The sequence below is a fragment of the Bacillus cereus group sp. MYBK5-2 genome (assembly GCF_051915685.1).
In the GTDB taxonomy this organism is placed as follows: domain Bacteria; phylum Bacillota; class Bacilli; order Bacillales; family Bacillaceae_G; genus Bacillus_A; species Bacillus_A cereus.
Window position 1 is genome coordinate 1 of record NZ_JBQAFE010000009.1, and the last position, 57,671, is coordinate 57,671.

Genomic DNA, 57,671 nt, shown 5'->3' on the forward strand with positions numbered 1-57,671 from the left:
CAGCGTTCATCCTGAGCCAGGATCAAACTCTCCAATAAAGTTAGTTTGTCTAGCATCTAAAATAAAAATTGACGTTTCACGTTGTTTGTTTCGTTCAGTTTTCAAAGAACTACTTGGTCGCTCATTTGCGACTTCCTTATGTTAACATCTTCATTTTTCAATGTCAACTAAGTTTTTTAATTTCTTTTTTGTCGTTTTCTGCGTTTCCGCATCAGCGACGGTTATTAATATATCATGCAGTATATACAGGGTCAATACTTTTTATAAAAAAATTTCACATCCCGTTAAAAACTTAAAATCCGCTGTAAAAATCATTATAGCGTCCATTCATTCTTGGCTCCCCTCCTATTCATTTCATATCTTATCTCTTTATCAATTTACACGAGAGTGAAAATTCTAAATTTTATGTTATATTATTAGTATAGGAGCGTGGTGAGAATGAGCATTAAGTATTCAAACAAAATCAATAAAATCCGGACCTTTGCATTAAGTTTAGTATTTATCGGCCTCTTCATTGCATACTTAGGTGTCTTTTTCCGCGAAAACATTATTATTATGACAACGTTTATGATGGTTGGCTTTTTAGCTGTTATCGCTAGCACTGTCGTTTACTTTTGGATTGGCATGTTATCTACTAAGACTATCCAAATTATTTGCCCAAGCTGTGATAAGCCAACCAAAATGCTCGGCCGTGTCGATGCATGTATGCACTGCAATCAACCTTTAACACTAGATCGAGATCTAGAAGGAAAAGAATTTGATGAAAAGTATAATAAGAAGAGTTATAAATCATAAGTATCAAGGGAAATACGAATTTGCAACACTACAAACGTTTCAACTCATTAAAAAGTTGATTTCTTAAAAAATCAACTTTTTAATTGTTTTATTAAATTTATTACACCTATTTTTTCGAAATAACAGTAAACATCCCTGTCATATTAGGCGAATAATCTTTAAAATCATATTTTTCGTAGAATGATGTTTTACCTTGCGACGCAAACAAACCAATGAATGCTTTATCTGGAGCATTCCCATTTAAGTATTCTACTAAAGTATTCATTATTTTCTTTCCAATACCATTCTTTTGATACTCTGGATGAACCACTATATCTTGAATATAGAAATAGATAGCCCCATCACCAACAATTCTCCCCATGCCAATGATTTGATTATTATCCTTGACTGTTATACAGTAAATCGAATTTTGAAGTGATATTTCCGCCACCTCAAAGTTCATATAGTTAGTCCATCCCACAGAATCACATAAATATTTATATTCTTCCAATGTTGGAATGTTATTTTTAATCTCATATTTCTTCAAAATGTCCCCTCCCAGAATTCATTTCCACCAATACAAAGTAAATTCGACAAACTTTTATCTAACCCTCCTTACTAACTTAGCACTGTAAATCCCGATTAACCTCACGCTAATCCTTATATAATAAAGAAAGAGGCTGACGTATAGCCGTCAGCCTCTTTCTTTATTATATATTACGCCTTATGACACTCTGGACAAACGCCATAAATTTCTAAGCGATGACTATTGATAACGAAGCCTGTCGTTTTCGCAGCTTCCTCTTCCAGCTTTTCCAAGCCTCCATAAGGAAAATCAACAATCTTACCACATTTTTCGCAAATCACATGATAATGTTGACTTGTAACATAATCAAATCTACTTGAAGCGTCTCCATAAGTTAATTCCTTTACAAGTCCAACCTCTTTAAACACACGTAAGTTATTATAGACAGTTGCAACACTCATATTTGGAAACTTACCTTCTAATGCTTTATAAATATCATCCGCTGTTGGGTGCGTCATTGATTCCACAAGGTACTCTAAAATAGCATGACGCTGTGGAGTAATGCGTACACCCGTATTTTTCAGCATTTCTAGCGCTTCTTTTAATTCTTCTTTGACCACCGTCATGCACCCCGATTCTATACGGATTATTATTTTATAATTCTTATAAAGAGTGTACTCCTTTTCTTATAAATCGTCAATATTTCTACTATAAGTATGTAGTTTATTTTTATATTCAGGACTTGTTTTTATGTATCTTTCCCTTTTTTCTTCATATATTCCATAGAAAAAAGTGCGACATAATCGCACTTGGAATACTATCATCTGAGGAGGTATGCCCTACACTTCCACTTTATGTAAGGCAGTAAAATATGTATAGACACTCGCCTTGTTTCTGCATATTTTATCTCCAATGTAGATTTATTTTATATAAGAAAGAACATCCTCAATATGTCCTTTCACTTTCACTTTACGCCACTCTTTTACAAGTTCACCGTCTTTATTAATAAGGAATGTAGAACGCTCGATTCCCATATACTCTTTCCCAAAGTTCTTTTTTAACTTCCAAACATCGTATAACTCTGCTACTTTATGATCTTCATCTACTAAAAGTATAAATGGCAATTCATGTTTCTCAATGAATTTCAAATGTCTATTCGCTGAATCAGGACTTACTCCAAGAATAACCGTATCCTTCTCTTGAAATACTCCATACGCATCACGAAAATCACATGCTTCAGTTGTACATCCTGGCGTCATATCTTTCGGATAAAAATAGAGAACTACATTTTTACCGCGGAAATCAGCTAGGCAAACTTCTTCTCCGTTACTTCCCTCTAATGTGAATTCTGGTGCCATTTCTCCTACTGTAATCATAGTTATCACTCCTACTCTTTTCCTTTACTATAACAAATGCTTCCTTATTTTTCATTGTCTATTACAGACCTCATCACAAAAGCAAAAGGGAGTGTATATCCAATTAGCGCTTCTGCGATTGCAATCCATCGCCCCATTCCAATCGGAGATATGTCACCATATCCAACAGACAATAAAGTAACTGCGCTAAAATATAAACAAACTTCGACGAGTTGAAAAGAATGAGCGTTCAAACTTTCTCCGTCCTCTTTCAAAACTGCGAAACCCATTTCCTCTAATACAACGTAACTTAATCCAAATGCGATTAGTACTGTTGTATAGATTAAAAATAATGTGGCCAAATTATAGAGCGAAAAAAAACGCGTTGAATCCGAATAGGAACTCCATAATAATTGGACACTTTTCAAAATAGCGATTGCTGCAATTAATAGAATAAATCCCCATAACATGTCCTCCACCTCATTTTATATGTATGAGGTGGAGAACTGATTTATCCCTTAGAAACGAACAAGCTTCTATAATTAATTACCCGCGCCACGATACCTTTTTACTCCTTGGTTCCAGAGGGTGATTGCAATCGTAAAACAGATAACACCAACAATCGGCGTCGCAAATGCATAACTATTCCATTCTGTTTTTCTTAAAAAGTATGCCGCTGGATATACTCCAACAAACGCAAACGGTAAAACAAACGTTAAAATGAAACGAATTACACGATTATAAATATTAACAGGATAGCGCCCGTAATTACCTATGTTATACATAAGAGGCATAATTGAACTTTTCGCATCCGACCAAAAACCAAGGCTCGCCAGCGTAACAAATATACCTCCATATACAAGTGCTCCTCCTCCTACCATCAATATAAATAAGAAGAAATCATACCAGTAAAAAGATAATTGTAACTCCACAGCTGCATATCCCATTACAACAATCCCTGTAATAGCTCCAATTAAAGATTCAAGTTCCATTCTTTCTAATATAATTTGAAATAGGCTATGGATCGGCCGCGTTAATACACGATCCATCTCCCCTTTAATAATGTATCGATCATTAAAATCCCATATATTAAAGAAAGCTGAAAAGATGGCAAATGGTACTAAAAAGAAACCATAAATAAAGATTACTTCTTCTCGACTCCATCCCTTCAATGCTTGTGTATGCCCAAATACAACGAGAATAAATATTAAATTAACTGCTTGAAGCGATAAATCAGAAAGTAAACCAACGATAAAATCGCCTCGATACTCCAATTTTGTTTTTATATATTGACTTGCATATTGTAAAAATAAGTTTATATATAGCATCTCATCATCCCCCTTGTACAATTAGACGTTTTCTCGCCGTTCTCCACATGAGTACAATTGGAATAATAAGTACAATCGCCCAAATCACTTGAAATACTAAAGCCTCATACAACTTACTCCCCTGTATACCTTCAGAAAAAATCATACTTGGAATATAACTAATAGCCTGAAACGGTAAAAACATCATTGCTTTTTGGGCCCATAGCGGATAAAAACTAATTGGTAATAATAGACCTGAAAATAAATCAATAACAACGCGTTTTGCATACATAATCCCACTATTATTAAATAGGAAAAACGTAAGCATTCCCGTCATTAAATTAATTTGTGTATTAATAATAAAACTAAATATTAAAGATAAGAAGAAATATAACCACGTTTGAAAACTTGTTGTAATTTGCAACGAAAATAATAACGTAACGATAACCATGCCTGGAATGGAAAAGAAGGCAAAACGGAATATTCCCTCGCCAAGACCTTGCATAACTTTCATTCCCAAATAGTTATACGGACGAATTAATTCTACAGCCACACGTCCTTCTTGAATCTCCATCGCAATTTCCCTATCTATATTATTAAAATAGAAGGCACGTGCCATCCACGCGATTGCGATATACGTGGTCATTTGCGAAATAGATAAACTTTCAATATTCTCTTTTCCGCTATAAATTGCTTGCCATAAAAAATAGTAAGCACCGATATTAATCGTATAAATTAAAATCCCGCTATAGTAATTTGTACGATACGCAAGCATCATTAAAAAGCGAATTCGAATCATTTCAATATACTTACCCATGCGTAATACCTTCTTCATAAATGTTACGAATAATTTCCTCTGTAGACACTTCGTTAATTTTTAAATCTTTAATTTGAAAGGCTTGTACTACTTTAGAAATAAGCATTGAAATAATAACTTCTTCATTCGGAATTTTTGCAACCCATGCATTTTCCTCTTTTGCTTTCGACCAAACGACATGATTATCTGGCATAACCATTGATAAAGCCTGATAGGAAACTGGTGCAACAAACTGAAAGTGAATTTCCTTCTCCGCTCCCCACTGCGTACGAAGATTATTTAAAGAACCGTCATACATAATATTTCCTTCATCCAGCATGATAACGCGCTCACATAAAGCTTCAATATCAGTAATATCGTGTGTTGTTAATAAAATTGTTGTTTTATAACGTTCATTCATTTCTTTTAAAAATTCACGTATTTTCAATTTCACAAGTACATCTAACCCAATTGTTGGCTCATCTAAAAATAATAACGGTGGATTATGAATTAAGGCTGCCGCTAATTCACAACGCATCCTTTGACCAAGAGATAATTTTCGAACTGGTTTATCTAATAAGGGCCCTATATCTAACGTTTCAATTACGTGTTCCATATGCTCCTTATACTGAGCGTCTGATACACCATACACTTTCTTTAATAAACGAAACGATTCTTGTACTGCAATATCCCACCAAAGTTGCGAACGCTGTCCAAAAACAACACCAATTGTTCTTACAAATTCTTCTCTTTGTTTATGTGGGTTCATTCCATTTACTGTGATTTGCCCTGATGTCGGAGTTAAAATCCCCGTAAGCATTTTAATTGTTGTTGATTTACCAGCACCGTTCTCACCGATATAACCAACCATTTCACCTTGCTTTACAGTAAAAGATACATCATTTACTGCTGGTACTATTTTATAATTACGGTTTAATAAATCGCGAAATGCACCCTTTAAGCCCGGACGACTTGAATAGGCTGTAAACTCTTTACGTAACCCTTGTACCTCAATTACCGATTTCATAATCGGACCCCCCTCCTAAATGTCACAACGAATAGTTTACCCAACTGCCTTCGCTATCACAAACAATACGTCTTTTCGAAAAACATGTTAGAATAATACATAGATTTTTGTAAGGAGATGAATTGTAGTGAATTTCACAAAGTCAGAAGCATTACATAAAGAAGCTTTAGAGCATATCGTTGGCGGTGTTAACAGTCCTTCTCGTTCTTTTAAAGCAGTTGGCGGCGGCGCTCCTGTTGCTATGGAACGTGGGAAAGGCGCTTATTTCTGGGATGTAGACGGAAATAAATATATCGATTATTTAGCAGCATACGGTCCTATTATTACTGGACATGCTCATCCGCATATAACAAAAGCAATTACAACAGCTGCTGAAAATGGGGTACTTTATGGAACACCAACAGCGCTAGAGGTAAAATTCGCAAAAATGTTAAAAGAAGCAATGCCTGCATTAGATAAAGTCCGTTTCGTAAACTCTGGTACAGAAGCAGTGATGACAACGATTCGTGTTGCTCGTGCTTATACAGGTCGCACAAAAATCATGAAATTTGCTGGTTGTTACCACGGTCATTCTGATTTAGTACTTGTGGCAGCTGGATCTGGCCCTTCTACTTTAGGAACTCCTGACTCAGCTGGCGTACCACAAAGTATCGCACAAGAAGTTATTACCGTTCCATTTAACAATGTAGAAACTTTAAAAGAAGCTTTAGATAAATGGGGTCATGAAGTAGCAGCTATCCTTGTAGAACCGATCGTTGGAAACTTCGGTATTGTAGAGCCTAAACCTGGATTCCTTGAAAAAGTGAATGAACTTGTTCACGAAGCTGGCGCACTAGTAATTTATGATGAAGTTATTACTGCTTTCCGCTTTATGTACGGCGGTGCTCAAGACTTACTTGGTGTTACACCCGACTTAACAGCGCTTGGTAAAGTTATTGGCGGCGGCTTACCAATCGGTGCTTACGGTGGTAAGAAAGAAATTATGGAACAAGTTGCTCCGCTTGGACCTGCATACCAAGCTGGTACAATGGCAGGAAACCCTGCTTCTATGGCATCAGGTATCGCTTGTCTAGAAGTACTTCAACAAGAAGGGCTTTATGAGAAATTAGATGAACTTGGTGCAATGCTTGAAAAAGGAATTTTAGAGCAAGCAGCGAAACATAATATCGACATTACATTAAATCGTCTAAAAGGGGCTTTAACTGTATACTTCACAACTAATACAATTGAAGATTACGATGCCGCACAAGATACAGACGGTGAAATGTTCGGTAAATTCTTCAAGCTTATGCTTCAAGAAGGAGTTAACTTAGCACCTTCTAAATACGAGGCATGGTTCTTAACTACAGAACATACAAAAGAAGATATTGAATATACAATCGAAGCTGTCGGCAGAGCATTTGTTGCCCTAGCAGACAATAAATAATCCCTTCATTAAAAGGAAAAAAGAAAGCTCACCTTTCTTTTTTCCTTTTTTCTATTTCATAAATCACGCATTAATAGTATAATTATTCATAATTATCTGTTTTATATTCTTTTACAGCATTACTATCTCTGTGTACAAGGTGATTTGCACCTTAAATAGTAAGATTATTCTAACTTTTAAAAGAGGGGGGATTGACGGATGCTCAATAAAAAAAATACATGGACACCGTCTTTATTTCGAGATTATAGAAATGCAGAACATGATGCGTGTGGAATCGTTTCCGTTATGGAGAAACGAAAAATTGCTACAAAAGAAAACATTGACCTTTGCATACAATCACTCGTCAAAATGAATCATAGAGCTGGTTTCATTAATGGCGAGGGCGATGGCATCGGCATTCACATTGATATACCAAAAACGCTTTGGAATGAAAAACTAAAAAGTAGCGGATATAATCCAACGATTGTGGATCATCCCCACTTTATCGTTGGACATTTTTTTCTAAATAAAAAAGAAAACATTACTGCCTTAAAAGATTATATTCGTACGCAATTAAACAACAAAAACTTTGCAATCATTTTCGAAAGTGATGATGCAACAAACTCAGATGCGCTCGGTCCACTTGGTAAACAAGAAGAACCTTTATTTTGGCAAGTTGCCCTTATCGCAGAAAACGAAATTACAAATATTGAGCAAACATTATTTTCTGTCACAATAAAAATAGAGGAAAACGAAGCAATTCATGTTGCTTCATTAAGTCATGATCATGTTGTATATAAAGTTCTAGGTGCTGGTGATACGCTTGTTGCCTACTATAATGATTTACAACATCCGCTTATCGCTTCAACTATGACATTAGGACATAACCGCTACTCTACTAATACATTATCTAATTTTTTTCGTGTACAACCATTTAGCATTCTCGGACATAATGGTGAAATTAACACAATTGCGAAATTACGCGATCAAGCTGAAATGATTGATGTACCACTTACTGCAGGAGGCAGTGACTCTCAAGATTTAAACCGCACCTTAGAAACCCTACTTGTTCAATACGGCTACAGCTTATTTGAAGCAATGGAAATTCTATTCCCACCAATTATTAATGAAATTAAACTTTATGAAACACCTTTACAAGATTTATATACGTATATACGTGAAGCATGGGGACATTTTGCACAAGGACCAGCTGGCATCATTTCCCGTTTTAAAGATGAAGCTGTTTTCAGCGTTGATTCCCTTGGATTACGCCCAGTATGGAAAGTAGAGACAGAGAGCTCTTATATTTTCTCTTCTGAACCTGGAGTTGTATCACCAACTAAATATGTAGCAGAACCAAAACCACTCGCTCCTGGAGAAAAAGTCGGATTAAAATGGAATGAACAAGATGAACTTGTTCTTTATGAATATGACGAATATCAAATCCAAGTATATAACCGTTTTAAAAAGCGAATTGATACTACCAATTACCATTTAAATTTATCTATCCCTGAAACGAAAAAAATCCAAGGGCTATGTGATTCTGTTCAAGTTGAAACGAAACAATACGTCGCTTTCGGATGGGACCGAGAACATATTCAACTTCTTGAACAGATGGCAACAAAAGGCGTTGAGCCAATACGCTCACTTGGGCATGACTCACCACTTGCCGCACTCGATACTGATAGACGAAATATCGCTGACTTTATTAAAGAAAGTGTAGCTGTTGTTACAAACCCTGCAATTGACCGTGACCGTGAAATTGAACACTTCTCTACACGTACTGTACTTGGAGAGCGTCCAAGTTTATTAAGCGGCGCAAAACGGCCATTTGTAGTTGAAATGCTTTCACCAATTATTTTAGAAGGCAGCGTGGCACAACCTATTGCAGAGGAATTACACACAATTACGTACGAACAACTCATAGAGCTATTTAAGACTCATAACTCTATCGCCACAATCTCTGCTACATTCAGCTCGTCAGAAACTCTGCAATGCGCATTAAGCCGCATTAGTTCTGAAGCGATAGCTGCTGTTAACAATGGCGCTTCCCTACTAGTATTAGATGACGCAAAAGCCCATCTAAATGAACGATTGTGGATTGATCCACATTTAGTTACTGCTAAAGTACATCAAGCATTAAGTGAAAATAAATTACGCCGCAATTGTTCTCTCGTTATACGTTCTGGTGCTCTTCGCTCCTTACATGACATTGTCACGCTATATGGATTAGGAGCAGATGGTATTAATCCATATTTATTATTCGCGACTGTAAATGATGGAACAAAAACACCAATTACGAATCTATATAATGCACTTAATAAAGGATTAGAAAAAGTCATTTCAACAATTGGAATTCATGAGTTACGTGGTTACGGACGTCTCTATTCATCTATTGGGTTACATGAAGAAATCGCAAATATATTACAGATTACAAATTTCTTCGGTTCAAATGATTTAGCCTTTTCACTTGAATCACTTGTTGAAGATGCAAAAATACGAGCAGAGGATTATAACAATCCTAAAATTAGAATGCGAAAATCATTTCATATATTCCCGCGAATTTGGAAAGCAATCGGCGATGTTGCAAAAGGAAATTCTTATGATGATTACCGTGACAAGTTAAGTGAACTAGAAGAGAATAATCCAATTGCAATCAGACACCTTGTTCAAACGAAACAAACAAAACATGTCGTTCCAACTGAAGAAGTATCTATCGGCATCAAAAATCATAATTTACCATTTATTATTAGTTCTATGTCATTTGGTTCTCAAAACGAAATTGCCTTTCGCGCATATGCAGAAGCAGCCGATCAGCTAAATATGATTAGCTTGAACGGTGAAGGCGGCGAAATTAAAGATATGATTGGAAAATATCCACATACACGTGGACAACAAGTGGCATCTGGGCGATTTGGAGTAAATGCCGAACTACTAAACTCATCAAACTTAATTGAAATCAAAATCGGTCAAGGCGCAAAGCCTGGGGAAGGTGGGCATTTACCTGGTTCAAAAGTGACAGCCAAAATCGCTGAAGCACGTAATGCGACAATCGGCTCAGATTTAATTTCACCTTCTAATAACCATGATATTTATTCAATTGAAGATTTAGCTCAAATGATTACAGAAATTAAAACAGCTAATCAACTTGCCAAAGTAGCCGTGAAAGTCCCTGTTGTTCCTAATATCGGAACAATTGCTGTCGGTATCGCCAAAGCTGGCGCTGATTTTATTAACATTAGCGGATTCGATGGCGGAACAGGCGCTGCACGTATTCACGCATTGCAGCATGTAGGTCTCCCTGTAGAAATTGGTGTTAAAGCCGCTCACAACGCTTTATTAGAAGCAAGCATGAGACATAAAGTAGAGATTTGGGCAGATGGTGGTATTCGAAGTGTAAATGATGCCTTGAAAATCATGCTCCTCGGAGCAAACCGTATTGGATTTGGCACACTATCAATGATTGCAATCGGCTGTACTACTTGCCGTGGGTGCCATCTAGATACTTGCCATGTTGGAATTGCGACACAAATCGAGTCTGAAGCACAAGCAAAAGAACATGGGTTACGCCGCTTCGTCCCACGCGAATTAGAAAGCGCAGTTGCTGGCCTGCTAAATTTATTCACCTCTTTCGGTGTAGAACTAAAACGATTAACAGGACAGCTTGGTTATACAAATTTACAAGCAATTGTTGGGCGTTCTGATTTATTAGAGCAAGTTCGAGGCGAAAATTTATTAAACTTACGTAATTTACTACAAATAATAGAACATCCATCTGTTACAACAACAGAAGGCGTACCGGAAAAACAATTTAAGACAGTTCATTCCGCTGACTCAAAAGAATTGGTAGGCGTTGGTGTAGAGCAACGCGTTATGGGTGGTCTAGAATCATGTTATCGCGTTCGCAGTAAACTATATGAAGCTACTCAACTTGAACCACTTACATTAAAGTATACGAATGGTTCTATTCCCGGAAATGGGTTAGGTGCTTACAATAGTGAAAATTTATTTATACACGTAAATGGCGGCGCACAAGATGGCATTGGTAAAACTTCCTTTGGTGGTGGGATTTATATAACGAAATCAAAAGGAAAAGACGGAGTATATTATAACGGTTCTGTCGGAAAAGGATTTGGATATGGTGCACAAAAAGGGGCACTATACGTGCAAGGGAACGCTGATGCTCGCGCTGGCATTCGCCTTTCTGGGGCAGACATGATAATTGGAGGTAGAATAACAAAACCACTCCGTGAAAAAGAGCAAGGAAATATAGGTGCATACTCCAATATTAAAGGTTTTGCTTTTGAATATATGACAAATGGGCGAGCGCTTGTTTTAGGTGACCCTGGTCCATGGATTTGCGCTGGCATGACTGGCGGTGTTGTTTATTTGCGCCGTGATTCAAACTTAGGCTTAACAGAACAGGCCTTAAAAAGAAGAATCGCAAAAGGCGCAAATGTTACATTACAACCAATTAGTAAAAATGGTTTGAAAGATGTAACTGAATTATTGCTAGACTATATTCGTGTACTAAACGAGCACGAGCAATATGAGGAAGTTGCTTTGTTAACACCATTATTAGATGATATACAGAACAAGTTTTTTGAGATTATCCCGAAAAAAGAACAGGCAGATCCATCTATCTCAACAGAGTAAAATGAGTAATTTTCATTATTAAGAAAAAATTGACGAAGTACGCTTCTCATAGTAATCTATAGTAACAATTTGAGACCTGCTGAAATTCAGCAGGTTTTTTTACTAAAAACTGATGTTTAAAAGGAATTAGGAAAAATTATAAAGTGAAACTTTAATTAGCCTACACCAATCGGACGTTTACCGGCATCCAGCTTCTGAATTTTGAGGCGTGAATCTTACTACTCACAATTAGCGGGATAAAATGAACACTAATTTCTTTTAACGTCACTAAAATATCACTTGCTAACATATTGTAATGAATGTATAGTATCATGTTGTACATTCATTATGACAAGAGAAAGGATCTTATTAAGGGTATGAAACTTGGTGCTCGCATTTTAAAAACGGGTATTGCCATCACGTTAGCTTTATTTGCTTGTATTTTACTTCAATTACCGAGTCCGGTATTTGCGGGAATTTCAGCTATCTTTGCTGTCCAACCGTCTGTATACCGTTCTTATTTAACAGCACTTGAACAAATTCAAGCAAATGTAATTGGTGCGATATTTGCTATCGCATTTGCTACTGCTTTTGGACATAATCCTTTTATTATTGGATTAACATGTATATTAGTAATTGCTCTTACATTACAATTACGATTAGAAAACACAATATCAATTGCTTTAGTAACAGTTATCGCCATTATGGAGTATCAAGGCGAAGATTTCTTTAGTTTTGCCTTACTTCGATTTGCGACGATTATGATTGGTATTATTGCGGCTTCACTTGTAAATTTAGTATTTATGCCGCCAAAATATGAAACAAAACTTTATCATCGTATCGTTGATAATACAGAAGAAATTGTAAAATGGATTCGAATGAATAGCAGGCAGGCTTCTGATTTTACAACGCTAAAAACTGATATTGATCGTATGAAAGAAAAAATGATCAAACTAAACCATTACTATTTGCTGTATAAAGAAGAAAGAAGCTACACGAAAAAAGTAAAGTTCGCAAAAATTCGTAAGCTCGTTTTATTCAGACAAATGTTAGCGACAACAAGCCGTGCTTTAAGTACGTTAAAATCATTACACCGTACTGAAAATGAACTGCGCTATATGCCGGAAGAATTTCAGGAATCTATCCAAAACGAACTTGACTCATTAACGCATTATCATGAACAAGTTTTATTAAAATTTATTGGTAAAGCAAAAAAACAACAATCAGTTGAAATGCTTGATGAAGTTGAAACAGGTAAACAAGAATTAATTGATATCTTTATGGAATATCAAAATAAAGACGATGAAGAAGCATATAAAACATGGTTACATCTCTTCCCTCTTATTTCTTCCATCATTAACTATAGTGAAGAAGTAGAGCATTTAGATTTGCTTGTAGATAGCTTCTACACATACCATAAACCAGAAAAAGAACTCCAAATCGATGATAAAAAAGAAGACGAATAAAAAACAGCTCCTTTTATGCTAAAGGAGCTGTTTCTGTTATATGTTGAAGTTGATATAAATTGTAATAAAATCCTCTTTTTCGCATTAACTCTTCATGAGAACCAGTCTCTTTAATCTCACCGTCTTCAATGTAAATAATCGTATCAACATGCGTAATCGTCGCTAATCGATGTGCAATTATAATCGTTGTCCGGTCAGCAGCTAACGTCTGAAGCGCCTCTTGAATATACCTTTCATTTTCTAAATCTAATGCTGAAGTTGCTTCATCTAATATAAGTACCGAAGGATTCTTTAGAAACACTCGTGCAATTGCCACGCGTTGTCTTTGCCCGCCCGATAGCTTCACACCACGTTCTCCAACGACAGTATTATAACCATCTGGTAAGTCTATAATAAAATCATGAATTTGCGCAGCTTTAGCAGCTGCAATCACCTCTTTCTCTGTAGCCTTCGGATTTCCATATAAAATATTAGCTCCAATTGTATCGCTAAACAATAAATTATCTTGCAGTACAATTCCAATATGACTACGCAAATTTCTCATATTATACTTTCTTACATCTATGCCATCTACATAAACCGTGCCTTCAGAAACATCATAGAAACGCGGGATCAAACTAGCAAGAGATGACTTTCCTCCCCCACTCGCTCCTACAAGCGCTACTTTCTCTCCAGGTTGCATAGTTAATGACAAGTTGTGTAATATCTCTTTTTCATCTGCATTATAACGAAAAGAAACATTGTCAAATACAATTTCTCCATTTAATTTTTTCGTTTGTACCGCATTTGGTACATTAACAATATCGTATTTTTCATCTAACAGTTCAAACACACGGTCCATCGATGCAAAAGATTGTGTTAATGTTGTAGATGAATTAACAAGGCGGCGAAGCGGACTATATAAACTATCCATATATCCAACAAAAGCTACCATCGTTCCTAGCGTTAACTGCCCTTGAATTACTTCATATGCTGCAAAACCAATCACAAGTAACGGACCTAAATCGGTTAACGTGTTTACTGCCGAAAATGTTCTTGCCGTCCAACTTGTATGGGTTAATGCTTTCGTTAAAAATTCATTATTTCTTTTTTCAAACTGCTTCCCCTCATACTCTTCTAACGCAAAGCTACGTGTCACTTGCATTCCTTGAATACGTTCATGCAAATACCCTTGCATCGTCGCTAACGCTTGTGAACGCTCTTTCGTCAATTTCCGAAGACGTCCGAAAAAATATTTCACTGCAATTACATAAATAGGTAAAATCAATAACGCAACAAATGTTAATTTTATATTCATAGAAAACATAACAATGATAGCAATAGCAATTGTTGCAGTATCTAACCAGACGTTCATCAAACCAGTAATTACAAAATCTTTCGTTTGTTCTACATCATGGATGACACGCGAAATAATCTCCCCTGTTTTTGTATTGGAGTAATAACGTAAACTTAACTTTTGTAAGTGACCGAAAATATGCTTCCGCAAATCATACAGTATTGTATTTGCGATACGTTGGGCGAAATATTGACGATAATATTCAATCGGTGGTCTTAATACCGCAAAAATAAAGAAAGCAATTCCAATCGCTGTTATTAATTGAGATGTTTTATCTTGAAGTGAGCCAGCGCCTTGAATTACATCATCGATAATATACTTTAATAACCACGGCATAATAAGTGGGATACCGAACTTAACTAGTCCAATAATAATTGTAATAGCAATAAGCCATCGATATGGTTTAACAAATTGTAAATATCTTTTTATGCCTTGCACATAATCCCCCCTCTAATAGGACAAACCTGCCGGGAAGCCCCCTGCAGGTTTGTTTTAATTTCTGTACATTAAATATCGTTCATACCACATATCTACGAAATCTGGTGCAAATGGACCTTTTCTTTGATGAATCCACTGTGTTAAATGTGCTACATTTCGTTTCAAAATTGTATCAATAACAGGTGGATACTGCATAATTTCACTATGTTTTTCATACTCATCTTCATCTAGAAGCGTATATGTCATATCTGGATATACTTTAATATCTAAATCATAATCAATATACTTTAATGCTTCAGGATCATACGCAAAAGGTGAGCTTAAATTACAATAATAATATACGCCATCTTCCCTAAGCATCCCAATCACATTAAACCAATAGTTGGCATGAAAATAACAAATTGCTGGTTCACGAGTAATCCATGTTCGGCCATCCGATTCTGTAACTACTGTACGATCATTCGCTCCGATTACAAGACTCTGTGTCCCTTTTAAAATTGTTGTTTCTTCCCACATTCTATGAATGGAGCCATTATGTTTATAACTATGTATTTGTACTTTTTCTCCTTCTTTGGGAAATCCCATATATGCTCCCTTCTTTCAACTGCAAATGCCCTTTGAACGGCATTCACTTTTTTTCTATTATAACTTTTTTGTCGAAATTTTAAAACTAAAGGGATAAGACTCTATTTTTCAAACTGAATATGCAGGAGGTTTATCGTTGAATACTATGCCCCAACTCTTCTTAAGAGATAGGGATTGTACTGCATTATTTATAAGCGAGGACATGTAATAGAAAAAGCCCTTCTCTATTTCCATACAAAGAAGGACTTTTCACCTAAAGATAACAATATATCTTATCCTAAATTTGAAATCATTTTTTCAGTTGCAAAAGATTGAATTACACTATTCGTTTGTTCTTCAAATTTCTCATGTAACATCTTCAACGCTACTTCTGTTCTATATATTTCCTGGCGGATAAAATGCAGTTCTTTTTTATCGCACGTATCTTTTTCATTCATTTCAATTTGTTGATACTTCTCTAGATGTGCTTGTAACTTTAACAATTCATCCATCGTTTCTAATTGCTCCCCTACCAACTTGTCAAAATCGTTCATTACTTACCCCCTTTTGGACTTATTCATCAGTTATTATTCCTAATTACATAATTCTAATTGTTAACTTCCTTCTCCTTTGACTACATTTGTTGACTTATTAGAAGTTATGTCGTTCGCTTTCTTTTCATTACAACGATCCACGCAAAAAGAAAACACTTCTCCCGAATTAGAGAAGTGTTTTTCTTTCATTACTGATTTGAGCTAGAAGATTGTGATTGTTTTGCAGCTGACTTAGCATTTTGTTTTTTCACAGAATGCACGTCTGTTTCAGTTGCAAATTCTGTACCATAACTAGCGTTTGCACTTTGTGCACCAGAAGCTTGTGCTTTCTTTGCTTCTGATTGTGCGTTTGCTTGTTTTACAGCTTGTACATCTGTTTCAGTCGCAAACTCTGTACCATAACTAGCATTTGTACTTTGAATGCTAGCACCAGAAGTTGCCTTGTTATAACCTTGTTGTTTTTTACTCATCTTTCTCACCTCCACAATCAATAATGTAACCAATTCACTTAGAAGCTATCCGTAATTTTCTTTTGAATAATTTCCGCATATATCTTTTGTTACTTATTCAAACTATAAGAAATGGAGGTGGAAATATGTATATAGGACGCGATATGACTGAACTAACGATGATTTCAAAAAATGAATGGAAAGAAGATGAATTAGCTTATTTTCATCACTCACTACAACAGGTTCTGCCTTATTTAAATGTAGAAGGGCAAAGTATTTACAAAGAAATTGTAGTAGAAATCGAATCAAGAGGCGGCTTACAAGAAGGTGAAGCTAGTTGGACTCATGGGACAAAAATTTCTTACGATTAAAAAAGTGTTCCCTAGATTGGGAACACTTTTTTATTTATTGCATTGTAATTTTCTCCACACAATTTTCATAAATAGTACGGTGTGATTTTGAGAAAGGTAATTGCTCAAATACCTCTTTCGATACAAATTTTAATGTATCTGTATCAACAATATTACCGGTTACTTTTCCGTAAAATACAAATATATCCCAAGTACGATGTGTAAACGTATGTTGTACATTCATTGCGTATTCATCAATAGAAACCTCGAGCTCAAATTTTTCTTTCATATAATCTATAAGCTGTTCCTTCTGATTTCGAATACCTTCTCCAAGTTCAGCATTAGGAAACTCCCACATGTTAGCTAACAAACCTGTACTTGGACGTTTATTAATAACGTAACGACCGTCTTCAGTTTGAAGTACGCCTGCAACAATAGGTACCATTTTAGGAGCTTTCGCTTTACTTTTTACTGGTAATTCTTTTTGAACACCTTCAGCATATCCTCTGCAATGCTCACGCACAGGACAAAGTAAGCACGATGGATTTTTAGGAATACAAATCAATGCACCTAATTCCATCAATCCTTGATTAAAATAAGATGGGTTTTCTACTGAAATAATTTCACGCACAATCTCTTCAAAAACTTTTCGAGTCTTTGGTTTTGCAATATCATCCCATACTGATAAAATACGAGATAATACACGCATAACATTTCCATCAACTGCCGGCTCTGGTATACCATATGCGATACTTAAAATAGCACCTTTTGTATATGGTCCTACTCCTTTTAACTTTTCAATTTTCTTTACATCACTTGGTACAACCCCGCCGTATACTTCTTTTACCTCTTTTACTGCCGCATGTAAATTACGTGCTCTAGAATAATATCCTAAACCTTCCCATGCTTTTAATACTTCTTCATCATCAGCGTTCGCTAACGCTTCAAGTGTAGGAAACTTCCCCATAAAATTTGCGTAATATGGTTTTACAGCTTCTACTCTTGTTTGCTGCAACATAATTTCAGAAACCCAAACGCGGTATGGATCTTTATTCTTTCTCCACGGTAAGTCGCGCTGTTCTTCTTCAAACCAACCAATTAAATCATTTTGAAACTGCTCTATATTAAAATTGTTTAGTATTTCAAGTGTCAAACTTGATCCCCCTCATTTTTTTGCATATAAGTACTATTATAAAGATTTTAGGAAAAAATTTAAGTAAGATGACATAGGAAATAGAAGGCAAAGGACTTGAGGTATCGAATAAAAAGAGTTACATTAATAAAAAACGGAGGTGGATTTCTATGGACACAGCCACTCACCTTGTTATGGGTATCACTTTAGGTAGCTTAGCAACATTAGATCCAGCCATAGCACAAAGTGATATTGGCCCCCAAGCTGTTATGCTTGCTACAATTGCTGGTTCCAACATTCCTGACATTGACACAGTTTTAAAATTGCGTAATAACGCTAAATATATAAGAAATCATCGTGGGATTACTCATTCTATTCCTGCGGTAATTCTTTGGTCATTCCTTATAAGTGGCATCTCTTTCGCCTTCTTTTCAGAAGCTCCATATCTTCATCTACTACTTTGGTCATTTATTGCCGTCTTTCTTCACGTCTTTGTAGATATTTTCAACGCCTATGGTACACAAGCATTACGACCTTTCACAAAAAAATGGGTCGCACTTGGCATAATTAATACATTCGATACCGTAATTTTCTTTATCCATATACTTGCAATTGCTTGCATGCTCGTCGGTTCTCATAAGGGATATACAGCTTTAGCGGCATATATATTAATGATTGTTTACTATATCGGACGGATTATGATGCACAGAAATATAAGAAGCGTTGTACACAAACGTTTCAAAAATGTCGAAAAGATTATCATTTCTCCTTCTTACCGATTTTATCATTACCATTTAGCAGTCGTTACGGCTGATTATTACTACGTTGCGAGATGGCACCGTGGTAACATCATGATATATGATAAGTTCGATCGGGTACCGTTCCCAGACAATAATATTATGCGAGCAGCTAAACAAGATGAAAACATTTCAGCCTTCCTATCTTTCTCTCCTGTATATCGCTGGGATATTTTTGATCATGACCATTATTATGAAGTACGATTCATTGATTTACGATATCGAAGTAAAGATTATTATCCATTTGTTGCAATCGTTCAGCTCGACCACAATTTAAATATTATTAGTTCCTATACAGGATGGATCTTTAGTGAAGAAAAGCTTCGAAAAAAACTGGAATTACTTCCACATTAAAAAAAGCGACTTAAGTCGCTTTTTTTAATGTTTCAAATGATCTTCTTGATTAATTAAATGACTATACTTCGGATTATTTGTCCGCATTTCATGAAGGCGTACACCATGATTATTAATCCATGATCGTACCACTTGTTCCGTCATTTCATCGCCTTGATAACGACCTGATTTTGCATAAGTTGTTTGAAAATCTTCCCATAGTAACTCAACCCACGCACGAGCTTGTGCGTAAGAAAGCTTGTCATTCTTGTCTAATAATTCTTTCGTTAATGTTTCATAAATATCATTCATATTATAATCTCCTTTTACCTATTTATCCCTTCATTTCTAAAGGATAGTTTCTTCAATTTTGCACATTCTATAATTGATACTTCTTAAAGAGGTATCAACCGATAATGAGGAGGGCGTTCGCAATGGGTAAACAAGCCGAATTTTGGTCTGAGTCAAAAAACAACAGCAAAATCGACGGTCAACCGAAAGCGAAATCACGCTTCGCTTCGAAACGACCTAACGGCACAATTAACACGCACCCACAAGAACGTATGCGTGCTGCAAATCAGCAGGAAGAATAGTACAAATTAAATTAACTTCCTACACGAGGTGATAAAGATGAGCTACCGTGATCGCTTAGATAGTCGTTCTGAATTATTTAACCATACGTGGACTCGTCCAAAACATGCGAAAGCACAAGTTAACGGACAGACGCAACAAACCCAGTCTCTCATTATATTGGCAAATGAATGTAAAAAACGCCAATTTTAGAATCTCCTATCTCCTTTAACGCCTACCAAAGATGAAAACCAGAGAGATATGTGCTCTCTGGTTTTTATTTTTCTTGCAATAAGGAAATTGGTATGCCAATCTCTTCATTATCATTTTGCTTATATCCCCAAGCAAATACCCCATTGAAATACGTAATTTTAAATAATACACCAGGTTCTTCTACTAATTCATATGTTTCACCAATATGGAACTTGTTTATATCCGTCATATAAGCACGAGCCATTGCCATTTTTCTCATTAATACATCAAATTCATTGACAATCCCAAGCTGCTCAGCTTTTACTGCTTGCTCCTTCAAAGCGCCAATTTCTTCCCTTAGCTCATGCGGTGTCATTTCACTGTAGCGTTTTGGCATATTCATCTTATTCTCCTCATTCCTCTTCGCGTTTCATTTGCAAAAATATCTCGATTTCATCAATAGAGAATCCTTTTCGATATAACGCTTGTTTCATCTTGTTTTCAAATGTCCATCCATCATGCTTCTTATATTTCTCATAATATTTATTCCCATGATAGTGTAACGCTTCTTGTTGCTTTTCGTCATCTTTTTCGTCTTTCAATTCTTCCAAACAAATTTGAATTACTTCTCTAGAATATCCTTTTCGAACAAGCATCTCATCTAACTTTAGTTTCATTTGTAAAAAAGAATGTTTTTGATAAGATTTTTTCTTCTTCTCTATGAGAAACAAGGCATTCTCAATTTGCTTTTCCTTCGGATATTCTTGTAAACTATGTGTAATAATTAAATCCTGAACACCTTTATTTAATAACTCTCTTTTAATAACAGTTGGACCTTTTCGATTCACATTACTTTGCGTTCGCGTATATAAAACAGCATACTCTTTATCATTAATATATCGGTCATGTAATAATTTCGAAACGACTTCAGAGATGATGGCCTGTCCCACTTCTTTTTTTCGTAAAAAATCTTCTATTTCTTGTTTTGTTCTCATTTGATAGGATAAATAGGAGATTGCTTGTAAATATGCTTTTTGTACTTCTTCATTGTACAAAATATTCCCTAACTCGATTTCATCAATTTCTAAGCCCTTTTGTAATCCATGTTTTATTAAGATTACTTGATCCACACTAAATCCGTACTCTTCGCCTTGACCTTTATCAATATAAATATTAAATCGTTCTTTCGATCGTTTTTGTACTTCTATTTTTGTAATGACAGCCATACTCTCACCTCTCTATTATTTTAACATAGTCGAGGAACATTTTTTCTTTTCAAGAATATATATAATGAGGAGGAAATACTTGTGAAAATCGCAATTTCTGGTGGTACAGGCTTTATCGGTAAATCCCTTTCTACTTTTTTTATTCAAAAAGGATATACTGTTTACATTCTCACACGAAAAAAAACTACTGAAACTTCCGACCCTAACCTTCAGTATGTTCAATGGACACCAGATTTACAAACCTTCCCCCTCTCTTCTATTGATGTAGTTATTAATCTAGCCGGAGAGTCTATTAATAGTAGATGGACAAAGCAACAAAAGAAAGCCATTTTAAACAGTAGAATTCAAACAACAAAAGGACTCATTAAACAATTGCAGGGACTCCATACAAAGCCACACACATTTATTAACGCAAGTGCTATTGGATACTACGGAACATCTGAAATAGAGTCTTTTACAGAACAGCATGAGACTCCTGGAAATGACTTTTTAGCAAATACAGTATATTCATGGGAACAAGAAGCATCTAAAGCACGTTCTCTCGGCATACGAACAATCTACGCAAGATTTGGAGTTGTATTAGGTGCAAATGGAGGAGCTCTTCCCAAAATGCTACTTCCCTATCAATTCTATATCGGCGGCACCATTGGTTCTGGGAAGCAATGGTTATCATGGATTCATATAGACGATGTCGTTCGTATGATGGATTTCATCATACACAAAAAAGAAATTGATGGTCCTCTTAATATGACAGCACCAACACCCATAAGAATGAAGGAATTTGGAGAAAACATTGCAACTATAATGAAAAAACCTCATTGGTTGCCTGTACCTTCATTTATCATTCAAACTTTACTGGGTGAAATGAGCATACTTGTACTAGAAGGGCAACGTGTATTACCCATTAAGGCAATTGAATATGGATACCAATACACATTTCCGGCAATAGACCATGCATTACAAAATATACTTTCGCATACAATGTAGTACTTCTAAAACACAATTTTACATGGGCTCTTTCAAAACTTTCATTTTCTAGGATCCGAAGCATTACCATACAAATAATCTTTCAGTTACTTTCCCTTAACTTCCATTAGCATTATAAAGTAACAGAAATGAGGTACCTATGAAAATATTGCTCAAACAAGCCATTGTATACCCTATTACATCTCAAAAGTTTCAAGGCGATGTACTCGTTACAGGAGAGCGAATTACCGAGGTCAAACCTTTTATTCAACCTACTCAAGATATGACCGTTATAGATGCACGAGCACTCCATCTCTTACCTGGCTTTATTGATGTCCATACTCACCTTGGTCTCTATGATGAAGGCACTGGTTGGGCTGGAAATGATGCCAATGAAACATCTGAAGTTTCAACACCACATATTCGTTCTTTAGATGGAATCCACCCTTTGGATATCGCCTTTCAAGACGCTGTACAAAACGGAATTACAACCGTTCACGTTATGCCTGGCAGTCAAAATATTATCGGGGGGACTACTTGTGTAATAAAAACAGCTGGAACTTGTATTGATCATATGATTATTCAAGAACCTGCTGGTTTAAAGATTGCCTTTGGAGAAAATCCTAAAAAAGTCCATAGTAATGGAACAAAAGAATCCATTACACGTATGGGGATTATGGGGTTACTTCGGGAATCATTCTATGAAGCACAACACTACGGGCACGAAGCTGATTTTCGAATGCTTCCTATTTTAAAAGCATTACGTCGTGAAATACCCGTACGTATCCACGCTCACCGAGCAGATGATATTAGTTCTGCGCTACGCTTTGCAACGGAATTCAACCTCGATCTACGTATTGAACATTGTACAGAAGGACACTTTCTTGTTGAAGAGCTTTCGAAACATAATTTGAAGGTTTCAGTTGGTCCCACTCTGACACGTCGTTCTAAAATCGAACTAAAAAACAAGACATGGGATACTTACCATATATTATCTAAAAATGGTGTGGAAGTTTCTATAACAACAGATCATCCTTATACACCCATTCAATATTTAAATATTTGTGCCGCTGTCGCAGTAAGAGAAGGATTAGACGAGAAAACAGCACTAGAAGGAATTACCATATTCCCAGCGCGAAATTTGCGTTTAGAGGATAGAATTGGAAGCATCGAGGTTGGAAAAGACGCCGATCTCGTGTTATGGACTCATCATCCTTTCCATTATTTAGCCAAGCCTGTACTAACTATGATTGATGGAAAAATAATTTACAAAAAAAATAAAAAAAACTAGTTTATTTTTTTGACTAGATAAAGTATTATACGATTATAAACTGAATGAAACCATAATCAATTTGTGTCGTGATTATCATTTTCAAATTGATGAATGGGGAAGGCAAATGGTGCGCCACCAGCGTTAGAAACTGGTTCTAGTGGGTTCGATTCCCACCCCGAAATTTTTTAAAGATTGATATAAAAATTTCGAGGGTGGGGTGTTTTTTCGTCATGCTACCCTCGTGTGAGGAGGAGTTAGTATGTTGAAAAAACGCGACTTACACGACAGCCACGTTCTATACGAGTTAATGGTGGATCCAGCTGTCTTCCCTTTTGTGCGTCAAAAGGCTTATTCTTATGAAGAATATTTATTCTTAACAAAACAAACGATTGAAGCTGAAGAGCGTGGTGAATTAATTTCACGCACAATTTTAGATGAATGGGGTAACCCTATCGGAACAATTACTTTATTTGATGTGCAAGAAAAAGCTGGATTTCTCGGGACATGGCTTGGCAAACCATATCATGGAAAAGGCTATAATAAATTGGCAAAAGATTCATTTTTTAGTGAACTTTTCTATGAATTAGATATTGAAACAATTTTCATGCGTATTCGTAAAATAAATATTCGTTCTATTAAAGCTGCAGAAAAACTGCAATATGTGAATCTAGCAAACGAAACAAGAAAAGCCGTATATGATGAAATTAACGCAAACGAAGAAGTATATAACTTATATGAAATTCCAAAAGATCAATACACACTTGCTACAATGCGAGATACAACCTTCCAAGATGCTCATCAATTAAAAGAAGCATAATCTAAATTTTCTGAAATGATAATCAATCATTAACATTTTCCATATGCGTATATCCCCTCATGTCTTTGGAAACGATAAATAGTAACTTTAAGACACGAGGTGATTTGTAATGGATAAAAAGAAACGTGATAAAGCAAAAAACACATTATCTAGTACACAAGAAGTTCTCTATCAACGCGAATTTCAAAAAGCAGATCGTGCAGCAGGATATCGCTCGAAAAGCATTTAAAGTGAAAATGAATAATTAGAAGTTTCCCCCCTAATTATTCATTTTCATTACATAATTTTCTCGATTGATAGAAGTAAGCAAAAAAGCCCCTTATACATAAGGGGCTTTTTTTGCTGTGGACAACTTTATCCACAAAACCAACAGAATTGTTAGTAATTTTCAAAAACATTTAATATTTTTCTATATTAAAGCATATATCAGCTGTTTTAATTGTGGATATTTTTCTAAAAATTGTGGACAATGTGGATATGGTTGTTAATATTCCGACTTTACTGTTTAATGAAAGCGTAATCCTTTTGTGGATAACTGGCTGAATTTTCTTTGAAAATAATAAAGAACCCTCTTTACATATACAAAGAGGGTTTCATATTAAGTAAAAGATTGTGCAAGAGCAGGTGATTTAATAGGTATATGACGCGGTTCTGCATGATTTTCTGCCAAAATTGCATCTACAATATGACCAGCTGGCTCTGGAAGATAGATGCTTTTCATTGCTTCTTTCATTTGAAGAAGCTTCACATCATCTTGTAATAATGCTTCTGTTTTTGCAAAAACCTCACTATCATCGCGAATGACAACTGCTGCTCCCTTTCTTTCAAAGTACATCGCATTTTCATTTTCTTGTCCTGGAACAGGCTTATATAAAATGACAGGTACTTGCAACGCTGCTGCTTCACTTAATGTTATTCCGCCTGGCTTCGTAATCATACAAGAAGTAACACGGAATAATTCATCAATATTTTCAACATACCCAAACACTTTTAATGCATCGGAATTTTGCTTCTGTAAACTTAATAAATCCTGTTTTAAAGCTTCATTTTTCCCACAAACGACAACTACTTGTAAATTAGGCACTGACATAAATGATTGGCATAGTTCTTTTACATTTCCTAATACCCCATGAGCACCTGCTACAATTAGTAAAATCTTTTTATTCTTACATAACTGATATTTAGTATATATGATTTCTGGATTTACCTTTAACTCAAAACTACTCCGAATTGGAATTCCTGTTTCAACAATTTGTTCCGCAGGTACACCGATATCAACCATCAATTCTTTCACATGATCCGTTGCAACAAAATAACGATCTACTTCTCGATGAATCCATATTTTGTGCACGCAAAAATCCGTTAATACGTTATAGACAGGAATTGAAATACCTGTTTGTTTCTTCAATTCTGGTACAGCGATAATTGGAAATGTATTAATTACAATATCTGGTTTCTCTACCTGTAATAGTGTTTTCAAACGTTTTCTTCCAAAGTTCGCATACCAAGATGCTATTTTCTTATCATAAATTTTTTCTACCCCGTAATAAAACAAACGATATAATTCTTTTCCTATTGTATAACTTTTTAAATATAGATATTTTGTAATGTCAGTTATAAATGGATGTGATTCTCCAAACAAGTCGCATACAATAACATCTTCAATTCCTTTTTGGCGAAATGTTTGTTCTAATGTTTTTGCTACTTGCACATGACCATTACCGTAATGTGCAGTTAATATTAAAACCTTGGGGTTTTTTATCAAACAAATCCACTCCTAGCTTTTTGTTTCTCCATATTGCATATACGACAATAGGAAAAACATTTTCCTTAAAAATTACATAAACAGATTCTAATAATTCCCTTTCAGCTATGTACCTGTCGTGGATATGCAAAGCATATAAGATTGACCCCTTAATCCTATCTGTGCTCATATCTTTACATTATACTTTCCTATAAGAGCTTTCGCAATAACTTACAAATGTTCTCTATTCCATGATACTCACTCTTTTACTTCTTAATTCTTTTTACTATTTTGATTTCCCTTTACAATTATGTAAATTTCTCCATTTATTCCGTACAAAATTATGGATATTCTACTTTCAGTATACTCTTTTATCAATATATACTCTAGATTTTATTGTAAAGAAAGCAAAAAGCCTAATCCAATATTTGGATTAGACCGCTTGTAAAATATATTTAGCATGTTCTACATTTTTCTCAGTAGGTGGTTCTACATTTGCGAGTGGATACTTGTGTCCAAGCGCCTCCCATTTATATACACCAAGCTTATGATATGGTAACACTTCAACTTTTTGAACATTAGACAGACTTTGAATAAAGCTAGATAGTTTTTGTAGATCCTCTTCATTATCCGTAACACCAGGAACTAATACGTGTCGTACCCAAATCGGTTTATTCTTATCCGATAAATAACGAGCAAATTGTAAAATATGTTCATTTGGTTTCCCTGTTAATTTACGATGCTTTTTGGAATCGATATGTTTCAGATCCAATAAAACTAAATCTGTATAATCCATTAAAATATCTAGCTTATTTTGGAATTCTGGTTCCTCAGAATAACAACCACCAGAAGAGTCGATTGTTGTATGGATACCAGCCGCTTTACACTTTTTAAACAACTCAATTAAAAAGTCTAGCTGTAATAATGGCTCTCCACCGCTAACTGTTATACCGCCTCCGGAAGCTTCAATAAATGGAAGGTAACATGTCACATCCTGCATCACTTCTTCAACTGTTATTTCTTTACCTTTACCAATTTCCCACGTATCAGCATTATGACAATATTGACAACGTAATAAACACCCTTGTGTAAATATGACATAACGAATCCCTGGGCCATCAACAGTACCACAAGACTCTACAGAATGTATTCTTCCTTTTACCATGTTACTTCCTCCTTTATTGAAACAGCCTCCCTTCGCTATATATTAAGAGCGAAGGGACACTTTTTTTCATTTACATGCTTTCATGCATTGTACGGTTAATTACATCAATTTGTTGTTCACGAGTTAATTTAATAAAGTTTACAGCATAACCAGATACACGAATTGTTAATTGTGGATACTTCTCAGGATGTTCCATTGCATCCATTAATGTTTCACGGTTAAATACGTTAATATTTAAGTGGTGCCCTTCTTTTACTGCATAACCATCAAGCATTGATACTAAGTTACGTACTTGTACATCATCTTCTTTACCAAGTGCTTTCGGAATAATAGAGAACGTATTAGAAATACCATCTTGTGCATCTTCATATGGTAATTTAGCCACAGATAATAATGAAGCTAATGCACCTTTTGTATCACGTCCATGCATTGGGTTCGCACCTGGTGCAAATGGTTCTCCAGTACGGCGGCCATCTGGAGTATTACCAGTTTTCTTACCGTATACAACATTAGATGTGATTGTTAAGATTGACATTGTATGAACAGAATTTCTGTATGTTTTATGTTTACGAAGTTTATTCATAAATGTTTTTACAAGATTTACAGCAATCTCATCTACACGATCATCATTGTTACCGTATTTAGGGAAATCTCCTTCAATCTCGAAGTCAACTGCAATACCATTTTCATCACGAATTGGTTTTACTTTTGCGTATTTAATTGCACTTAATGAATCTGCTACTACAGATAGACCAGCGATACCTGTTGCCATTGTACGAAGAACGTTTGTATCATGAAGTGCCATTTCAATACGTTCATAGCTATATTTATCATGCATGTAATGGATAACATTTAATGTGTTTAAATATAGGCCCGCTAACCATTCCATTGTCATATCAAACTTATGCATAACTTCTTCATAATTTAATACTTCAGAAGTAATTGGTGCGTACTCAGGACCAACTTGTGCTTTTGACTTTTCATCTTTACCACCGTTAATCGCATATAATAATGCTTTCGCTAAGTTTGCACGAGCTCCGAAGAACTGCATTTGTTTACCGATTCTCATTGCAGATACGCAACATGCAATACCGTAATCATCGCCGTATTCAGGACGCATAATGTCATCATTTTCATATTGAATTGCTGATGTTTTAATAGACATTTTCGCACAGTAGTTTTTAAAGTTCTCTGGTAATTGTTTAGACCAAAGAACAGTTAAGTTTGGTTCTGGAGCTGGTCCTAAATTATCTAATGTATGCAAGAAACGGAATGAGTTCTTTGTTACTAATGGACGACCATCTAATGCCATACCACCGATAGATTCAGTTACCCAAGTTGGGTCACCAGAGAATAATTCATTATAATCAGGTGTTCTTGCGAATTTCACAAGACGTAATTTCATAATGAAGTGATCTACAATTTCTTGTACTTCTTCTTCTGTTAAAGTACCATTTGCTAAATCTCTTTCAATGTAAATATCTAAGAATGTAGAAGTACGTCCAAGACTCATTGCAGCTCCGTTTTGCTCTTTAATCGCTGCAAGGTATGCGAAGTATAACCATTGGAATGCTTCTTGTGCATTTGTTGCTGGCTTAGAAATATCGAAGCCATGAGAAGCAGCCATTTCTTTTAACTCTTGAAGTGCACGCATTTGCTCAGATAACTCTTCGCGTAAACGCATTGTATCTTCGCTCATTACACCACCAGTTAAATTCAAATCAGCTTTTTTCGCTTCAATTAAATAATCAATACCATATAACGCTACTCGGCGATAGTCACCGATAATACGTCCACGTCCGTATGCATCTGGAAGACCAGTAATAACACCTGATTTACGTGCATTTCTCATTTCTGGTGTGTATGCATCAAATACACCTTGGTTATGAGTTTTTCTCCACTCTCTAAAAATACGACTAAGTTCTTTATCCATTTCGTATCCATAAGATTCACAAGCTTGTTCTGCCATACGAATACCACCATATGGTTGTAAAGAACGTTTAAATGGTTTATCAGTTTGGAAACCGACTACTTTTTCAATATCTTTATTTAAGTATCCTGGGTCATGTGATGTAATAGAAGAAACAATTTTTGTATCCATATCAAGAACGCCACCGTTTTCACGTTCTTTCGTTGTTAAATCCATTACTTGATCCCAAAGTTGTTTCGTTGCTTCAGTTGCTTCTGCTAAGAAAGATTCGTCCCCTTCGAAAACGTTTACATTATTTAAAATGAAATCGCGAACATCAATCTCTGCTTTCCATTTTTCACCTTTAAAGTTTTCCCATGCGTTTTTAACATTTTCTAATACTTGAGTCATCCTAATCTCCTCCATTTTTGATTAGTACAGGACTAAGATTTTTTATATAACAGCTTACACACTTAGAATACTACTTTTTTACGAAAGTGAACGAAATAGTTGTGACATGTTTGTGAAATGTTGAGCAAACTACTATATATATAGTGTTAACTTCATTTAAAAGTCTTTAAAATTAACCCTTTCCTTAATTGTATTTTTTTGGTATCCTTATATACGAGTCCTATTTTGTAATATAAGAACAATACCCATTGTAGAGCTGTAATACTCTTATCTCCTAATCTGTTATAGTTTTTATAACAGAACAAAAAAGTGTACACATGTTGTACACTTTTTTTGTTACTTCTATAAAACATCTCTTTTTCTATTGCCATCATAGAATCCGCCACGATTGTCTGTTAATGCAATTATTTGATCTAGTCCTTCTATATGATCACCTATAATTCGAAGTACAGCTGGTGGATGACCTATTTTAGCAAAATGTTCACTGGGACGAATACGGTTCACCTTATCGACCTCAACACGACTTACACATGCAACTTCAAATCCTGAAAGAATAGCTTTCACTTGGGCTACACACGGCGCCAGTAAAGATCTATACCCAATTTCTTTCAAACACTTACGGCTAAACGCATTCGGTACAGCGATAAGAGAGCCTACGCCTAGATCTTTTCTATCACAAGCTAAATTTAATGCATATTTAAATGCAGTTACAAGATGAAGCGGTACTCTTAAATCTAAATAATGATTTAGATCATTTAATGCAACATCTGTTCCATCTGCAATAGCTTTCGCAAAAGGATACAGCTCACTCGCTGGAATAACAAAATCGCCATCTATAAATAACACAATTTCTCCTTTTGCAAAATACGTTCCAAGTGAGCGCCCCACATCATTTCCGAGTGCTTCTTTATATACAATTGTCGTTGCCCCTTTGTCTTTTGCAATTTTTTTCGTTTTATCTGACGAACCATTTACGACAACGATAATTTCGAAGGGTTCAATTTTGCGAAGCTCTTCTATAACGTTTCCAATTGTTTTCTCTTCATCTTGTACGGGAATAACAACCGATAGTTGCTTTCCTTTATACAAATCAGATGTAACACCCCACCCTTGATAAAACTCTTCAAAACTTAAAGTATGATAGACACTATCCCTTTTCCTATTTCCATCATAATATCCTCCGCGCTCATCACTGCTTAATATCCGTTCTGCTACTGCTTCTATATGATCACCTATCATTCTTTTTTCAGATTGGGAAAGATTTGGCCCATATGCAGCATGCTGGAATGGACGAAATTTATTCGGCGTAATAACGTCAATGGCACAATGACGACTAATTCTCCATTTACTTTGAACTAGGTGTAAATGAGCCACAATAGGATTAACAAAACATTCATATCCGATGCTTTGAACGACTTCTTTCGTCAGCGCATGAGGTACATCTAATAAAGAATTCATTTTTAATTCTTCACGCTCTAACATTGCATTTAATATTTGGCGCCATACTGTAATAGAAGTGGTTTTTTGCCTTTTTAAAAATAATGCATCCAAATTATTTAAAACTACATCTGCCTGATCGTATAAAATCGGATTAAGGAATAATTTTAATTTTGAAGTTGGAATAGCAAAATCACCATCTATAAATAGTAATACATCACCTATCGCATGTTTTGCGCCGACTGCACGTCCAACATCGTTCCCTAGTAGCTCTGTATGCTTGATTACTTTACACCCTAAACGATCTGCAACATCTTCTGTTCCATCATTACAACCGTTTGCTACTACAATGATTTCTACTGGATTTAATGGTCTTACCGATTGAATAACGTCTGAAATCGTATCGACCTCATTACATGCAGGAATAATAACAGATAATGACTTAGCCATTGTTTTGTTCACGAAACCACTTAATTGTTTCCTTCAATCCGTTTTCCCACGTTACTTTCGCCTGAAATTGAACAAGCTCTTTTAATTTTGTTACATCTGGTCTTCTATTTGGAATTTCTTCAAAACCATGAGGATATACTTCTTCAAAAGGCACTTGTACAATCTTCGAAGAAGAATTCGTTAATTTTTTAATTACTTCTGCTACTTCTTTTATACTCTGTTCATTCTCAGAACCTATATTAATAATCTCACCATTTACCTTCTCATCCATTGCCCGAATTGTTGCTTCTACCGCATCACTCACATACGTAAAACAACGTGTCTGCTTTCCATCTCCATATACGAGAATGTCTTCTCCTTGCAGTGCCGCACGGATAAATCGCGGAATTACTCCTGCATACGGACCATCTTTCGCTCTTGGACCATAAATATTAAAATATCGAACAATCGTTACCGGTAAGCCTTCTAATGCGTATCCTAAACATAATGTTTCTTCTAACGTTTTACAAACCGCATAACTCCAACGAATTTTAGAAGTCGCCCCGTACAATCGATCTCCCTCTTCAGAGAAAGGCGGCTTGGCCTTACCATATACTTCTGAAGTAGAAGCAAAAACTACTTTCTTCTTTCCTTTTAGCGCTGCTTGTAAAATATTTCTCGTCCCATCAAAATTCGTTTCTATGAGCTCTATACTTTTTTCCATTGTTGTTTTCACACCTAAAATTGCTGCTAAATGAAACACGACATCATGCTGATCTACTAATTCATAAATAGAATTTTTATCTAAAACACTTATTGGAATAACACGGATTTCTTTCATTAACTCTTTATGGTACTTATTTTTACCTTTATAAAAGTTATCCACAACAGTGACCTCATAACCTCTTCTCATCAACTCTTCAGCTAAATGTGACCCGATAAATCCGGCTCCACCTGTAATTAAACATTTCTTACTCATTTACTCACCTTCTTTACAATCCCGCGTGTATCTATTACTCGGTCTATTCCTTTAAAAAGCTTCCAATCAATATTAGAATGATCCGTTAAAATTAAAATACAATCCGCTTTTTTAACTTTTTCTTCATCTAAAGAAACAGATTGGTACACCTTATCTCCAATTTCCGCGGAAGAAATATAAGGATCATGATATTCTATCTCGTATCCTTGATTTCTTAATAATTGAATAATCGGTAACGCTGGTGATTCTCTCAAATCATTTACATCTTTTTTATACGCAATCCCTACAATTAACACCGTTGCAGGTAATTGCACCACACTTTTTACTTTCCGGACCATTTTCTCTGGCATTTCTTCATTAATTATATGTGCAGCCTCAATTAATTGACTAATTGCTCCATTCTTTTTTATTCTCCATTGAAAATATAAAGGGTCTACGGGAATACAGTGTCCCCCTATCCCTGGCCCTGGCCAATACGGAGTAAACCCAAATGGTTTTGTAGATGCCGCTTCAATGGCCTCATAAAAATCAATGCCTAAACTTTCACATAGTGTGTTTAGTTCATTTACTAAAGAAATGTTAACTAAGCGCTGAATATTTTCAAATAGCTTGCACATCTCTGCTACTTTCGGAGAGCTAACAGGTACAACTTCGTCAAAAATGGTACTATATAAATCCTGTACCTTTTGTTTACACTTTTCTGTTTGTCCACTAATAACTTTTGGAATAGCTTGAACTGAATATTGACTATTTGCTGGATCAATTCTCTCAGGGGAATATCCGATATAGAAATCTTCCCCTACCTTTTTACCATTTTGAGAAATAATAGGTAGGATGACTTCTTCAAGTGTACCTGGATATGTGGAGCTTTCAAAAATGAAGGTTTGTCCTTTTTGAAGGTTTTGTTGTATATAATGCGAAGCTGAAATGAGGGCACTTAAGTCTGGTTCTCTTTGTTCATTAATTGGAGTCGGGACAGTGACAATAACATAATCACTATTTTGAAAATCAGCAATGCCTTGATCCGGTGTATTTACTGTTAATTTTTTTTTCGTCAATAAACTTTGTAACTCTTTAGAAGAAACATCCGGAATATAACTTTCTCCTTTTATAATTGAGTCTATTTTTCTAATATCTTTATCTAATCCAAGTACTGTATGCCCTCTTTCTGCAAAATGTACCGCTAAAGGAAGGCCAACATACCCTAGCCCAATAATAGCTACTTTACTACTATTCATTTGTATTCTCTTCTTCCCTTCTCAATTGTTGAATTACATCTCTATCTCTATCTCCATCTGTAAAACCACCACGTTCGTCCGTACATTGTAATAAATACGCAACCGCTTCAAGTTGATCACCGAAAATACGATCAAACGCTGAAATACGCCCATTTACAAATTCGTGTTGCTCTGGACGTACTCGATTTGTTTTTATAACATCTACTAACTCTACTGTTGTAATAGAGAATCCTTCTAAAATAGCTTTCACTTGTGCTAATGGCGGAATGATAAGGGAATCATATCCTATTTTCTCTATTACCTTCTTATGAATGGCATGTGGTACAGCAGTTAGTGAGTTATTCCATAAATCTGGTCGTTTCGCTATCAAATTCACAAAGTATTTTCCCATACTAATTGGATCTGCTGGATGAAACATATCTAATAAGCATTGTAAATCATTTAACACCACGTCATTTCCATCTTCAACAGCATGTAAAAATAGAGTGAGTTTTTTTGCTGGAATAACAAGATCACTATCAACGAATAAACAAATATCTGCCGTAGCATGCATGGCACCTATTGCTCGTGCTACATTATGTCCAAGCGCCTTCGTAAATTCAACAACAATAACATTCTCTAGCTTTGCCTGTTTAACAGTCTCAACATCTGCTCCATTCGCGACAACTATAATTTCATCTACACCTGCTTCTTTCACTTCTTTTATAACAGACCTTATGGTCATTTTCTCTTCTGATACTGGGATAATGGCACTATATTTCGCTTTATTCTTTTGTAATAAAACTGGTTTATACTTTCCTACAAACTCTCTATCTCTATTGTCCTCTGAAAAACCACCGCGTTTACCATATGTTTCGATTACGTATTGTAAAGCTCGCAAATGATCACCCATAATACGACTAGTCGCTTTCGGATAAGGAGAGCCAGGTGATGTACCAGTATGCACAGGACGAACTTTATTTGTGTAGATGACATCAACTGAAGCCATATCAGAAATATCTACTCCTCTAGACATCGCCATCGCTTGAAATAATGCTGGATCTGCTAAATTCCACCACCCCAGTTTTTCAATCACTTTACGACTTATCGCATGTGGTATTGCAATTAAAGATCCTACAACAAACTCTTTCTTGTTCAAATAACGATTTAACATATATTTTCCAACCGTCGTATAATGCGGTCTCATCTTCAAGTAAACGGACCATGTTAAATTATTTAAAACAATCTCATGTCCTTGTCGTATTCCTTTAATAAAATTGTATAATTCTTCACTTTTCATGACGATATCACCATCTAAAAACAAAACAATCTCGCCTTTTGCTTCTCTAGCACCAATTGCCCGTCCCACATCATTACCAAGAGAATATCTATAATAAATCACACGGCAATTATGCTGTAATGCTATTTCCTTCGTCCCATCTGTCGATCCATTATCTACTATGATAACTTCATATGGTTCGAGCTTTCTTACCTCTACTAAAACTTTTGATAAAGTACTTGCTTCATTATGCACTGGAATAACAACTGACACTTTCATACTTGTATCACTCTTACCCTTCCAAGCGAACATAAGCAATAATAGGAATACGCACAACTACATCTTCTGGTGGTCCATAAGAAGGAGAAGTACGAACAATTACTGCCCCATCCGTCACAGATAAAAGAACGCCTACAATGATTTCTACAGCTGTCACAACTTGCACTAGTTCTCCAACATGGTTACGTAATTCATCAGTAAATAACATATATAACTCTCCTTTCTTACGCTTCTTTAATTGATATAATACTTGTAAATGGTAATAAAACTTCAGTTCCTATTCCTTCTTGCAATGTTAAGAAGTCATCACCAACTGCTACAATAACACCTGTTAATTGTCCAACTGTCACCGTAATTTCTACGTTTTTACCTAAATACTGCTTTGCAATTTCTTTAAAAGGTGATGTATTGCATTCTTTTAAAATGTTACAAATAATAGATTGAAATCTACTTGATTCAATAACTTCTTCCGTAGCTTGCTTAGAGTTTCTTTGAATAAATCTCGCGAAGTTTTGTGAAAATAAAAGTCTTTCCACAGCAGGCAATAACTTATTATCTAAAAAATAATCTAATTGTCTATTAAACAATCTTGATAATTTATGCCAATATTTTCTGAACAGACACATACACTTCTCCTCCTATTATTTTTAGATTATAAAATTTTACATCCATACATCTTAATGTATACAAAATGGATATTTTTGTGATAGGTAAGACATACATTTTCTAAAAGAAATATTTGTTTCAGAGCATAAAAAAAACTATCCAACAGGATAGTTTCTTACACTTCAATATTCCGCAATATCGAATAAATGTCATTATTCACTTTACCAAATGATTTAATATTATTTTGAATGTTAGATAATAAAACAACATATACACTACCATTTTTACTAAATCCGTTTAAGCAATTCCAACCTGGCATTACACCATGATTCGAATAGCTTCCTGGGTCTACGTACCATCCAAACCCGTAATCCTTTTTTCCACCCGTAAACATTTGATCGTAACTCTCTTTTGAAATTAATTTTCCAGAGAATAGTGCTTCGTTAAATAAATATAAATCATGCGCACTTGTGTATATATCACCACAACCATATAGTTGTGACATGCTTGGAATATTAGGTGTTGTCATATTATTATTTACTATTTTATAACCCGTTGATGGGAATCTTGTTTGTTCTAACGCTGTGCCAAAGCCAGAATGTTTCATACCGGCAGTGGCAAAAATATGTTGTTTAATATATTCTTCGAGTGACTGCCCACTTACCTTCTCTGCAATATAAGCAAGTATAGAGTAGTTCGAATCAGAATACTTCCACTTCTCTCCTGGACCACCAATACGCTTTTGATTTCCTATCCGCTTTATCAGTTCTTCATGAGAAATATCTTCTTTTCCCTGCTCATATTCGGGAATCCCTGATGTATGTGTTAATAGATGTTTTAGCTGAATATTATTACCTTGTGGAAAATCTGGAATATACTTCGCAACAGTATCTTCTACTTGTAATTTATTTTGATCTTTCAATTGCATAATAGCAGTTGCTACAAACGCCTTTGAAATAGAACCAATATAAAAAGTCGTCTCTGAATTATTCGGTACTTGCTGCTCTTTATTTGCCATACCATACCCTTTATTCAGAAGAACTTTTCCGTTCTTCACAATAACAGCTGTCCCGCTAAATCCTGCGTTTTGTAAATACTGGTCCAATTGAGCGTTTTCATTAATTTCTTGAGGTGGTCCTTCAGCAGGTTTCTCCGCTGCTTGCGCTTGCTTCATTTGTTCTTCCTGCTCTTTTTGTTTTTGCTTCTGTACTTCTTGTTTCTTTTTTTCTTCTTTCTTTTTTAACTCTTCTTGTTTCTTCATTTCTGCTGCCGCTTTTAAAGTTTCTTCTTTCTTATTATGCGCAACAATTTTTGTATACATGAAATATACAAGTGATAATAGTAAGACGAGAATGATTGTTCTTTTTATGTATACAATCGGCCAATGTGCTTTCCCATTCGCATTATTTTTTTCCTGATCCATAATTGCTTTTTTCCCCTTACTCACCAATAATTTAATTCGTCTACTAAAGATTCGTTTTAGTAGATTATGGATAATCCATTCTATATCATCCCTACTTTATCACGCACTGCACATATTACCAACCTATATGTACAAAAAAGAAAAAGAAAATTTACAAAAGTAAGATTCCCGTTAAATTATTAACAAAAAAAAGAGGATATCCTCTAAAAAATTGATGTTATCAATCTTTTTGGACATCCTCTTATCTCATTATTTATACGTGTTTTTTCATATCATCGGCAACAGATTCAACATTTGTACCTACGATAACTTGTACACTTGTATTACTTAATTTCATAACACCTTTTGCACCAGCACGTTTTAATGCTGCTTCATTTACTTGACCAGCATCTTTTACTTGTAAGCGTAGACGTGTTGCACAGTTATCAATAACTGTTAAGTTTTCTTTTCCGCCTAAAGCTGCTACGTAAGTTTCACCAATTGAACCTGCAACTGGTGCATCACCATCTTCAACTAACTCATCGTCATCTTCACGACCAGGAGTTTTTAAATCGAACTTCTTAATTAAGAAGTAGAATACTATGAAATAAATTGCTGCGTAAATTAAACCGATACCTGCTAGTAAGACTGGTTTTGTTGCAATACCGAAGTTTAAAGCATAATCGATTGCACCGGCACTAAATGAGAAACCATCATGAATGCCAAGTGATGTTGTAATGAATAAAGAAAGACCTGTTAGTACAGCATGAATACCATATAATACTGGTGATAAGAACATGAATGAGAATTCAATAGGCTCTGTAATACCAGTTAAGAATGAAGTTAATGCTAGACCAGCTAACATACCAGTAACTGCTTTACGCTTTTCTGGTTTAGCAGCTGCAATCATTGCGAAACATGCTGCTGGTAAACCGAACATCATAACTGGGAAGAAACCAGTCATAAACATACCTGCTGTTTTGTCACCTGCAAGGAAACGAGCAATATCACCATTAACAACATTACCTGCTGCATTTGTAAAGTCCCCAAATACAAACCAGAAGTATGTGTTCATTACGTGGTGTAAACCAATTGGGATTAATAAACGGTTTAATAAACCAAATAATCCTGAACCAATTGCACCTAAATTAACAATTCCATGAGCTAATGCATCAATACCATTTTGAATTGTTGGCCAAATTTGTGCAAATAGAATTCCTAATATCAGCATCACAACTGATGTAACAATTGGAACGAAACGTTTTCCAGCAAAGAAACCTAACCATTCTGGAAGTTTAATCTTATGGAATTTATTATAAAGAAGTCCTGCTATAACACCAACAATAATACCACCTAAAACTTTCATATCTACTTTAGTCGATAATTCAGCAGCCTTAGATACTTGTGTCATTGTATCTGCAAGCTTAGATGGATCTACATTTGCGCTATTACCTATTAAATCTTGGACTTTACCTAATTTACCTTGTAATTCAGCAGTTGAATACCCTTTGCTAAGTGCATCAATACTATTTTTCATAACAAGATAACCAATTGCACCTGCAAGACCTGCTGCACCACTACCATCCACTGAAAGACCGATTGCAATACCAATTGCAAAAATAAGTGCTAAGTTATCAAAAACTGCTGCGCCGGCCTGTGCCATAACAGGAATATCAAATACATCTGGTTGCCCTAAACGAAGCAATAATCCTGCTGCTGGTAGTACTGCGATCGGAAGCATTAACGCTTTACCAATACGTTGTAAAAACTGCAACATTTTAATTCCCCCTAATTAAATTTATGAAATCGTTATCATTATAAGTACGCTTTAGAAAACGCTTTCTATTACATAACCATAATAACATATAGTTGTATAGATGTGTAGTTTTTATTTCTGAACTTTTTATGGATAAATCTCCTATTTCCAAACTGTTATATAAAAGGAAAATTCTCCTTTTTAAAATACAGAATACTCGAAACGAAAGACCTATTATATCACATTGAACTTTCGTTTTATCATTCCACTTTTTCATGTTATTATTTATTTCCGAGCATATCGGGAAAAGTAAACTTAGTTAATTCAAAATAGGAGCGTTGGTACTATGCAGTGCATTGAAACAAACAACTTACAACAGTTGTTAGAACAAGTAAAACCATATACGAAAAAAGGCAAACTTGCTACTTATATCCCCGAACTAGGAAATGCAAATCCAGACGATTTAGGGATTGCCATTTTCCATAAAGAAACAGAATATATCCATGCAGGCAACTCACAAACACTATTTACTCTTCAAAGTATTTCCAAAGTAATTACACTTGCCCTTGCCCTTTTAGACCGTGGTGAAGAATATGTATTTTCTAAAGTTGGAATGGAACCAACGGGTGACCCATTTAATTCTATTATTAAGTTAGAAACGACAAGTCCGTCCAAACCCCTTAATCCAATGATAAATGCAGGAGCATTAGCTATTACAAGCATGTTAGCAGGAAAAGATAACGAGGAAAAAATGGAACGTATTCTTCATTTTGTACGTGAAATAACAGATAATCCTACTATTAATTATTCCTCTAAAGTTGCCGATTCAGAACTAGAGACAGCTTATCTAAACCGTTCACTTTGTTATTATATGAAACAAAACGGAATTATCGATTGTGATATTGAAGAACTTATGGATTTATATACTCGTCAATGCGCAGTTGAAGTAAACTGCATCGATTTAGCACGTATCGGCTTAATTTTTGCAATGGATGGATATGATCCATATAAAAAGAAACAAATCATCCCTAAACATATTACAAAAATTTGCAAAACATTTATGGTCACATGTGGTATGTATAACGAATCTGGTGAATTTGCAATTCGTGTTGGTATTCCTGCAAAAAGCGGTGTAGCCGGTGGTATTTTTGGCTGCGTAAAAGGAGACATGGGAATCGGTATTTTCGGACCAGCTTTAGATGCAAACGGAAATAGTATTGCTGGTTTTAAAATTCTTGAACTTCTTTCTGCTCAAGAAGGTTGGAGCATTTTTTAATCGCGAGTTATCCTGCTATACTAGCAGGATTTTTTATTTCGCCAAAACCTCAATTTTGTCAGTTATCAATCTTCTTATAAAAACAGTGCTGAAAGTTTCTCTATATCATGCATATTTGTTCCCCCCTCCTGAATAATATAGTACAACCTAGCGCTATATGTGGAGGTGTGAAAGATGAAACTAATATTTCAAATGGGAAAACAACCTGTTCTTGAAAAAACAATCCTTCTTTTTATATTGAGTATTGTAGAAAGCTTGAAGTTAAAAGTTGTTTCACTCGACGAAGCTCACCGATACATATTCAATTTAGAAGTACTTGAATTATTAATGGATCGGAACATCGATGATCAAGTACTTGAACTTATTCATTTCGGGATGGGACTTGAAGACATTTATCACGTGCTTCCTGAAGAACTTGAGCATACGATTGAGGAATTAAAATGGCTTTGCATTCAAGTATTAAGTGAGTACAGTATGCATGAAGAATCGGAACAATTAATTGAAGATATACGGTAAAAAAGCACCTATGTAGGTGCTTTTAATGTTTTTTTAAACTATTTTTATACGCCTCAATATTTACTGGTAGCTCTTCCTCTTCCAAAGTATGTTCATTTACATCTTTATGAATGAACGCACCTTTAGGTGGTTGATGATCATGCCCTTTTTTCTTATGATCAAATGCTTTCCCGCGTCCCATACAAATCCCCCTTTCTTAAAAGAAATCCGTATTAGTATGGAGAAAAGTACGTCGATATATGCAATCCCTTGCTGTATTTCCAAGGAAATACTCGAACCTTGTTTTCTACTCTCCTTACAACAACTGATCAATCCCAATAAGAATTAATAACACTCCTGCGATAACTGTCGCCCACTTTCCTAAGTATTCTGCTAAAAATCGTTTCCCTACATACGCAAAGCCACTAATACAAATAAAACTAAACACCCCTGAAATAGTTGCTGTAAGCCAAAGGTTCAAATTTGTTATCCCAGCATCAAATCCACCTGCAATATTATTAATAGACAACGCAATCCCTAATACAATTGCTTCTGAAAAACTAATTGTTTTAGAACCATCAAAATCTGCTTTTTCTGGATCACGTAAAATTCCCATAAGTACATTACCATCTTTAGAGCCTACGGTATTTCTTTGCCCCAAGAAAGGCTGGCACAAAATAAACACCCCGATTATCCCTAAAACGATTGCTCCAATCAGGTTTGCTGTAAACTCTGAAATAAATAACGCGATCCAGTTCCCAAAAAATCCAGCTAATAAAGTAAATAAAAACCCAAAAAATGCGATGATAAAATTGTTGAACCACGAAATTCTAATTTTACGAATGCCATATGCAATCCCAACACCTGCATTATCTAAATTAGAAGCAATCCCGATTAAAAAAATTGAAAATAGACCTGCCGTACTCATAAATAGCCACCCCTTTTCCTCACTTTTCCATGCATCTTATGAAAATGTTGAGCAACTGTGCCTGTCTGTTTCATATACATGTAATAAATGCTCAACATTTTTTCAACAATAAAAAGGAGTGCCTTCGCTATGCCTAAAGAAAATCCAAATGAGCGGCTTAGTAGATTAATAAAAAAACTTTTAAAAGAACGTGCCTTATCTATGCGCCAACTCGGAATGCTTACAAATATTGATCCCGCAACAATCTCAAGAATTATGAATGGTAAACAACCGCCAAAACAAAAACACCTACAAAAATTCGCAGAATGTCTGCAAGTTCCACCCCAATTGTTATTTGATGAAATGTATCCTGATTCTCCTCACATTAATAAAGAAAAGACGGATATGTACACATCTCTTGATACAATTCAGCAAACTCTGCAATCCTCTAACTTATTCGATTTCGACTACACAACAACCCGCGTAAAACAAGAACTTGAAAACTATGAACGATATGCTCAAACAACAGAAGGTGAAAAGCGCATTCATGAAAGTTTCGCGAGCAAGTTAGAACAAATTGATAGTGCTGGCCCTTTCATTGAACAATTAACAGATATGTATCAACAATTTTGCAATGAAACGATTCCAAAAGAAGAGCGTGCAGTTCTTGGTGGCGCATTACTGTATTTCATTTTATCGACAGATATTATTCCCGACTATCTCTTTCCAATTGGCTATTTAGATGATGCGATTGCTGTTGAATTAGCAAAAGAGAAATTAATGGAACTAAAACGAAAGACATAGAAAAATAAAGAACTATTTCAGTTGTTTCTATTTAACTCTGAAATAGTTCACTAAAAAATCGTACAAGTATACATACCTGTACGATTTCAACATACTAATCTATTTTTTCATATGACACCATTCATATATAAATGCTGTTATTACTTTTGTAAATTCAATTAACTGCTCTACTTCTACTTTCTCATTTATTGAATGAGCTTCCTCTAATGTGCCTGGTCCGTAAATAACAGCCGGAATATGAAATTCACTAAACCAACCACCATCCGTTACCGTTGCAGACATATCTAAAATTGCGTTTTTAGAAAGAATTGATTCATGTACTGAGCTAAGCGTTTTTACAGCTGTATGTTCACTATCTATTTCTAAAGAAGGGAAAATTTCGCCACGATCCACAATCATTGATTCTCCGCCCCACTTAAATTGTGGTGGATTTTCACTTAGCCATGGATCGGCAGCTGCTACTTTACCGATATACTCTTCAATTTCTTTTATTATTTGTTCATGTGTTTCATTCGGATAAAAGTGCACTGTTATCCATAACCGGCACTCATCCGCAATAAAAGCTGCATGTCTTCCACCCTCAATAACAGCTGGATTAATTGTTGTTGTTCCAGACGGATAGCCTTCATATGTTTTCATAACTGCCCAATGACGCTCTAATTCTTGTAAACTTTGCACAATTTTCATCATTTTTTCAATTGCACTCGCTCCAAATAAACGTCCTCCAGCATGAATCATTTGCCTACGCGTTGCATCATGAAACGTTTGAGGGCTTTTCACAGTAATCCAGCCAGTAATTACGCCGCCCTGTCCTTGCATATGTAAATTACTCGTATCCACTACGACTGCAAAATCAGCATCATAACCTCTTTTGCAGCATTGAAGTGTACCAGCTTCTCCAACTTCTTCTCCAATTACGGATTGAAAGATTAAATCTCCAGGTAATTCAATACCAGCTTCTTGTAATAGCTGAATAGCAAATAGCGCTCCAGCTAGTCCCCCTTTCATATCAGCTGCACCACGTCCAACTAACCAACCATCTTTTATAAATGGCTCAAACGGATTTGTTTCCCACGCCTCATCTGCCGATACTTCAGCTACATCCATATGTCCATTAATAATAAGACTTTTATATGAGTCACTTTTTGCCCCTTTTTTCACACCAACAACGTTCGGATCATTAGGATATACATCCCATTTATCAACACTAAAATTTTGTTCTCTTAGAAACTCTGCAACAAATTGTTGTGCCTCATTTGTATTTCTCGCCGGCGGTGCTGGTGTTTCAAAACGAATTAAATTCTTTGTAAGCTCTAGTAACTCATCTTTTCGTAAATCAATCTGCTCTAATAGCTGTGAAACTTTTTTATTCATCGCTAATTCCCCTTTACATACGTAGTATGTTTCCAACTTTATTTTCACAAAAAAAGAGACTGTTTACAAATCTTACAGTCTCCAAATTAATTCATATTAGAAGCTCTCTACTTCCGTCGTATTTGTCTTTTCAATATGTTCTACTTTACGTGCCTTATTTCTTGTCGCACGGTAAAACAGTAAACAAACAATCATAAATGGAATTCCGCAATACAATGCCATTCTTTGCTCTGGAATAAAGGCCATACCAATAATTACTGTTACATTTAATACTAGTGCAAGCAGTGGTACGAATGGATACAGAGGTGTTTTAAATTTCAATTCTTTCACATCCCCGCCCTGCTTTATGTATGACCTCCTAGCTAATAAGTTAGATAGAGCAATAGATGCCCAAACTAATATCGCCCCGAACCCAGCAATAGAAAGTAGCCATAAATAAACTGTATCTTCCGCATAAATACCTGATAGTAATGAAAGGCAACCTACAATTGTACTTACAATCAATGCATAAATAGGAACACCGTTTTTAGATAACTTACCAAAAATCGGACTAATCATTCCTTGATTAGACATAGACCATAGCATACGAGAAGTTGCATATAATCCTGAATTCGCAACGGATAGAACCGCTGTAATGATAACAAAATTTATAATATCTGCTGCATAAGGAATACCAATTTTATCAAATACAACTACAAATGGACTTTCTATTACTCCTGCTTGTTGCCAAGGGAATAGTCCAGCAAGAATAAAAATAGATAGTACAAAGAAAACAAGTATACGCCAAACTGTATTGTTAATTGCCTTCGGGATTGTTTTCTCTGGATTTTCACTCTCACCTGCTGCAATACCGACTAGTTCCGTTCCTTGGAAAGAAAAATTAACTGCAATCATCGTAATTAAAATAGCTGATAATCCATTTGGGAACAATCCACCATAATCAGTAAAACTAGAGAACATCGGTGCTGGTTCATTTCCTCTCATATCTAGAAAACCAAACATTGCTGCCCCGCCCAAAATAATAAATGCAATGATCGTAATTACTTTAATACTTGCAAACCAAAATTCAACTTCCGCAAAACTTCTTGAAGATAACGCATTAATAGCAAAGAGGAGTAACGCAAACACTACGCACCAAATCCATGAAGGTACATCTGGAAACCATCGCTTCATTAAAATACTAACTGCAATTAGTTCAATCCCTATCGTAGCTGACCAGTTTAACCATGACATCCATCCAACTACATAACCCGCTGCAGGGGAAATATGCTTCGTAGCATACGTTTGATAAGATCCTGCGTCAGGCATTGCAACAGCTAACTCTCCAAGACAGAGCATCGTTAAATACATAACAAATCCTCCAACAAGATATGCTACAATCGCTCCTCCAGGCCCAGCTTCATGAATTGTATACCCAGATCCTAAAAAAAGACCGGTACCAATAACGCCTCCAAGTGCAATCATAAATATGTGCCTGCTTTTCAATTCTCTTTTTAATCCTTGATTTTGATTCATCATATAAATCCCCCCTTTTCACTTTGTAAACCCATTTAATGTAAGCGTTTTTAAAATTATTCACCGTAAAAATAATGATTTAAAAGAGCAAAAATACACGTCACTTACATTAATCACTGCCTGTTACTAAAAGGTCATCCCTTACTGTTATTAATAACTTTTGATCAGCAATAGCTTGTCCTTCTACTACTTCTAATGATTCAATATAACCACTGATCCCTATCTTAATTTCTACTTTCTGTTTATCTATTGTTTCAATTAATGCTAATTTCTCCCACTCATATACGTAAGAACTTTCCGTAACAAATAACTTCTCTACTTTCCCGTAACAAGGACTATACACGCATTCTATAACCGTCTTCACTTTATACACTCCTCCTTCTTATTAGTTGGTACTGAAACGTTGCATATCCCTCCTTTAGATATATCAATTATTATTTATGCAAAATGCGTACCAATCTCCAATTCCTATTTAAAATGAAGGTTTCTCAAAAAAAAAACTTCATAACCGCAAAATTTTTCTATCATTTCAGAGATTTTAAAAGGAAAATAGCAAAAAATTTTTGCGATTTTATAAGAATTTTAATAAAATTATAAAAAGTCAGTCTTCATAGGGTGGAATGAGGAGAAGATAATCTATGCGTACAGAAGAAATTAATTTAAAACAGATCATTGAAATGAATATGCTATATGAAACTTTACTCAATGAACTCGACATCGGAATTCATATTATTAATGAGGAAAGTAAGACGATTATCTATAACCGCAAAATGATGGAAATTGAATCAATGGAGCGCTCAGATGTGCTATATAAAAGTCCTTTAGAAGTATTCGCATTTGAGGAAAATAAAAATAGTACTCTTATAGAGGCATTAAAATTTGGAAAAACAAAGAAAAATATAAAACAAACGTATTTTAACAATAAAGGACAAGAAATTACAACGATTAACGATACTTTCCCTATAATAGAAAATGGAAAAATTAAAGGCGCTATTGAAATATCAAAAGAAATTAGTAACTTAAAGCAAACGATAAAAATAGGTCCTTCTCGAAAACAAAGCACTAAATTTACCTTTGATCACATAATTGGTGATTCTGAAGCCATTCAATCAATCATTACAGAAGGAAAAAGAGTAATTCGTACATCTTCCTCCATACTTCTAGTAGGAGAAACAGGCACTGGTAAAGAACTATTTGCACAAAGCATCCATAATGAAAGTCAGCGTTCAACAAAACCCTTTATTTCACAAAACTGTGCCGCTATACCTGATACCTTAATGGAAAGCCTACTATTTGGCACAAATCGAGGTGCCTTTACAGGAGCAATAGATAAATCAGGCTTATTCGAAGAAGCAAACGGAGGAACTTTGTTATTAGATGAAATCAATTCATTAAGCCCAATACTTCAAGCTAAGTTGCTGCGGGCTATACAAGAAAAAACAATACGAAGAATCGGAGGTACACACGAAAAAGAAATTGATGTTCGCATTATAGCAACTATCAATGAAGATCCCTTTGAAGCCATCGCACATAATCGATTAAGAGAAGACTTATATTACCGATTAAGCGTCGTTACTTTATGTCTTCCGCCTTTACGTGAAAGAAAAGAAGATATTCCAGCTCTTGTTCAGCACTTTATTGAAAAATATAATACTCAATTCGGGCTCAACGTAACCGATGTAGATGTAAATGTAAGAGAATTTTTCTATGCATACGATTGGCCTGGAAACGTACGGGAGTTGGAACATATAATTGAAGGTTCCATGAACTTGATAGAAGATGAAACCATCATTACAGCGTTTCATCTTCCTACTCGCTTTCGCGAACGAATAAAAACAGAATTCAATATGCAACATGCACTAACTACTCACAATACTGATGCACCTAAAACTTTAAAACACACAATAGAAAAAATGGAAAAGAACTACATTAACCAAATTCTTAAAGAGAATCATGGCAACATCTCACAAGCTGCAAAATTTTTAGGATTAAGTAGGCAAAACTTACAATATCGAATTAAAAAACTGCATTTACACATATGAAATAAACATGTCTCCAAGTGTAAAAATAAATTGGTAAAATATGTTATAATAAACATATAACATGCTAGAAAGGGGCTATATATATGAGTAATGATAAAAAATTAAAGTTATTACAATACTTATACTTTTTCCCTGCCATGCTCTGTATGATGTTATTCATTAATGCCGATGTAAGCAGCTCTCCTTATGCAAAGCTATTAGGAACAATTTTTGGCTCCTTTGCAGCTATTATGCTTGCTGCTTTTTGGAATTTGAAGATACGTATAAAAAACGAAAAATCTTCTTAATACTAAAAAAATCGAGCTACTTAGCCCGATTTTTTTATTTGCCATTAAAACTCAACATTCTCTAAATACAACCCACTTGCCTCAGCAAGACAATTAATTTGATTGCGCTGCTTTTCCTCTAAAATGTTTGGAATTGCTTCAGCATCTAATTGTCCTAATCCAACTTCAATTAATGCCCCGACAATTTTTCTTACCATATTATGAAGGAAGCCGTTACCACTTACTCTAATTTGTACAAACCCTGCCTCTTCCATCACATCAAGTGTATATACTTCTCGAACCATGGATTTTTTCTTTGATTTCGCATTTGAAAAAGCAGTAAAGTCATGTGAACCAACTAAATGTTTTGCAGCTGCTTTCATGCTTTTCACATTTAATTTTTTATTCACATGCATGCTGTATTTACGCATAAATGGATTTGTATGCTCTTCATTCCAAATTTTATACAGGTATGTTTTTGCTTTAGAATTGTAACGAGCATGGAAACGATCATGTACTTCTTCCACATTCGTAATGCTAATATCGTTAGGTAAATATTGATTTAAATATTTTTTCACTTTATGTTCCACTAACTTCTCATCACTTTGAAAGTTAGCAACTTGATTCAAAGCATGTACACCAGCGTCTGTTCTACTACAACCGATAATTTCAATTTCTTTTCCGACCATTTCAGATATGACACTTTCGATTTTTCCTTGAATTGTATTATCGTTATTACCGAGACGTTGCCATCCTTTAAAACGTGCGCCGTCGTACTGAATCGTTAATTTATAATTATGCATAATATTCTCCTTCATAGAAAATATTCCCTCATACCATGAGGGAATATTAATAAACTTTACTTTCTAACAAGCTTCACTACATTTTCTACGTGAGCTGTATGCGGGAACATATCAACTGGTTGCACATACTCCACTTCATAGCTCTTCATTAATGCCTGTACATCACGTGCTAATGAAGAAGGATTACAAGACACGTACACAACTTGTTTCGGCTTCACTTTTAAAATTGTTTCCAGTAATTTATCATCGCAACCTGTACGTGGTGGGTCGACAACAATTACATCTGGACGCCATCCTTCTTTTACCCATTTCGGTAACCATTGTTCAGCTTTACCTGCTTCATATTTCGTATTTGTAAATCCGTGACGCTTTGCATTTTTTCTTGCATCTGCAATTGCTTCTGGAATTACATCCATACCACGTACTTCCGCTGCATCATTTGCAAGCCAAAGACCGATTGTACCAACACCACAGTACGCATCCACAATCTTCTCGTTTCCTGTTAACGCAGCTGCTTTTTTCGCTTCATTATACAAAATAACTGTTTGCTCTGGATTCAACTGGAAGAATGCACGTGCTGATAATTCAAATGATAAATCGCCAAGTGTTTCTTGAATGACTTCTTTTCCAGCTAATTTAAATGTTTTGTCGCCAAAAATAACAGATGTTTTACGCCAGTTTACATTTTGCATAATTGATTTAACCGCTGGCATCTGTTTTTGTACTTCTGCAATAAATTGTTCTTTATTTGGTAATTCTTCTTTTGTTGTAATAAGTGTAACTTGTACTTCCCCTGTTTGAACTGCAGTACGTGTTACAATTGTGCGTACTAAACCTTTTTGTTTTTTCTCATTGTAAATAGAAACATTTAATTTTTCTAAAATACGTCTTACAACTTTTGTCGCTTCATTCGTTGCTTTATGTTGAATCATACAGTGAGCGATATCAATTAACTGATGTGAGTTTTGTTTATATAGCCCTGTAATAACCTTTTCGTCTTTACGCCCCACTTGTAATTGACTCTTATTACGATAATGCCATGGATTTTCCATGCCAAGCGTTGGGCGAATTTTCTCTTCCATACTATTTTTCATGTACTTCTCAAATGCTTGTACAACGATATCACGCTTTTGATTCAATTGTTCTTTATAATCTAAATGTTGCAGCTGACAACCACCACACTCCTCATATACTGGACACGGTGCTTTCACACGATGCGGTGAAGCTTTACGAACTTTTTTCACTTTCGCTTCAGCGAAGCCACGCTGAATTTTCGTTGTTTCTGCAACAACTTCTTCTCCTGGTAATGCCCCTGGAATAAAAACAACTTGTCTCTTAAAATAACCAACGCCTTCTCCGTTAATCCCAAGACGTTTAATTGTCACAGGAAACGTTTGACCAACTTCCAACTTACTCTCATGTTGCTTTTGTATCATTATTACACCTCTACTCTATACTTTTCCATAAATATAACGCTGCATAACTGCAGTATGGTTCACACTCTTGTTTCACTTTTTCTAAAAATGCATCATCAGGTTTATCATCTAATTGAAATATACCTTGCACTGCACGCTGAATCCCAATGTCCGCTTTCGGGAACATATTTTTCCGTCCAAGCCCAAACATTAAAAAGTTTTGCACTGTCCATGCACCAATTCCCCTAATTGGCAACAATTGTGCTGAAATGTCTTCTTCCGTCCCATTTTCTATACTCGCTAAATTTAATGTACCACTGACAATACTTCGACCTAATCCTACTATATATTCAGCCTTTCGCTGACTAAACTTCTGCTCTCTCAATTCTTCTATTGAAATATTTGCTACTATTTCCGGAGTGGGGAAAAAGAATACACCGTTCTTCTCTGTTCCATACCGTTTCACAAATTGTTCTGTTAACACAGTAGCAAATTTCAAATTTATTTGTTGGTGAATGATACAGCGAAGCAGACAAGCAAAATAATCAAATTCTAAAATAATTGGAGTATAAGCATATGTTTCAAATAGTGGACGTAATGATGTGTTTAAAAAATGATTTTGTATATCTTGAAACGGTTCATTCCAATGAAAAATGGCCCTCATTCGTTTCATGACTTTCTCTGGATCTCCTGTCTGACTAGAAATCCAAAACTGTGGATTTTGAACAGTACCAATCCCTTGTAAGCGAACAACAACCTGTTCCTCGTCTATACAAAGCGGGATATAAATAACTTTCTCATCTAATTGAATGACGTTAAGAGGATCAAAAGATAAACGTTTTAATACTTCTTCAAAATGATACGGATACTCTAACGTAACATGTTCGCTCCACATACGTTTCCCCATCCTTTTTACACATCATTATAGCATGAGAAAACCGTAAGCATACATGCTTACGGTTGATTGCCTTTTACTAAGTCATCTAGACTTTTAAAATGATACCCTTTCTCGCGCAAATCATCAATGATTTTCGCAAGTGCTTCTGCATTATCTTTTGATATTGCATGAAGTAATAAAATAGATCCTGGATGAATCATCGTCATTACATTATTATGCGCATATTGCCATCCTCTTTGCTGATCCACTTTCCAATCCAAAAATGCAAGTGACCAAAATACATTATAATAGCCCATTTCTTTCGTAAGAGCTAACGTTCTTTCACTAAATACACCGCGCGGAGGACGTACATATTTCACTTCTTTTTGCCCAGTTACTTTTTTAATTTCTTCCGTTACACTCGTTAATTCTTCACGAAGTTTCTCATCATTTACCGCTGTAAAATCAGGATGACTCCAAGAATGGTTTCCAATAATATGTCCTTCATCCTTCATTCTTAACAATAAATCTTTTTGCGTTTTAATGTAATGCCCCGTTACAAAGAAAGTTGCTGGTACTTTTTTCTCTTTTAATACATCTAATATTTTCCCTGTGTATCCATTCTCATATCCATTATCAAATGTTAAATAAATATCTTTTTTCTTCGTATCTCCTAAATAAAACCCGCCATTTTTTTGTAATAAATCTGTATATAACTTTCCTGCATCTGGTACTGTTTCATTTTTAGGACGCGGGATTCCCCAGTTATGTGGAGTATTTGTATAAGCCAGTGCTGAAACTGGAACAAGTGCCATCATAATTGAAAAAATGAGACCGATATATAACCATTTATATTTCATAAATAGTCTCCTTTCCATATATAATCGTACTTGTAGTTTCTGTTGCTACGCATTCTTTCATGCTGAACATGTTTTTCTATATATACCAAAAAAATGCATCTCGAATCATTCGAGATGCATTTTTTATTTACTTAAATACTGGCTCTTTAAAGCTAGCTAATTTTTCAAGTGATGTTTTATCAACATCTGCATGTAAGCTATTACCATGAGAGTCCATCGTTACAACTGCTTTAAACCCGTCGATACGTAAATGCCACATTGCTTCTGGAATACCAAATTGTAAGAAATCAACATCTTTCACTTCTTTAATACATTCAGCATAATATTGCGCTGCACCACCGATTGCGTTTAAATATACACCGCCGTGTTCTTCTAAAGCCGCTAATGTTTTCGCACCCATACCGCCTTTTCCAATGACAGCGCGAATACCGAATTTCTTCATAATATCGCCTTGGTACGGTTCTTCACGAATACTTGTCGTTGGACCTGCCGCTTTAATTTGCCAATTGTCATTTTCATCTTTCACAACAACTGGACCACAGTGGTAAATAATTTGTCCATTTAAATCTACTGGACAATCATTATCCATTAAATGCTTATGGATTGCGTCACGACCTGTATACATCATGCCATTAATTGTTACAACATCACCAACGCGAAGTTCACGAATTTGCTCTTCTGTAATTGGTGCTTGTAATACAATCTCACGTTGCTCTGTTTTTTCTTGTACTTCATGCTGAAGTGTATCTTCACCTTCTTGATATAGCCAATCTATAATGTCTCCTGTTTCAGGATGGATTTTCACACCAAGGCGACGATATGCCCAGCAATTATACGCAACAGATACATAGAAACTAGCTGGCAAACGATTATAGACGCCAATTTTACAACCAAGTAAAGTTGTTTCTCCGCCAAATCCCATCGTACCAATGCCAAGCTTATTCGCATTTTCTAATACGTACTCTTCAAGATGTTGTAACTCTGGTACTGGATTGACATCATCTAATGTACGGAATAATTGATTTTTTGCTAATTCATAACCTGATGTGCGGTCTCCCCCGATACCAACACCAATTACACCAGCGCTACATCCTTGCCCTTGTGCTTGATATACTGCATGAAGAAGGCATTTACGAATCCCTTCTAAATCACGGCCAGCTCGTCCAAGCCCTTCTAGTTCACACGGTAAGCTATATTGAATATTTTTATTCTCACAGCCACCACCTTTTAGGATTAAACGTGCATCAATATAATCTTTTTCCCATTGTTCAAACTTAATCACCGGTGTACCTGGTCCTAAATTATTTCCACTATTATCTCCAAAAAGAGAATCAACAGAATTGGGACGAAGTTTACCATCTTTTGTCGCCCGCTCAAGCGCATTATAGATAGCTTCCTTCAACTTTAATTGATTCACACCAACTGGTGTATAAATTTTAAACGTTGGCATCCCTGTATCTTGGCAAATCGGCGAGATGTTATCATCAGCCATTTTAATATTATTTGTAATTGTGCCAAGTGCCATCGCAGAACGAGTCCCTGCATTTTCTCGCTCTTTCGCTTGTTGAATCGCACGACGAACATCTTTCGGTAAGTTCGTTGACGTTTCAACAATTAGTTGATACATGCTTTCTTGAAGCTTTTCCATTGTTACTTCCCCCTCAATTGTGAACGCTACCAAAACGTTATGAGCTGAAAATTCAATTGTTATGCTCTTTAGCTATTTATTTGTTTCACGCTATTAGAGCATAAATGAAATTTTTCACAACTTGATTATACCTCTTTTTCTATCGTCCTTCTATTACCCGAACAGAAAAAGGCTACCAAATTGGAATTGGTAGCCTTTTTAATATATTATTCGTCTTTTTTAAATTGCTCACATTTTAATTCTAATTCATCTAACATTGCAAGAAGACGATCTACATCTTCTAATTCTACTTCTTCAGGTTCAATTGTATCAATTACTTCAATGAACATATTTAAACGTTCTTTTAAATATACTAATTGTGTATCTTTATCTTGAATTGCTTTTCCCATGAAGGCACTCTCCTTTTAATTCGAGTTGCTTTTATTATACCGCAAAAACGATTGCTATGGGCATGAAATTTCATCAATTTTGTCACAGTCATCCACTATAATGTAAGCCCTCTCTCTTTCCATGCTAAAAAGTTTCACTTTATAAAAAGCACATATTCTTCTATTATAGAGAATGGACAAATTGTTATTTCAATAGTCAAAGGAGTATTTCATATGACGATATCACAAAAAATGAAGCCGATTACTCCTTCTTACGATCCATGGGAAGCGTATATGGACCTTGAAGAGTACGGCAAACTACTATTAACAAATGTTGAATTTACAACGACGACGTTATGCAACATGCGCTGTGAGCATTGCGCTGTTGGTTACACGTTACAGCCGAAAGACCCAAATCCGCTTCCGATGGATCTTTTATTAAAACGATTAGATGAGATTCCTCATTTACGTTCTTTAAGTATTACTGGCGGCGAACCTATGCTTTCAAAAAAATCCGTCGACAACTATGTAACACCACTCTTAAAATATGCCCATGAACGAGGCGTTCGCACTCAAATCAACTCTAACTTAACTATAGATTTAGCACGTTACGAACAGATTATTCCTTATTTAGACGTATTGCATATCTCTCATAACTGGGGAACAATTGATGACTTCGTTGAAGGCGGATTTGCAATGATGGAGCGTAAGCCTACTTACGAACAACGTGCAAAATTATTCGAAAGAATGATTACAAATAGTAAGGCTCTATCAGATGCAGGTGTACTTGTATCGGCCGAAACAATGCTAAACAAAAGAACTCTACCACATATTGAACATATTCACCGCCAAATCGTCGAAGAGATGGGCTGTAAACGTCATGAAGTTCATCCAATGTATCCAAGTGACTTCGCGAGTAATCTAGAGATTTTAACAAAAGCTGAAATTCGTGATGCGATTGAACATTTACTAGAAATTCGCGATGAAAATGTATGGATGCTATTTGGAACTTTACCTTTCTATGCTTGTAGCGATGACGAAAAAGACATAGCTACATTTAAAAAATTGCAAGAGAGCAAAAATGTAACTGTTCGTAACGATCCAGATGGTCGTTCACGCTTAAATGTAAATATTTTTGATGGTAATATTATCGTTACTGATTTTGGTGATGTTCCACTTCTAGGAAACATACAAACAAACACATTACAAGAAGCGTATGAAAAATGGAGCGCTTCAAAAACAGCAAAATCATTAAGCTGTCACTGTCCTGCAGTAAAATGTCTTGGACCAAATGTTCTTGTAAAAAACAGCTACTATCCGACAGAAGATTTCTTATCAAAAACAGCAAACATTACATTATAAAAAAAACGTCAGCTTATAAGCTGACGTTTTTTTTGTTATTGCGAGTGAGAAGAAGAAATAAATTTAAAAAACAAATGATCATGAATTGGAATTGCCGCTCCAATTCCTTGAGAAGTAATATTTTTCACAACAAGTCTTTTTTGATTTCCCTTTAATACAAGATACACTTCTCCAAATGTTACTTTTCCCTTTTCATTTACTGCTGGTGTATAAGCGTATAAATATCCGAGTTGACTCGGACTAATATTATACACACGCTCATGTCCAGTACCATAACCAATAGTTGTTTTAAACGAAAGGGGCAATTGTACTTTTTCAAGCGCTTTGAGAAGCATCATTTTTTTCACATCTGCAGCATCTTTCATATCTGCTGTTAAATCGCCTTCAACCGTCTTTTGTGTTTCTTGCTTATAGCGAAGTGGATACAAACGGTCTCCTCCGCGATTATCATACACATTTCGATTCACTTGTTTATATTCCCAATTAATCGATGTGTCTACTGATTCATAATGTAAAGCCCATTGACCTAAATAAATTTTTGCCCGATACCCTACTGCAAGCGGAGCATTTGAAATTGTCGTTTCATTAAACATCCGAATTAAGTCTGGATTTTCAATTTTAATATTAGCCGTTTTCAATAGCTCTTGAGCAAATTTACTTGGTTGTAAACGTGGCAAATCTTGCGCATCATTTGGAAATGTATTGTCTTTTGAAATATTTAAAACAGATGAAGGCATTTTTGTTCCTACTGTTGTCTTTGCAAAACTCATGTTAGGAAATAATAAAATAAACGAGACCATAGTTGAAAGACATATGCTGTATACTCGTTTCACCTGTCTGGCTCCTTCCTATGTAGGTATATATACTACTTCGTTTATTGTTTTCTCTGAGCGCAATTGTTATGCCTATTTTTCATAATAAATAAAAACCAATTCCCATAATGACATACGCCGCTAGTAAAGTGCCACCTTCAAACCAGTTTGTATCTCCATCATTGGAAATCGCAATCGTTAAGAAAACGGCTGTAATCATAGACACAAGTTCTGGTATGGTAAATACTAAAGGCATCCTTTGCGCGAAGAACATAGATAGCAATACTAATACAGGAGCAACAAACATGGCGATTTGTAATGTAGAGCCTATTGCAATTTCGACTGCAATATTTACTTTATTTTTATAAGCCATAATAATTGCAGACGCATGTTCCGCTGCATTCCCAACAATTGCAACGATAATAACCCCTATAAATAACTCTGACCAACCAAATGACTTTGCAACAGTTTCAAAAGTATGTACGAGTGCCTCTGACACATAAGCTACTGCCAGTGTTGCTATCGCTAAAATAAGGAGCGCCTTCCCTTTTGACCACTCTGGCTCTTCTTCATGCGCTACTTCGTCACTTTTATGTTGATATACACCACGGTGCGTAACTAACTTAAATAGTAATGCAGCAAGGTACATGATAATCATAATAATAGAAACACCTATACTTAATTGATACGTCTTGCCAGCGTCCATCTTCATTGAAAAGATCTCTGGAATAACAAAGGCCACAACAACAGCAAATATTAATAAAGCTGAATTATGCCTTGCATCATATACATTAAAACTTTGTCTTTTGTATTTAAGACCTCCAACAAAGAAAGATAACCCTCCTACCAATAATAAATTTCCAAGTACAGAACCGGTTAAAGAAGCTAACACCACTTCAATTAACCCTGCTTGAAGTGCAAAAATTGAAATGATAAGTTCAACAGCATTACCGAAAGTAGCATTTAATAATCCGCCTATTCTAGGACCAGAAACAATTGCTAGACTCTCTGTTGCTCTCCCCATAAAACCAGCTAATGCGATAATCGTAATACAATACACAGCGAACATAATTGTTTCTGGCCAATGAAGTGTTTTTCCAAGTACAGATAGTGGTACACCTATAAGCGCTACTATAAGAAATATTTTATTAAACATGCTTTTCATCCTTCCATCGTATGTATTTCTCCTCAATATTATTATTATTCTTCTCCTAACTTGTCCGATTTCATCACAATTACGTTTAAAAAATCGGATTGAAGAAAACAGTATGAAAGATATTTAAATTATCTTGTTTAAACAGACAGAATTATAAATTGTGAAAAGGGGTTAAAATTATGCACTTAAAAGAAAAAATCGCAACTATTATTCAAGGTCAACGTACTGGTGTATTATCTACAGTACGAAATGAGAAACCTCATAGCGCCTTTATGATGTTTTTCCATGAAGATTTTGTACTATATGTTGCAACAGATCGACAATCAAAAAAGATAACAGATATTGAACAAAATCCTAATGTCCATGTACTACTCGGACGAGAAGGAAAAAAATTAGATGAAGATTATATTGAAGTTGAAGGGTTAGCTTCAATCGAGGAAGACTCAACATTAAAAAACAAGTTTTGGAATAATAGCTTAAAACGTTGGTTACTCGGTCCTGAAGACCCTAATTACGTATTGATCAAAATCAATCCCGACACAATTTATTACATTGATGGTGCGGGTACGACGGAGCCTGAGTTTTTACGACTATAAAATAAAACAAGCCCCCCCTTAGGTGGGCTTGTTTTGTCGAAAAGTTCTTTTAAAAAAAATAATAAAATAGGTGGAACTTTCCAAAGATTCTGTTATATAATAGAAGTAACTTAAATAAACTGTATTAAAACAGATTGAGAGGAGAAATAAAATTGATGAAGAGAGAAGAACGCAAAAATATGATTGAGTTTATT

At 35.4% G+C, this 57,671-nt stretch carries 60 protein-coding genes and 1 pseudogene (1 of these 61 running past the window's edge); 20 read left to right on the forward strand and 41 right to left on the reverse strand.

Annotated elements, in window-relative coordinates:
* The first annotated feature begins 438 nt into the window (after positions 1-438).
* A complete protein-coding gene (locus ACTFP3_RS23760) occupies positions 439-795 on the forward strand; it encodes a YgzB family protein (RefSeq protein WP_000025058.1) in 357 nt (118 codons plus the stop codon).
* A 106-nt stretch (positions 796-901) separates the two neighbouring features.
* Here the strand turns inward: ACTFP3_RS23760 and ACTFP3_RS23765 are convergent, their stop codons facing one another.
* From ACTFP3_RS23765 to ACTFP3_RS23795, 7 genes are all read right to left on the reverse strand, one after another.
* Positions 902-1,321, reverse strand: coding sequence for a GNAT family N-acetyltransferase (locus tag ACTFP3_RS23765; protein ID WP_000759737.1), 420 nt, complete (start codon positions 1,319-1,321; stop codon positions 902-904).
* 170 nt (positions 1,322-1,491) lie between these two features.
* Positions 1,492-1,920, reverse strand: a complete 429-nt coding sequence (gene perR / locus ACTFP3_RS23770) for a peroxide-responsive transcriptional repressor PerR (RefSeq protein WP_000237829.1) — start codon at positions 1,918-1,920, stop codon at positions 1,492-1,494.
* Positions 1,921-2,220: 300 nt separating this feature from the next.
* Positions 2,221-2,676: a thioredoxin-dependent thiol peroxidase gene (gene bcp, locus ACTFP3_RS23775; RefSeq protein WP_048568183.1), complete on the reverse strand. Its 456-nt coding sequence runs from the start codon at positions 2,674-2,676 to the stop codon at positions 2,221-2,223.
* Between the two features lie 44 nt (positions 2,677-2,720).
* Complete coding sequence (locus tag ACTFP3_RS23780) at positions 2,721-3,125, reverse strand: potassium channel family protein (RefSeq protein WP_044306598.1); 405 nt, start codon at positions 3,123-3,125, stop codon at positions 2,721-2,723.
* Positions 3,126-3,197: 72 nt separating this feature from the next.
* Positions 3,198-3,983, reverse strand: coding sequence for an ABC transporter permease (locus ACTFP3_RS23785; RefSeq protein ID WP_000965773.1), 786 nt, complete (start codon positions 3,981-3,983; stop codon positions 3,198-3,200).
* A 4-nt stretch (positions 3,984-3,987) separates the two neighbouring features.
* Positions 3,988-4,779, reverse strand: coding sequence for an ABC transporter permease (locus ACTFP3_RS23790; RefSeq protein WP_440011421.1), 792 nt, complete (start codon positions 4,777-4,779; stop codon positions 3,988-3,990).
* Positions 4,772-5,785 carry an ABC transporter ATP-binding protein gene (locus ACTFP3_RS23795; protein WP_000843655.1) on the reverse strand — a complete coding sequence of 338 codons (1,014 nt, stop codon included), beginning with the start codon at positions 5,783-5,785 and terminating at the stop codon, positions 4,772-4,774. Before ACTFP3_RS23795 ends, ACTFP3_RS23790 begins: the two co-directional genes overlap by 8 nt.
* 127 nt (positions 5,786-5,912) lie before the next feature.
* Here ACTFP3_RS23795 and hemL point away from each other — a divergent pair, with 127 nt between their 5' ends.
* The 3 genes from hemL (at position 5,913) to ACTFP3_RS23810 (ending at position 13,291) form a co-directional block, all read left to right on the forward strand.
* Positions 5,913-7,211 carry a glutamate-1-semialdehyde-2,1-aminomutase gene (gene hemL, locus ACTFP3_RS23800; protein ID WP_440011423.1) on the forward strand — a complete coding sequence of 433 codons (1,299 nt, stop codon included), beginning with the start codon at positions 5,913-5,915 and terminating at the stop codon, positions 7,209-7,211.
* 198 nt (positions 7,212-7,409) lie between these two features.
* Positions 7,410-11,846 carry a glutamate synthase-related protein gene (locus ACTFP3_RS23805; protein ID WP_440011425.1) on the forward strand — a complete coding sequence of 1,479 codons (4,437 nt, stop codon included), beginning with the start codon at positions 7,410-7,412 and terminating at the stop codon, positions 11,844-11,846.
* Between the two features lie 356 nt (positions 11,847-12,202).
* Positions 12,203-13,291 carry an aromatic acid exporter family protein gene (locus ACTFP3_RS23810; RefSeq protein WP_000765787.1) on the forward strand — a complete coding sequence of 363 codons (1,089 nt, stop codon included), beginning with the start codon at positions 12,203-12,205 and terminating at the stop codon, positions 13,289-13,291.
* A gap of 13 nt (positions 13,292-13,304) precedes the next feature.
* On the opposite strand, the gene ACTFP3_RS23815 is transcribed toward ACTFP3_RS23810, so the two are convergent.
* From ACTFP3_RS23815 to ACTFP3_RS23830, 4 genes are all read right to left on the reverse strand, one after another.
* Positions 13,305-15,065 carry an ABC transporter ATP-binding protein gene (locus ACTFP3_RS23815; RefSeq protein ID WP_001161598.1) on the reverse strand — a complete coding sequence of 587 codons (1,761 nt, stop codon included), beginning with the start codon at positions 15,063-15,065 and terminating at the stop codon, positions 13,305-13,307.
* A gap of 54 nt (positions 15,066-15,119) precedes the next feature.
* The gene (ntdP, locus tag ACTFP3_RS23820) at positions 15,120-15,650 is read right to left on the reverse strand and encodes a nucleoside tri-diphosphate phosphatase (RefSeq protein WP_000506622.1); all 531 of its coding nucleotides are present in this window, start codon (positions 15,648-15,650) and stop codon (positions 15,120-15,122) included.
* Positions 15,651-15,922: 272 nt separating this feature from the next.
* Complete coding sequence (locus ACTFP3_RS23825) at positions 15,923-16,183, reverse strand: YgaB family protein (protein ID WP_000997575.1); 261 nt, start codon at positions 16,181-16,183, stop codon at positions 15,923-15,925.
* A gap of 188 nt (positions 16,184-16,371) precedes the next feature.
* Positions 16,372-16,653, reverse strand: coding sequence for a gamma-type small acid-soluble spore protein (locus ACTFP3_RS23830; RefSeq protein WP_025687085.1), 282 nt, complete (start codon positions 16,651-16,653; stop codon positions 16,372-16,374).
* 125 nt (positions 16,654-16,778) lie between these two features.
* Here ACTFP3_RS23830 and ACTFP3_RS23835 point away from each other — a divergent pair, with 125 nt between their 5' ends.
* Entirely contained in the window at positions 16,779-17,003 is a 225-nt protein-coding gene (locus ACTFP3_RS23835) for a hypothetical protein (RefSeq protein WP_000275436.1), read from the forward strand.
* Between the two features lie 34 nt (positions 17,004-17,037).
* On the opposite strand, the gene mutY is transcribed toward ACTFP3_RS23835, so the two are convergent.
* On the reverse strand, positions 17,038-18,135 hold the full coding sequence (gene mutY / locus ACTFP3_RS23840; RefSeq protein WP_000171397.1) for an A/G-specific adenine glycosylase: 1,098 nt from the start codon (positions 18,133-18,135) through the stop codon (positions 17,038-17,040).
* A gap of 149 nt (positions 18,136-18,284) precedes the next feature.
* Between mutY and ACTFP3_RS23845 the strand changes: the two genes are divergently transcribed.
* Positions 18,285-19,265 (forward strand): metal-dependent hydrolase, encoded by a 981-nt coding sequence (locus ACTFP3_RS23845; protein ID WP_000379112.1) that lies wholly within the window; start codon positions 18,285-18,287, stop codon positions 19,263-19,265.
* Positions 19,266-19,289: 24 nt separating this feature from the next.
* On the opposite strand, the gene ACTFP3_RS23850 is transcribed toward ACTFP3_RS23845, so the two are convergent.
* Positions 19,290-19,556: a YfhJ family protein gene (locus ACTFP3_RS23850; protein ID WP_000998166.1), complete on the reverse strand. Its 267-nt coding sequence runs from the start codon at positions 19,554-19,556 to the stop codon at positions 19,290-19,292.
* Between the two features lie 122 nt (positions 19,557-19,678).
* Here ACTFP3_RS23850 and ACTFP3_RS23855 point away from each other — a divergent pair, with 122 nt between their 5' ends.
* Positions 19,679-19,837 (forward strand): small, acid-soluble spore protein K, encoded by a 159-nt coding sequence (locus ACTFP3_RS23855; RefSeq protein WP_000517891.1) that lies wholly within the window; start codon positions 19,679-19,681, stop codon positions 19,835-19,837.
* Between the two features lie 37 nt (positions 19,838-19,874).
* Complete coding sequence (locus ACTFP3_RS23860; RefSeq protein ID WP_000122093.1) at positions 19,875-20,027, forward strand: YpzG family protein; 153 nt, start codon at positions 19,875-19,877, stop codon at positions 20,025-20,027.
* 64 nt (positions 20,028-20,091) lie between these two features.
* Here ACTFP3_RS23860 and ACTFP3_RS23865 read toward each other — a convergent pair whose 3' ends face one another.
* Positions 20,092-20,409, reverse strand: a complete 318-nt coding sequence (locus tag ACTFP3_RS23865) for a YfhH family protein (RefSeq protein ID WP_001057020.1) — start codon at positions 20,407-20,409, stop codon at positions 20,092-20,094.
* 10 nt (positions 20,410-20,419) lie between these two features.
* The gene (gene recX, locus ACTFP3_RS23870) at positions 20,420-21,232 is read right to left on the reverse strand and encodes a recombination regulator RecX (protein WP_000268502.1); all 813 of its coding nucleotides are present in this window, start codon (positions 21,230-21,232) and stop codon (positions 20,420-20,422) included.
* Between the two features lie 81 nt (positions 21,233-21,313).
* On the opposite strand from recX, the gene ACTFP3_RS23875 reads away from it, so the two are divergent.
* From ACTFP3_RS23875 to ACTFP3_RS23890, 4 genes are all read left to right on the forward strand, one after another.
* Positions 21,314-22,219: a TIGR01777 family oxidoreductase gene (locus tag ACTFP3_RS23875; protein ID WP_326036168.1), complete on the forward strand. Its 906-nt coding sequence runs from the start codon at positions 21,314-21,316 to the stop codon at positions 22,217-22,219.
* A gap of 139 nt (positions 22,220-22,358) precedes the next feature.
* Complete coding sequence (locus tag ACTFP3_RS23880; RefSeq protein WP_000698319.1) at positions 22,359-23,489, forward strand: amidohydrolase; 1,131 nt, start codon at positions 22,359-22,361, stop codon at positions 23,487-23,489.
* 241 nt (positions 23,490-23,730) lie between these two features.
* Positions 23,731-24,288, forward strand: coding sequence for a GNAT family N-acetyltransferase (locus ACTFP3_RS23885; RefSeq protein ID WP_000914737.1), 558 nt, complete (start codon positions 23,731-23,733; stop codon positions 24,286-24,288).
* A gap of 109 nt (positions 24,289-24,397) precedes the next feature.
* On the forward strand, positions 24,398-24,517 hold the full coding sequence (locus tag ACTFP3_RS23890) for a YfhE family protein (RefSeq protein WP_000358482.1): 120 nt from the start codon (positions 24,398-24,400) through the stop codon (positions 24,515-24,517).
* A 369-nt stretch (positions 24,518-24,886) separates the two neighbouring features.
* Here the strand turns inward: ACTFP3_RS23890 and ACTFP3_RS23895 are convergent, their stop codons facing one another.
* The 13 genes and pseudogenes from ACTFP3_RS23895 to ACTFP3_RS23955 form a co-directional block, all read right to left on the reverse strand.
* Positions 24,887-26,053, reverse strand: a complete 1,167-nt coding sequence (locus tag ACTFP3_RS23895; RefSeq protein ID WP_000594691.1) for a diglucosyl diacylglycerol synthase — start codon at positions 26,051-26,053, stop codon at positions 24,887-24,889.
* 412 nt (positions 26,054-26,465) lie between these two features.
* The gene (gene pflA, locus ACTFP3_RS23900) at positions 26,466-27,197 is read right to left on the reverse strand and encodes a pyruvate formate-lyase-activating protein (RefSeq protein WP_000238458.1); all 732 of its coding nucleotides are present in this window, start codon (positions 27,195-27,197) and stop codon (positions 26,466-26,468) included.
* A 70-nt stretch (positions 27,198-27,267) separates the two neighbouring features.
* The gene (pflB, locus tag ACTFP3_RS23905) at positions 27,268-29,517 is read right to left on the reverse strand and encodes a formate C-acetyltransferase (protein WP_440011428.1); all 2,250 of its coding nucleotides are present in this window, start codon (positions 29,515-29,517) and stop codon (positions 27,268-27,270) included.
* 152 nt (positions 29,518-29,669) lie between these two features.
* Positions 29,670-29,891: a hypothetical protein gene (locus tag ACTFP3_RS23910; RefSeq protein ID WP_002094217.1), complete on the reverse strand. Its 222-nt coding sequence runs from the start codon at positions 29,889-29,891 to the stop codon at positions 29,670-29,672.
* The gene (locus ACTFP3_RS23915) at positions 29,860-31,404 is read right to left on the reverse strand and encodes a glycosyltransferase family 2 protein (protein WP_440011480.1); all 1,545 of its coding nucleotides are present in this window, start codon (positions 31,402-31,404) and stop codon (positions 29,860-29,862) included. Before ACTFP3_RS23915 ends, ACTFP3_RS23910 begins: the two co-directional genes overlap by 32 nt.
* On the reverse strand, positions 31,397-32,362 hold the full coding sequence (locus tag ACTFP3_RS23920) for an NAD-dependent epimerase/dehydratase family protein (protein ID WP_000037018.1): 966 nt from the start codon (positions 32,360-32,362) through the stop codon (positions 31,397-31,399). The genes ACTFP3_RS23915 and ACTFP3_RS23920 overlap by 8 nt, the downstream gene beginning before the upstream one ends.
* The gene (locus ACTFP3_RS23925) at positions 32,359-33,600 is read right to left on the reverse strand and encodes a nucleotide sugar dehydrogenase (protein ID WP_001088924.1); all 1,242 of its coding nucleotides are present in this window, start codon (positions 33,598-33,600) and stop codon (positions 32,359-32,361) included. Before ACTFP3_RS23925 ends, ACTFP3_RS23920 begins: the two co-directional genes overlap by 4 nt.
* Positions 33,593-35,137: a glycosyltransferase family 2 protein gene (locus ACTFP3_RS23930; protein WP_440011482.1), complete on the reverse strand. Its 1,545-nt coding sequence runs from the start codon at positions 35,135-35,137 to the stop codon at positions 33,593-33,595. Before ACTFP3_RS23930 ends, ACTFP3_RS23925 begins: the two co-directional genes overlap by 8 nt.
* A 13-nt stretch (positions 35,138-35,150) precedes the next feature.
* A complete protein-coding gene (locus ACTFP3_RS23935) occupies positions 35,151-35,345 on the reverse strand; it encodes a hypothetical protein (RefSeq protein ID WP_000899470.1) in 195 nt (64 codons plus the stop codon).
* Between the two features lie 16 nt (positions 35,346-35,361).
* Positions 35,362-35,763 carry a hypothetical protein gene (locus tag ACTFP3_RS23940; protein ID WP_000335531.1) on the reverse strand — a complete coding sequence of 134 codons (402 nt, stop codon included), beginning with the start codon at positions 35,761-35,763 and terminating at the stop codon, positions 35,362-35,364.
* A 155-nt stretch (positions 35,764-35,918) separates the two neighbouring features.
* Complete coding sequence (locus ACTFP3_RS23945) at positions 35,919-37,166, reverse strand: serine hydrolase domain-containing protein (protein WP_016121799.1); 1,248 nt, start codon at positions 37,164-37,166, stop codon at positions 35,919-35,921.
* Between the two features lie 253 nt (positions 37,167-37,419).
* Positions 37,420-38,922, reverse strand: a complete 1,503-nt coding sequence (gene nagE / locus ACTFP3_RS23950) for an N-acetylglucosamine-specific PTS transporter subunit IIBC (RefSeq protein WP_000938900.1) — start codon at positions 38,920-38,922, stop codon at positions 37,420-37,422.
* A gap of 141 nt (positions 38,923-39,063) precedes the next feature.
* Positions 39,064-39,178: pseudogene (locus tag ACTFP3_RS23955) on the reverse strand (transcriptional regulator).
* Positions 39,179-39,247: 69 nt separating this feature from the next.
* Here ACTFP3_RS23955 and glsA point away from each other — a divergent pair.
* Positions 39,248-40,177 (forward strand): glutaminase A, encoded by a 930-nt coding sequence (gene glsA, locus ACTFP3_RS23960; protein ID WP_001149850.1) that lies wholly within the window; start codon positions 39,248-39,250, stop codon positions 40,175-40,177.
* A 174-nt stretch (positions 40,178-40,351) separates the two neighbouring features.
* Positions 40,352-40,693 (forward strand): DUF3969 family protein, encoded by a 342-nt coding sequence (locus ACTFP3_RS23965; RefSeq protein ID WP_000766604.1) that lies wholly within the window; start codon positions 40,352-40,354, stop codon positions 40,691-40,693.
* Between the two features lie 22 nt (positions 40,694-40,715).
* Here the strand turns inward: ACTFP3_RS23965 and ACTFP3_RS23970 are convergent, their stop codons facing one another.
* Entirely contained in the window at positions 40,716-40,874 is a 159-nt protein-coding gene (locus ACTFP3_RS23970; RefSeq protein ID WP_000532409.1) for a hypothetical protein, read from the reverse strand.
* 114 nt (positions 40,875-40,988) lie between these two features.
* Entirely contained in the window at positions 40,989-41,600 is a 612-nt protein-coding gene (gene ytaF / locus ACTFP3_RS23975; protein ID WP_000100724.1) for a sporulation membrane protein YtaF, read from the reverse strand.
* A 129-nt stretch (positions 41,601-41,729) separates the two neighbouring features.
* Between ytaF and ACTFP3_RS23980 the strand changes: the two genes are divergently transcribed.
* A complete protein-coding gene (locus tag ACTFP3_RS23980; protein ID WP_001123718.1) occupies positions 41,730-42,383 on the forward strand; it encodes a helix-turn-helix domain-containing protein in 654 nt (217 codons plus the stop codon).
* A gap of 99 nt (positions 42,384-42,482) precedes the next feature.
* Here the strand turns inward: ACTFP3_RS23980 and ACTFP3_RS23985 are convergent, their stop codons facing one another.
* The 3 genes from ACTFP3_RS23985 to ACTFP3_RS23995 all read right to left on the reverse strand — a co-directional run bounded on the left by ACTFP3_RS23985 (position 42,483) and on the right by ACTFP3_RS23995 (position 45,636).
* Positions 42,483-43,805: an acetylornithine deacetylase gene (locus ACTFP3_RS23985; protein ID WP_100617805.1), complete on the reverse strand. Its 1,323-nt coding sequence runs from the start codon at positions 43,803-43,805 to the stop codon at positions 42,483-42,485.
* 48 nt (positions 43,806-43,853) lie between these two features.
* Positions 43,854-45,275: an amino acid permease gene (locus ACTFP3_RS23990; RefSeq protein ID WP_440011432.1), complete on the reverse strand. Its 1,422-nt coding sequence runs from the start codon at positions 45,273-45,275 to the stop codon at positions 43,854-43,856.
* Positions 45,276-45,381: 106 nt separating this feature from the next.
* On the reverse strand, positions 45,382-45,636 hold the full coding sequence (locus tag ACTFP3_RS23995; RefSeq protein ID WP_000859480.1) for a biotin/lipoyl-containing protein: 255 nt from the start codon (positions 45,634-45,636) through the stop codon (positions 45,382-45,384).
* A 274-nt stretch (positions 45,637-45,910) separates the two neighbouring features.
* On the opposite strand from ACTFP3_RS23995, the gene ACTFP3_RS24000 reads away from it, so the two are divergent.
* Both ACTFP3_RS24000 and ACTFP3_RS24005 read left to right on the forward strand, forming a co-directional pair.
* Complete coding sequence (locus ACTFP3_RS24000; protein WP_001258445.1) at positions 45,911-47,314, forward strand: sigma-54 interaction domain-containing protein; 1,404 nt, start codon at positions 45,911-45,913, stop codon at positions 47,312-47,314.
* Positions 47,315-47,397: 83 nt separating this feature from the next.
* The gene (locus ACTFP3_RS24005; protein WP_000063860.1) at positions 47,398-47,601 is read left to right on the forward strand and encodes a hypothetical protein; all 204 of its coding nucleotides are present in this window, start codon (positions 47,398-47,400) and stop codon (positions 47,599-47,601) included.
* 44 nt (positions 47,602-47,645) lie between these two features.
* Here ACTFP3_RS24005 and truA read toward each other — a convergent pair whose 3' ends face one another.
* From truA to ACTFP3_RS24035, 6 genes are all read right to left on the reverse strand, one after another.
* The gene (truA, locus tag ACTFP3_RS24010; protein ID WP_000553118.1) at positions 47,646-48,383 is read right to left on the reverse strand and encodes a tRNA pseudouridine(38-40) synthase TruA; all 738 of its coding nucleotides are present in this window, start codon (positions 48,381-48,383) and stop codon (positions 47,646-47,648) included.
* 56 nt (positions 48,384-48,439) lie between these two features.
* Positions 48,440-49,819 (reverse strand): 23S rRNA (uracil(1939)-C(5))-methyltransferase RlmD, encoded by a 1,380-nt coding sequence (gene rlmD / locus ACTFP3_RS24015; protein ID WP_440011433.1) that lies wholly within the window; start codon positions 49,817-49,819, stop codon positions 48,440-48,442.
* 10 nt (positions 49,820-49,829) lie between these two features.
* Positions 49,830-50,693, reverse strand: a complete 864-nt coding sequence (locus ACTFP3_RS24020) for a DNA-3-methyladenine glycosylase family protein (protein WP_000269422.1) — start codon at positions 50,691-50,693, stop codon at positions 49,830-49,832.
* Between the two features lie 59 nt (positions 50,694-50,752).
* Positions 50,753-51,535 (reverse strand): delta-lactam-biosynthetic de-N-acetylase, encoded by a 783-nt coding sequence (gene pdaA, locus ACTFP3_RS24025; protein ID WP_000875956.1) that lies wholly within the window; start codon positions 51,533-51,535, stop codon positions 50,753-50,755.
* Positions 51,536-51,662: 127 nt separating this feature from the next.
* A complete protein-coding gene (gene fumA / locus ACTFP3_RS24030) occupies positions 51,663-53,183 on the reverse strand; it encodes a class I fumarate hydratase (protein ID WP_016121795.1) in 1,521 nt (506 codons plus the stop codon).
* Between the two features lie 206 nt (positions 53,184-53,389).
* Entirely contained in the window at positions 53,390-53,572 is a 183-nt protein-coding gene (locus ACTFP3_RS24035) for an SE1561 family protein (RefSeq protein ID WP_000513558.1), read from the reverse strand.
* 213 nt (positions 53,573-53,785) lie between these two features.
* Between ACTFP3_RS24035 and yfkAB the strand changes: the two genes are divergently transcribed.
* A complete protein-coding gene (gene yfkAB / locus ACTFP3_RS24040; protein WP_016125372.1) occupies positions 53,786-54,913 on the forward strand; it encodes a radical SAM/CxCxxxxC motif protein YfkAB in 1,128 nt (375 codons plus the stop codon).
* Positions 54,914-54,948: 35 nt separating this feature from the next.
* Here yfkAB and ACTFP3_RS24045 read toward each other — a convergent pair whose 3' ends face one another.
* Together ACTFP3_RS24045 and cax are read right to left on the reverse strand one after the other, a co-directional pair.
* On the reverse strand, positions 54,949-55,746 hold the full coding sequence (locus tag ACTFP3_RS24045) for a YfkD famly protein (protein ID WP_002083605.1): 798 nt from the start codon (positions 55,744-55,746) through the stop codon (positions 54,949-54,951).
* 79 nt (positions 55,747-55,825) lie between these two features.
* On the reverse strand, positions 55,826-56,881 hold the full coding sequence (gene cax / locus ACTFP3_RS24050; RefSeq protein WP_000482133.1) for a calcium/proton exchanger: 1,056 nt from the start codon (positions 56,879-56,881) through the stop codon (positions 55,826-55,828).
* 179 nt (positions 56,882-57,060) lie between these two features.
* Between cax and ACTFP3_RS24055 the strand changes: the two genes are divergently transcribed.
* Both ACTFP3_RS24055 and ACTFP3_RS24060 read left to right on the forward strand, forming a co-directional pair.
* Positions 57,061-57,477 (forward strand): pyridoxamine 5'-phosphate oxidase family protein, encoded by a 417-nt coding sequence (locus ACTFP3_RS24055; protein ID WP_000550220.1) that lies wholly within the window; start codon positions 57,061-57,063, stop codon positions 57,475-57,477.
* Positions 57,478-57,632: 155 nt separating this feature from the next.
* On the forward strand, positions 57,633-57,671 hold the beginning of the coding sequence (locus ACTFP3_RS24060; protein WP_000817786.1) for a BH0509 family protein. The gene runs 108 nt beyond the window's last position; 39 of the gene's 147 nt are visible here — the first part of the coding sequence; its start codon is at positions 57,633-57,635; its stop codon lies beyond the right edge, outside the window.

Excerpts from the sequence above, each read along its gene's own strand:
- yfkAB (WP_016125372.1), top strand. The coding sequence starts at position 53,786 with ATGACGATATCACAAAAAATGAAGCCGATTACTCCTTCTTACGATCCA.
- pflB (WP_440011428.1), bottom strand. The coding sequence starts at position 29,517 with ATGACTCAAGTATTAGAAAATGTTAAAAACGCATGGGAAAACTTTAAA.
- ACTFP3_RS23825 (WP_000997575.1), bottom strand. The coding sequence starts at position 16,183 with ATGAACGATTTTGACAAGTTGGTAGGGGAGCAATTAGAAACGATGGAT.
- ACTFP3_RS23880 (WP_000698319.1), top strand. The coding sequence starts at position 22,359 with ATGAAAATATTGCTCAAACAAGCCATTGTATACCCTATTACATCTCAA.
- ACTFP3_RS23925 (WP_001088924.1), bottom strand. The coding sequence starts at position 33,600 with ATGAATAGTAGTAAAGTAGCTATTATTGGGCTAGGGTATGTTGGCCTT.
- ytaF (WP_000100724.1), bottom strand. The coding sequence starts at position 41,600 with ATGAGTACGGCAGGTCTATTTTCAATTTTTTTAATCGGGATTGCTTCT.
- ACTFP3_RS23980 (WP_001123718.1), top strand. The coding sequence starts at position 41,730 with ATGCCTAAAGAAAATCCAAATGAGCGGCTTAGTAGATTAATAAAAAAA.
- ACTFP3_RS24005 (WP_000063860.1), top strand. The coding sequence starts at position 47,398 with ATGAGTAATGATAAAAAATTAAAGTTATTACAATACTTATACTTTTTC.
- ACTFP3_RS23855 (WP_000517891.1), top strand. The coding sequence starts at position 19,679 with ATGGGTAAACAAGCCGAATTTTGGTCTGAGTCAAAAAACAACAGCAAA.
- ACTFP3_RS23970 (WP_000532409.1), bottom strand. The coding sequence starts at position 40,874 with ATGGGACGCGGGAAAGCATTTGATCATAAGAAAAAAGGGCATGATCAT.
- ACTFP3_RS23885 (WP_000914737.1), top strand. The coding sequence starts at position 23,731 with ATGTTGAAAAAACGCGACTTACACGACAGCCACGTTCTATACGAGTTA.
- ACTFP3_RS23760 (WP_000025058.1), top strand. The coding sequence starts at position 439 with ATGAGCATTAAGTATTCAAACAAAATCAATAAAATCCGGACCTTTGCA.
- ACTFP3_RS23965 (WP_000766604.1), top strand. The coding sequence starts at position 40,352 with ATGAAACTAATATTTCAAATGGGAAAACAACCTGTTCTTGAAAAAACA.
- ACTFP3_RS23990 (WP_440011432.1), bottom strand. The coding sequence starts at position 45,275 with ATGATGAATCAAAATCAAGGATTAAAAAGAGAATTGAAAAGCAGGCAC.
- ACTFP3_RS24055 (WP_000550220.1), top strand. The coding sequence starts at position 57,061 with ATGCACTTAAAAGAAAAAATCGCAACTATTATTCAAGGTCAACGTACT.
- ACTFP3_RS23845 (WP_000379112.1), top strand. The coding sequence starts at position 18,285 with ATGGACACAGCCACTCACCTTGTTATGGGTATCACTTTAGGTAGCTTA.
- recX (WP_000268502.1), bottom strand. The coding sequence starts at position 21,232 with ATGGCTGTCATTACAAAAATAGAAGTACAAAAACGATCGAAAGAACGA.
- ACTFP3_RS24020 (WP_000269422.1), bottom strand. The coding sequence starts at position 50,693 with ATGTGGAGCGAACATGTTACGTTAGAGTATCCGTATCATTTTGAAGAA.
- truA (WP_000553118.1), bottom strand. The coding sequence starts at position 48,383 with ATGCATAATTATAAATTAACGATTCAGTACGACGGCGCACGTTTTAAA.
- ACTFP3_RS23860 (WP_000122093.1), top strand. The coding sequence starts at position 19,875 with ATGAGCTACCGTGATCGCTTAGATAGTCGTTCTGAATTATTTAACCAT.
- glsA (WP_001149850.1), top strand. The coding sequence starts at position 39,248 with ATGCAGTGCATTGAAACAAACAACTTACAACAGTTGTTAGAACAAGTA.
- ACTFP3_RS23785 (WP_000965773.1), bottom strand. The coding sequence starts at position 3,983 with ATGCTATATATAAACTTATTTTTACAATATGCAAGTCAATATATAAAA.
- ACTFP3_RS23890 (WP_000358482.1), top strand. The coding sequence starts at position 24,398 with ATGGATAAAAAGAAACGTGATAAAGCAAAAAACACATTATCTAGTACA.
- ACTFP3_RS23935 (WP_000899470.1), bottom strand. The coding sequence starts at position 35,345 with ATGTTATTTACTGATGAATTACGTAACCATGTTGGAGAACTAGTGCAA.
- ACTFP3_RS23810 (WP_000765787.1), top strand. The coding sequence starts at position 12,203 with ATGAAACTTGGTGCTCGCATTTTAAAAACGGGTATTGCCATCACGTTA.
- ACTFP3_RS23850 (WP_000998166.1), bottom strand. The coding sequence starts at position 19,556 with ATGAATGATATTTATGAAACATTAACGAAAGAATTATTAGACAAGAAT.
- ACTFP3_RS23940 (WP_000335531.1), bottom strand. The coding sequence starts at position 35,763 with ATGTGTCTGTTCAGAAAATATTGGCATAAATTATCAAGATTGTTTAAT.
- bcp (WP_048568183.1), bottom strand. The coding sequence starts at position 2,676 with ATGATTACAGTAGGAGAAATGGCACCAGAATTCACATTAGAGGGAAGT.
- rlmD (WP_440011433.1), bottom strand. The coding sequence starts at position 49,819 with ATGATACAAAAGCAACATGAGAGTAAGTTGGAAGTTGGTCAAACGTTT.
- ACTFP3_RS23790 (WP_440011421.1), bottom strand. The coding sequence starts at position 4,779 with ATGGGTAAGTATATTGAAATGATTCGAATTCGCTTTTTAATGATGCTT.
- ACTFP3_RS24035 (WP_000513558.1), bottom strand. The coding sequence starts at position 53,572 with ATGGGAAAAGCAATTCAAGATAAAGATACACAATTAGTATATTTAAAA.
- ACTFP3_RS23930 (WP_440011482.1), bottom strand. The coding sequence starts at position 35,137 with ATGAAAGTGTCAGTTGTTATTCCAGTGCATAATGAAGCAAGTACTTTA.
- cax (WP_000482133.1), bottom strand. The coding sequence starts at position 56,881 with ATGTTTAATAAAATATTTCTTATAGTAGCGCTTATAGGTGTACCACTA.
- pdaA (WP_000875956.1), bottom strand. The coding sequence starts at position 51,535 with ATGAAATATAAATGGTTATATATCGGTCTCATTTTTTCAATTATGATG.
- ACTFP3_RS24000 (WP_001258445.1), top strand. The coding sequence starts at position 45,911 with ATGCGTACAGAAGAAATTAATTTAAAACAGATCATTGAAATGAATATG.
- ACTFP3_RS23920 (WP_000037018.1), bottom strand. The coding sequence starts at position 32,362 with ATGAGTAAGAAATGTTTAATTACAGGTGGAGCCGGATTTATCGGGTCA.
- ACTFP3_RS23915 (WP_440011480.1), bottom strand. The coding sequence starts at position 31,404 with ATGGCTAAGTCATTATCTGTTATTATTCCTGCATGTAATGAGGTCGAT.
- ntdP (WP_000506622.1), bottom strand. The coding sequence starts at position 15,650 with ATGGGATTTCCCAAAGAAGGAGAAAAAGTACAAATACATAGTTATAAA.
- ACTFP3_RS23835 (WP_000275436.1), top strand. The coding sequence starts at position 16,779 with ATGTATATAGGACGCGATATGACTGAACTAACGATGATTTCAAAAAAT.
- nagE (WP_000938900.1), bottom strand. The coding sequence starts at position 38,922 with ATGTTGCAGTTTTTACAACGTATTGGTAAAGCGTTAATGCTTCCGATC.
- ACTFP3_RS23910 (WP_002094217.1), bottom strand. The coding sequence starts at position 29,891 with ATGATGGCAATAGAAAAAGAGATGTTTTATAGAAGTAACAAAAAAAGT.
- ACTFP3_RS23865 (WP_001057020.1), bottom strand. The coding sequence starts at position 20,409 with ATGAATATGCCAAAACGCTACAGTGAAATGACACCGCATGAGCTAAGG.
- ACTFP3_RS23805 (WP_440011425.1), top strand. The coding sequence starts at position 7,410 with ATGCTCAATAAAAAAAATACATGGACACCGTCTTTATTTCGAGATTAT.
- ACTFP3_RS23780 (WP_044306598.1), bottom strand. The coding sequence starts at position 3,125 with ATGTTATGGGGATTTATTCTATTAATTGCAGCAATCGCTATTTTGAAA.
- ACTFP3_RS23945 (WP_016121799.1), bottom strand. The coding sequence starts at position 37,166 with ATGGATCAGGAAAAAAATAATGCGAATGGGAAAGCACATTGGCCGATT.
- fumA (WP_016121795.1), bottom strand. The coding sequence starts at position 53,183 with ATGGAAAAGCTTCAAGAAAGCATGTATCAACTAATTGTTGAAACGTCA.
- ACTFP3_RS23795 (WP_000843655.1), bottom strand. The coding sequence starts at position 5,785 with ATGAAATCGGTAATTGAGGTACAAGGGTTACGTAAAGAGTTTACAGCC.
- pflA (WP_000238458.1), bottom strand. The coding sequence starts at position 27,197 with ATGGTAAAAGGAAGAATACATTCTGTAGAGTCTTGTGGTACTGTTGAT.
- ACTFP3_RS23830 (WP_025687085.1), bottom strand. The coding sequence starts at position 16,653 with ATGAGTAAAAAACAACAAGGTTATAACAAGGCAACTTCTGGTGCTAGC.